Source organism: Sporosarcina saromensis (assembly GCF_054901285.1).
Genome location: NZ_CM142738.1, coordinates 115343 through 173013 on the forward strand (window position 1 = coordinate 115343; position 57671 = coordinate 173013).

Annotated in this window: 46 protein-coding genes (2 of these 46 running past the window's edge); 8 read left to right on the plus strand and 38 right to left on the minus strand. The window is 46.1% G+C overall.

Going from position 1 to position 57671, the window contains the following annotated elements; genetic code table 11:
• The 3 genes from ACVHUV_RS00455 to ACVHUV_RS00465 form a co-directional block, all read right to left on the minus strand.
• Positions 1–1647 carry the 5' portion of an S-layer homology domain-containing protein gene (locus ACVHUV_RS00455; RefSeq protein WP_462085746.1) on the minus strand. The gene continues 1197 nt to the left of window position 1, outside the view, so the window shows 1647 of its 2844 coding nt (coding positions 1–1647); its start codon is at positions 1645–1647; its stop codon lies off the left edge, out of view.
• A gap of 456 nt (positions 1648–2103) precedes the next feature.
• Positions 2104–3393 (minus strand): nucleotide sugar dehydrogenase, encoded by a 1290-nt coding sequence (locus ACVHUV_RS00460; RefSeq protein WP_462085747.1) that lies wholly within the window; start codon positions 3391–3393, stop codon positions 2104–2106.
• Between the two features lie 37 nt (positions 3394–3430).
• Positions 3431–4153, minus strand: a complete 723-nt coding sequence (locus ACVHUV_RS00465; protein WP_462086956.1) for a WecB/TagA/CpsF family glycosyltransferase — start codon at positions 4151–4153, stop codon at positions 3431–3433.
• A gap of 219 nt (positions 4154–4372) precedes the next feature.
• On the opposite strand from ACVHUV_RS00465, the gene csaB reads away from it, so the two are divergent.
• From csaB to murJ, 4 genes are all read left to right on the plus strand, one after another.
• Positions 4373–5494: a polysaccharide pyruvyl transferase CsaB gene (csaB, locus tag ACVHUV_RS00470; RefSeq protein WP_462085748.1), complete on the plus strand. Its 1122-nt coding sequence runs from the start codon at positions 4373–4375 to the stop codon at positions 5492–5494.
• A gap of 2 nt (positions 5495–5496) precedes the next feature.
• The gene (locus ACVHUV_RS00475) at positions 5497–6141 is read left to right on the plus strand and encodes a glycosyltransferase family 4 protein (RefSeq protein WP_462085749.1); all 645 of its coding nucleotides are present in this window, start codon (positions 5497–5499) and stop codon (positions 6139–6141) included.
• Positions 6138–6674, plus strand: coding sequence for a glycosyltransferase family 4 protein (locus tag ACVHUV_RS00480; protein ID WP_462085750.1), 537 nt, complete (start codon positions 6138–6140; stop codon positions 6672–6674). Before ACVHUV_RS00475 ends, ACVHUV_RS00480 begins: the two co-directional genes overlap by 4 nt.
• Positions 6675–6793: 119 nt before the next feature.
• Positions 6794–8305: a murein biosynthesis integral membrane protein MurJ gene (gene murJ / locus ACVHUV_RS00485; protein WP_462085751.1), complete on the plus strand. Its 1512-nt coding sequence runs from the start codon at positions 6794–6796 to the stop codon at positions 8303–8305.
• Positions 8306–9085: 780 nt separating this feature from the next.
• Here murJ and ACVHUV_RS00490 read toward each other — a convergent pair.
• The 19 genes from ACVHUV_RS00490 to ACVHUV_RS00580 form a co-directional block, all read right to left on the minus strand.
• Complete coding sequence (locus ACVHUV_RS00490) at positions 9086–11140, minus strand: S-layer homology domain-containing protein (protein WP_462085752.1); 2055 nt, start codon at positions 11138–11140, stop codon at positions 9086–9088.
• A 291-nt stretch (positions 11141–11431) separates the two neighbouring features.
• Positions 11432–12442, minus strand: a complete 1011-nt coding sequence (locus ACVHUV_RS00495; protein WP_462085753.1) for a C40 family peptidase — start codon at positions 12440–12442, stop codon at positions 11432–11434.
• A gap of 25 nt (positions 12443–12467) precedes the next feature.
• A complete protein-coding gene (locus tag ACVHUV_RS00500) occupies positions 12468–13223 on the minus strand; it encodes an S-layer homology domain-containing protein (RefSeq protein WP_462085754.1) in 756 nt (251 codons plus the stop codon).
• Entirely contained in the window at positions 13175–14359 is a 1185-nt protein-coding gene (locus ACVHUV_RS00505) for a S8 family peptidase (RefSeq protein WP_462085755.1), read from the minus strand. Before ACVHUV_RS00505 ends, ACVHUV_RS00500 begins: the two co-directional genes overlap by 49 nt.
• Positions 14360–14437: 78 nt before the next feature.
• Entirely contained in the window at positions 14438–15925 is a 1488-nt protein-coding gene (locus ACVHUV_RS00510; protein ID WP_371391180.1) for an N-acetylmuramoyl-L-alanine amidase, read from the minus strand.
• 244 nt (positions 15926–16169) lie between these two features.
• Positions 16170–18416, minus strand: a complete 2247-nt coding sequence (locus ACVHUV_RS00515; protein ID WP_462085756.1) for a 5'-nucleotidase C-terminal domain-containing protein — start codon at positions 18414–18416, stop codon at positions 16170–16172.
• 992 nt (positions 18417–19408) lie between these two features.
• Complete coding sequence (locus ACVHUV_RS00520; protein WP_462085757.1) at positions 19409–20491, minus strand: CAP and S-layer homology domain-containing protein; 1083 nt, start codon at positions 20489–20491, stop codon at positions 19409–19411.
• Positions 20492–20575: 84 nt separating this feature from the next.
• On the minus strand, positions 20576–21490 hold the full coding sequence (locus tag ACVHUV_RS00525; protein WP_462085758.1) for a DMT family transporter: 915 nt from the start codon (positions 21488–21490) through the stop codon (positions 20576–20578).
• A 1256-nt stretch (positions 21491–22746) separates the two neighbouring features.
• The gene (gene panF, locus ACVHUV_RS00530; protein ID WP_462085759.1) at positions 22747–24189 is read right to left on the minus strand and encodes a sodium/pantothenate symporter; all 1443 of its coding nucleotides are present in this window, start codon (positions 24187–24189) and stop codon (positions 22747–22749) included.
• Positions 24186–24506 (minus strand): YhdT family protein, encoded by a 321-nt coding sequence (locus ACVHUV_RS00535; RefSeq protein WP_462085760.1) that lies wholly within the window; start codon positions 24504–24506, stop codon positions 24186–24188. Before ACVHUV_RS00535 ends, panF begins: the two co-directional genes overlap by 4 nt.
• An 886-nt stretch (positions 24507–25392) precedes the next feature.
• Complete coding sequence (locus tag ACVHUV_RS00540) at positions 25393–25842, minus strand: GNAT family N-acetyltransferase (RefSeq protein WP_462085761.1); 450 nt, start codon at positions 25840–25842, stop codon at positions 25393–25395.
• Between the two features lie 25 nt (positions 25843–25867).
• Positions 25868–26848 (minus strand): nuclease-related domain-containing protein, encoded by a 981-nt coding sequence (locus ACVHUV_RS00545; protein ID WP_462085762.1) that lies wholly within the window; start codon positions 26846–26848, stop codon positions 25868–25870.
• Positions 26849–27683: 835 nt separating this feature from the next.
• Positions 27684–28289 (minus strand): 3'-5' exonuclease, encoded by a 606-nt coding sequence (locus tag ACVHUV_RS00550; RefSeq protein WP_462085763.1) that lies wholly within the window; start codon positions 28287–28289, stop codon positions 27684–27686.
• A gap of 216 nt (positions 28290–28505) precedes the next feature.
• Positions 28506–33569 (minus strand): S8 family serine peptidase, encoded by a 5064-nt coding sequence (locus ACVHUV_RS00555; RefSeq protein WP_462085764.1) that lies wholly within the window; start codon positions 33567–33569, stop codon positions 28506–28508.
• A 1264-nt stretch (positions 33570–34833) separates the two neighbouring features.
• Positions 34834–35967: a polysaccharide deacetylase family protein gene (locus ACVHUV_RS00560; protein ID WP_462085765.1), complete on the minus strand. Its 1134-nt coding sequence runs from the start codon at positions 35965–35967 to the stop codon at positions 34834–34836.
• Between the two features lie 408 nt (positions 35968–36375).
• Positions 36376–37653 (minus strand): biotin/lipoyl-containing protein, encoded by a 1278-nt coding sequence (locus ACVHUV_RS00565; protein ID WP_462085766.1) that lies wholly within the window; start codon positions 37651–37653, stop codon positions 36376–36378.
• A complete protein-coding gene (locus tag ACVHUV_RS00570) occupies positions 37654–38310 on the minus strand; it encodes a hypothetical protein (protein WP_371390792.1) in 657 nt (218 codons plus the stop codon).
• 539 nt (positions 38311–38849) lie between these two features.
• Positions 38850–39299 (minus strand): transcriptional regulator, encoded by a 450-nt coding sequence (locus ACVHUV_RS00575; protein ID WP_462085767.1) that lies wholly within the window; start codon positions 39297–39299, stop codon positions 38850–38852.
• Between the two features lie 115 nt (positions 39300–39414).
• Positions 39415–39741, minus strand: a complete 327-nt coding sequence (locus tag ACVHUV_RS00580; RefSeq protein WP_462085768.1) for a hypothetical protein — start codon at positions 39739–39741, stop codon at positions 39415–39417.
• A 158-nt stretch (positions 39742–39899) separates the two neighbouring features.
• Between ACVHUV_RS00580 and ACVHUV_RS00585 the strand changes: the two genes are divergently transcribed.
• Entirely contained in the window at positions 39900–41477 is a 1578-nt protein-coding gene (locus ACVHUV_RS00585; protein ID WP_462085769.1) for a hypothetical protein, read from the plus strand.
• Positions 41474–44221: a DEAD/DEAH box helicase gene (locus ACVHUV_RS00590; protein WP_462085770.1), complete on the plus strand. Its 2748-nt coding sequence runs from the start codon at positions 41474–41476 to the stop codon at positions 44219–44221. Before ACVHUV_RS00585 ends, ACVHUV_RS00590 begins: the two co-directional genes overlap by 4 nt.
• A gap of 34 nt (positions 44222–44255) precedes the next feature.
• Here the strand turns inward: ACVHUV_RS00590 and ACVHUV_RS00595 are convergent, their stop codons facing one another.
• On the minus strand, positions 44256–44420 hold the full coding sequence (locus ACVHUV_RS00595) for a hypothetical protein (RefSeq protein ID WP_317944822.1): 165 nt from the start codon (positions 44418–44420) through the stop codon (positions 44256–44258).
• Between the two features lie 294 nt (positions 44421–44714).
• Complete coding sequence (locus tag ACVHUV_RS00600) at positions 44715–45173, minus strand: single-stranded DNA-binding protein (protein ID WP_317944824.1); 459 nt, start codon at positions 45171–45173, stop codon at positions 44715–44717.
• A 268-nt stretch (positions 45174–45441) separates the two neighbouring features.
• Here ACVHUV_RS00600 and ACVHUV_RS00605 point away from each other — a divergent pair, with 268 nt between their 5' ends.
• Positions 45442–45900, plus strand: coding sequence for a YwpF family protein (locus tag ACVHUV_RS00605; RefSeq protein WP_317944826.1), 459 nt, complete (start codon positions 45442–45444; stop codon positions 45898–45900).
• 654 nt (positions 45901–46554) lie between these two features.
• Complete coding sequence (locus ACVHUV_RS00610; RefSeq protein WP_462085771.1) at positions 46555–46791, plus strand: hypothetical protein; 237 nt, start codon at positions 46555–46557, stop codon at positions 46789–46791.
• Here ACVHUV_RS00610 and ACVHUV_RS00615 read toward each other — a convergent pair.
• From ACVHUV_RS00615 to atpD, 14 genes are all read right to left on the minus strand, one after another.
• Complete coding sequence (locus ACVHUV_RS00615) at positions 46788–47171, minus strand: hypothetical protein (protein ID WP_462085772.1); 384 nt, start codon at positions 47169–47171, stop codon at positions 46788–46790. The two genes, ACVHUV_RS00610 and ACVHUV_RS00615, sit on opposite strands and share 4 nt — an antisense overlap.
• Positions 47172–47221: 50 nt before the next feature.
• Positions 47222–47617, minus strand: a complete 396-nt coding sequence (locus ACVHUV_RS00620) for a hypothetical protein (protein WP_462085773.1) — start codon at positions 47615–47617, stop codon at positions 47222–47224.
• A gap of 128 nt (positions 47618–47745) precedes the next feature.
• Positions 47746–48177, minus strand: coding sequence for a 3-hydroxyacyl-ACP dehydratase FabZ (fabZ, locus tag ACVHUV_RS00625; RefSeq protein WP_462085774.1), 432 nt, complete (start codon positions 48175–48177; stop codon positions 47746–47748).
• Between the two features lie 50 nt (positions 48178–48227).
• A complete protein-coding gene (locus ACVHUV_RS00630; RefSeq protein WP_371390802.1) occupies positions 48228–48554 on the minus strand; it encodes a DNA-directed RNA polymerase subunit beta in 327 nt (108 codons plus the stop codon).
• A 22-nt stretch (positions 48555–48576) separates the two neighbouring features.
• A complete protein-coding gene (locus ACVHUV_RS00635) occupies positions 48577–49413 on the minus strand; it encodes a flagellar hook-basal body protein (RefSeq protein ID WP_462085775.1) in 837 nt (278 codons plus the stop codon).
• Positions 49414–49441: 28 nt separating this feature from the next.
• A complete protein-coding gene (locus tag ACVHUV_RS00640; RefSeq protein WP_462085776.1) occupies positions 49442–50278 on the minus strand; it encodes a flagellar hook-basal body protein in 837 nt (278 codons plus the stop codon).
• Positions 50279–50306: 28 nt separating this feature from the next.
• Positions 50307–51302 carry a rod shape-determining protein gene (locus ACVHUV_RS00645; protein WP_317944840.1) on the minus strand — a complete coding sequence of 332 codons (996 nt, stop codon included), beginning with the start codon at positions 51300–51302 and terminating at the stop codon, positions 50307–50309.
• A gap of 334 nt (positions 51303–51636) precedes the next feature.
• A complete protein-coding gene (locus ACVHUV_RS00650) occupies positions 51637–51906 on the minus strand; it encodes a sporulation transcriptional regulator SpoIIID (RefSeq protein ID WP_317944892.1) in 270 nt (89 codons plus the stop codon).
• A gap of 258 nt (positions 51907–52164) precedes the next feature.
• Entirely contained in the window at positions 52165–52821 is a 657-nt protein-coding gene (locus ACVHUV_RS00655) for a peptidoglycan DD-metalloendopeptidase family protein (protein ID WP_317944841.1), read from the minus strand.
• A 37-nt stretch (positions 52822–52858) separates the two neighbouring features.
• Positions 52859–53803 (minus strand): stage II sporulation protein D, encoded by a 945-nt coding sequence (gene spoIID / locus ACVHUV_RS00660; protein WP_462085777.1) that lies wholly within the window; start codon positions 53801–53803, stop codon positions 52859–52861.
• A 791-nt stretch (positions 53804–54594) separates the two neighbouring features.
• Positions 54595–55896 (minus strand): UDP-N-acetylglucosamine 1-carboxyvinyltransferase, encoded by a 1302-nt coding sequence (gene murA / locus ACVHUV_RS00665; protein WP_462085778.1) that lies wholly within the window; start codon positions 55894–55896, stop codon positions 54595–54597.
• A gap of 398 nt (positions 55897–56294) precedes the next feature.
• Entirely contained in the window at positions 56295–56531 is a 237-nt protein-coding gene (locus ACVHUV_RS00670) for a DUF1146 family protein (RefSeq protein ID WP_317944847.1), read from the minus strand.
• A 276-nt stretch (positions 56532–56807) separates the two neighbouring features.
• Positions 56808–57209: a F0F1 ATP synthase subunit epsilon gene (locus tag ACVHUV_RS00675; protein ID WP_317944849.1), complete on the minus strand. Its 402-nt coding sequence runs from the start codon at positions 57207–57209 to the stop codon at positions 56808–56810.
• Positions 57210–57395: 186 nt separating this feature from the next.
• A protein-coding gene (gene atpD, locus ACVHUV_RS00680) for a F0F1 ATP synthase subunit beta (RefSeq protein WP_317944851.1) crosses the window boundary here: on the minus strand, positions 57396–57671 show its final stretch. 1140 nt of this gene lie beyond the right edge of the window; only the last 276 of its 1416 coding nucleotides appear in the window; its start codon lies off the right edge, out of view; its stop codon occupies positions 57396–57398.

Here is a 57671-nt window from a genome sequence, read left to right on the forward strand (position 1 = left end):
TGATTTTAAGTCTTTCTCTTTAGTGATAGCATTACCGAATTGGTCTGCAGCTGTGAATGGAATCTTCACAGTATCTCCAGCTGCTACGATATCTACAGGTGCAGTCATAGAGAACACGTCTAATTTCGGTGAAGCTTTTACTGTTAATTCGTATTGCGAAACTTTACCAGTTGACTTTGAAATAGCAGTAATAACAGCTTTTCCACCATGAGAAGCATTATTACCAAATGTTAATGCTAAACCAACTTGGTTTTTATTCTTCCCTTGTTTATCAGAAGCAGCACCAACTTTAATTAGTGACTCATTAGAAGATGTAAATAATACGTCACTATTTACTTTAGCTGCAGCAACAGGGTTGCCATACTGATCTTTAACATCAACTAATAGTTTAAAGTCAGCAATAGTTGAATTTCCAGCTAGCTCCTTGCCGTCAGCGTGGTAAACACCGTTAAATGAAACTGTATCAGCAACTGCTGCATTAGTAACAGTTAACGTTCCAGTAACGACTGTGTTTGAAGCAGAGTTAATTCCCGTAACTACTACTTTATCGCCTAGTTTTAATTCTGCACCAGAACCAGTTTTGGTAATAGTTAGAACACCTTTGTTGTCATCTGTAGCAGTAAATCCTGCCATCGTGTTCCAATCGATGCTAGTAGCTATTGGAGATTCAGTAATATTTTCACCGTATTGGTTTGTTACTCGGTAACCAACAGTTGCAGTAGCATCTCCTGTTTTAGGTGCACTCTCACTAAGAAGCTCAATTTTAGCAACGTGTTCGTTTACCACTTTAACTGAACCTGTTAGTTTTTCTTCTGTCAAGCCAGTAACATTTACAGTATATTCACCTTCAAATAGTTTACTAGCTAATTCAAGTTGAACAGATTTTTTATCATCTGAGAATGTTGTTTTAGCAACATTAACTGTTGTAGTACCTTTTTTAAGTTCAAATTTAGCTTTTTCAGTATCAACAGCTTGGTTAAATGTTACTTCAATAGTTTTTGCGTTAGTTGCTTTAACTGATGTCAAAGCAGCTTCACCAACTACTCCACCTTCAGCACGGAACATGAATAGAGCGAACTCTCCACGTGTTAGCTTTTCAGTTGGAGCGAAAGTTGTTTCAGTTTTACCAAGAGTGATACCAGCTTCTTTAAGAGCAGAAACATAACCGATCCAGTTATTGTTTACATCTTTGAAGTTAGCATTTTCTTTAGCAGTTAGCTTGTAAGCGTTAGCCAACATTTTCGCCATTTCTTGACGAGTGATGTATGCAGCTGGGTCGAATGCTGTAGCCGTTTTACCGCTAGCGATTCCAGCTTCAACGATTGCGTTTACAGAACCTGCAACGCGCGCGTTAACGTCTTGGAAACCTGCATCTTTTGCGTTTGCAGTGTCAAGTTTAAGAGCGTTTGCGATCATGACCGCGGCGTCACCACGTGAGATGTTGTTAGAAGTACCGAAAGTAGTTTCAGTCGTTCCGTTAGCGATACCGTTTTCTACTAGGTAGTTAACAGCGTCTTGGTAAGCTTTGCTTACGTCCGTGAAATTAGGTGTTGCTGCTGAAGCAACTGGTGCGATTGCTGATGCAACTAGTGTTGCAGTTGCAGCCGTAGCTACAAACTTTTTGTAGGCTTTTGGTTGATGAGCCATGTGTAGAATTCCTCCCTATTATGTGATAACAATTTATTAAAGCTATCATACGAATCTAGTGATGTTCCTAGATTCACTATGAATTATACCAACTATGTGCACAATAATCTACTTTTTATTTTAATTAAGTCATAAATACTATGTTTAATAGATTCATACGACTAATTTTAATAGAAGTAGGGCGATATGCACAGCCGGTCCTTTCGCTCTTTTACAATTATAGCAAACTTCAAATATAATACAAGAAAAATGAGTGATATGTTCTGAACAATTACTAACTTCTGATAGAATGGGCTTTAAAACGACTTTATCGGGTGGTAGATTTTGTTTTGAAACGGCATTTTGCTTGTAAATTAGCTATTTTTAAGAGAATGTTCACTCGATTCCTAAATAAAAAACCGTACGATCCGTTATGGGTCCGTACGGTTTTCCAATACACTGATTAACTTCCTTCTATTACATAGGACTATTTTTCGAATCCCCTAGCACATACACTTCGAATCCTGCAGCTTGCCATTTTTCACGATCGATTGCTTGTTTCGTGTCGATGATGATTCTGTGTTGCATGATGCTTGCTAGTTTTGCTGGGTCCAGTTGCTTGAAGTCGTCGTGATTTGTCAGGATGACGGCTGCGACTGCACCGGTTAGGGCTTCTTCTAAGCTTTGTGTTTGGACTTCGATATTGTTTGTTTTGATGTGTGGATCGTAGGCAATCACGTTTAGGCTTTTCTTTTGGGCTTCTTCGATGATGTTCAGGGACGGGCTTTCGCGCATGTCGTCGATGTTGCCTTTGAATGCGAGGCCGAGTACCGCCACTTTTGCATCATATGTGTCAATGCCTTTTGCTTCTAGAATTTTGCATAGCATGTCAACTGTGTACGCTGGCATGCCGTCGTTTGTGTTACGTGATAGGTTAATGATTTTTGCGATTTCCGGGTTCAGTTCAACGAGGAACCATGGATCGACGGCGATACAGTGTCCGCCTACACCAGGTCCTGGCTGATGGATGTTCACTCGTGGATGGAAGTTCGCAAGTCGGATTGCTTCCCAAACGTTTACGCCGATTGTTGCACTTAGTTTCGCAAGTTCGTTTGCGAGTGCGATGTTGACGTCACGGTAGGTGTTTTCCATTACTTTGACGAGTTCAGCTGTCGTGTCGTCCGTTTCGTGCATTTGTCCTTTGACGAATGAACGGTATAAGTCAGATGTCATTCGCGCGGATTCCTCGTTTACGCCGCCGATGATGCGGTCGTTGGAAACTAATTCTTCGAAAACACGTCCTGGAATTACGCGTTCTGGTGAATGCGAGACAAAAATGTCTGTCCCAATTTCTAGACCTGTAGGAATTAATTCAGGGATGACGACATCTTGGACGGTACGTGGTGGCACCGTCGATTCAAGAATGACGAGGTTCCCTTTTTCCACGAATGGTGCGATCGCTTTGGATGCGCTTCGGATGTATTCCAAGTTCGCTGTTTTGTCTTCTTTTATTGGTGACGGTACGGCAATGATGAAGACGTCTGCTTTTACAGGTGTTGTTGAGACAGTGAACGCTTTTGAATCGATTGCTTGGTCGAGTCGTTCTTGCAATCCGTTCTCTTCGATATGAAGTCTTTTGTTGCGAATATGCTCAACGACGCTTTCATTGACATCAACGCCGTGTACTTGGTGTCCCTGGTTGGCAAACATAACTGCAGTCGGTAGGCCAATATACCCTAAGCCGACGATGCAAATTGACTTTTTCATAAACAATGACTCCTAACTATTTTTTAGTGGTTCCTATTCAGTTACTTCTATTAAATAATATGCGCAGCAGGAACTTCGGTAGATTCATCTGTCGCTTGATGCGCTTTGGATCGCTTGCGAGACGGTAGAGCCATTCGGTTCCGGTGTTGCGGAAAGCGGCTGGTGCGCGTTTGACGGTTCCTGAGAAGACGTCGAAGCTGCCGCCGACGCCTTGGAATACTAAGACGTTTTTCAACTTGTCCATGTTGCGTCGAATCCATAATTCTTGTTTCGGGCTGCCGAGTGCGACGAAGATGATTTTTGCACCGCTATCATTAATGCGCTTTATGAGTGCTTCTTCATCTTGTTCATACCCGTCTGTCGTGCCGGCAATCCTAATTGTTGGATGTTGTTGTTGAATATTTTTGGCTGCTTGTTGAACGACTTCTTGTTTAGCGCCGTATAAATAGACGGGATGTTGTTCGTCTGCGGCGAATTTTAGGAGTCTTGCCATCATGTCGACACCGGTGACGCGTGAAGTGATTGCTCCTTTTTTCAGCTTGGACGCAAGCAAAATGCCGACGCCGTCAGCGATTTGGAACGTTGAGCCGTTGATGAGGCTTTTCACTTCAGGATTCTTTTGCGCGGTCATCACTTTTTCGGGGTTGACGGCGATGATTGTGGATTGGAGGTTTCCTTCCATCCGTGTTTTGATTTCTGAGATGATGCCTTCATATGTAAGTGGCGACACGTGGACGCCTAGGTACGTTTCTTTCATAATTATAGACCTCGATTCGTTCGCTTTCAATTGTATTAGTATAGCAGATACCCAAAGCGGTTGCATAGCTATCCGAAACAAGATAAAATCTTGATAGGACAAGCATTCCACCCAGATGTGGATGTTGTGCGTTTTTTCGCATGGTTACCGGGCTGTTTTGAGGAAGTGTGTTGGTGGTATTAACTAACGGGACAGACCCGATTGTGTTGAGGAGGATATTCATTGAAAATAGTGATTTCAGGCTTTTATGGGCTTGGTAATACAGGTGATGAGGCCATTTTAAAGGCGATTGTTGATAATTTGCGTGCTGAACTTGATGACCCGGAGTTGACGGTGTTTTCCCTTTCGCCAGAGAAGACGGCGAAGGAGCATGGCGTCAAGTCGGTGTATCGTGGGTGGCGCCATGAGAATAAAGAGAAAGTGAAAGCGTTACGGAATGCGGACTTGCTTATTTCAGGCGGTGGCGGTCTTTTACAAGATACGTACCCGACGAAGTTTTTGTTCGGGCCATTGCCGTATTATTTGCTTATCGTGTTGCTCGCGAAGTTGTGCGGGACGAAGGTGATGTTCTTCTCGCAAGGGATTGGGCCGGTGACGAGCAAATGGGGCAAGTTCCTTATGCGTATGCTTGCCAATAAAGCGGATTTTGTTACGGTGCGAGATGCGTATTCAAAAGAGTATTTACATAATTTGAAGGTGACGAAGCCGGAGACGGTCGTGACGGCGGATATCGTGTTTGCGTTTAAACCGACAGAAGATCATGTTGCTTATGCATCACTTGGTTTGAAAGGTGATGAACGGCTTGTTGCGGTAGCACCTCGTCCGTGGTTTGAACATGAGGATGAATATATTGAGAAGTTAGCGTGGGTGCTTGATGAATTGATCGTACAGCGCGGGGTCATGCCGGTGTTCGTGCCGATGGAGCCACCGTATGATACGAATGTGTCGAAGAAAGTGATGGCGAAGATGAAGCATCCGGACAAGACGCGCTTGCTTGGTGATTCGTTTACGCCGAATGAGTTTTATAATTTTGTCTCGAAAACGGAATTGACGATTGCGTTGCGGTTACATGCACTGATTTTCGCCGCCCTTTCCAATGTACCGCATATCGGGTTGAGTTACGATCAGAAGGTTGAGAGCTTCTTGAAACGTTCAGGGATGTGGGACCGTTCCTTCCCATTGGGCGATTTCACAAAAGAGGGTTTGCTTGAAAATGCATTGCATGTGCTCGACAATCAAGCGGAGACGAAAGAGATGATTGCGCCGAAAGTGGATGTGTTACGTCAGGAAGCTTTGCGCAATGTGGACTTATTACGAGAACGCTTTTTAGATGGAGGACGTTGAATTTGAAAATTTTATTAGCGACTGCTTATGATTACCCTCATTTAGGAGGTTTGTCGGTTCACTTGACGACGTTGAAGGCGGGTCTGGAATCACGTGGCCATTCGGTTGATATTGTGTCTTTTTCGGATGTGCCGAAGTGGAAACGTGATGGGGTTGTACGTGGACCGGCGTTTGTGTTGAATAAAGTGAAAAAAGGTTCGGGGTATGTATGGACGTTGAAGCGCCGAAAAGATGAGTTGGAAGCGTTGATTAAAGAGAAGGTTGCGAGCGGCACGTATGACATTGTGAACGCGCAAGATGCATATACGGCGTTGGCTGCACTTGAGTCGGATGTCCCTGTCGTCAGTACGGTGCATGGGTATTTGACATTTGAAGGGATTTCGAAAGGGACAGTTGTTGAAGGGTCTCCTGAAGCGGATGAATTGATGGAAGCGGAGCGTAAGTCGTATTTGGCAACGCGTGAAGTGATTACGGTTGATACGCGTATTAAGGAATACATTGAAAAAGAGACCGGCGTTGTCGGGAATATGATTAAGAATTTCATTGATGTAGAGTCGTTTAAGCCTGAGATTGAGCGTCGGAATGAATTCCGTGCGAAATATGGTTTTGAGCAAGAGGATCAGATCTTTTCGTACCGCGTCGTTTGACGAAGAAAAATGGCGTCATCTATCCGATTTTGTCGTTGCCTGCAGTGCTTGAGAAATTCCCGAAAGCACGCGTAGTATTTGCGGGGACGGGCGAGATGTTGGAGACGATGAAGGAGAAGGCATCTGAGCTTGGTGTGGCAGATCGCGTAACGATGGTCGGCGCTGTTGACCATGCGGATATGATTGAGTATTATGCGCTGAGCAACGTTGCGCTTGTGCCGTCGATCTATTCTGCTGGAGTTGAGGAAGCTACGTCGATTTCCGCGTTGGAAGCGATGGGTTCCGGCGTTCCGTTAATTGCTTGTGCGGTTGGTGGATTGAAGGAGATTATTGAGGATGGGACAGATGGATTGCTTGTTGAGGAGCAAAACGTTGAGGCGTTGAGCGATGCAATGATCCGTTTGTTGGAAGATCCTGCGTTTGGTCAGCAGTTGGCTGATACGGCGCGTGCGAAAATTGTCGCGGAGTATTCTCATTTTGCGGCTGCTGAGAAGTATGAGTCGATTTATAACAAAGCGTTAGCGCAAAAATAATGGATGATGTGATTGCCCCCTGCCCTGGCCGGGGGCTTTCTTCTGATTGAGGGCTTGTGGCTGAGTGGGTTGGTGCATTTGGTACAGTTGTCCATTGAAGAGGTTAGGTGGTTGTGGCGATGAGTAAGTTGAAAAAGGCGGCTTTGTGGACGGCATTGCTTGCGATTGTGTTGAAGGTTTCGGGATTTGTCAGGGAATCGATTGTGGCGAATCAGTTTGGTGCTTCAGCGGAGACGGATGGGTATTTTTTGGCATTCGGGTTCATTACGTTAGTTGTGGCAATGATTTCGACAGGATTTAATAATGTGTTTTTGCCGATGTATACGAAGAGTCGAGCGGCGAATCCCAATCATGATGACCGAAATGCGAATGCATTGTTGAACTGGACGATGATTGTTTTCGTGTTTGTTAGTTTGTTTGGATGGTTTTTCGCGGAGTGGTTCGTGCCGTTGATGTATCCGGATATGTTGCCGGAAACGGAGCCGTATGCGGTACAGATTACGCAGACGTTTTTTGCGTTTATTACGATGATTGCTTTGAGCGGGTTGCTCGATTCGTATTTGCAGTCTCGGCGGATTTTTGTGCCTTCTCAGCTGGCGAAGTTGTTGGCGACGTTTATGTCTGCGTTGTTTGCGATTTTGTTCAGTGATGTGTGGGGCATTTATTCGTTAGTGTACGGGTTTGTTGCGGGGACTGTGATGGGTGTTATTATTCAGGTCGTGGCGCTTGCGCGATCGGATTATAAGTGGCAACCGGTGTTCCATATGGAGAAGACGTTTGCGAAGGCGTTTCTTGTGTTGATTATTCCGTCGTTGTTGAATTCGGTTGTTGGTCAGGTGAATTTATTCGTGAACCGAGCATTTGCATCGGGTACTGAAGCGGCGGCTGTGACGTATTTGAATAACTCGTCGTTGATTGTGAGCATACCGAATGCGATTTACGCGACGACGTTAGCTGCGATTATTTTCACGTTGATGAGTGAGCAGACGGAGCAGTTGGCGAAGTTTAAAGATACGGTGTTCCGCGGGATGGAAATTTCGTTCGTGACGTTGTTGCCGATCGCGATTGGATTGCTAGTTGTCGGTGATGCGGTTGTTTCGTTCGTTTATGAGCGCGGGAAATATACGGCGGATGACGCAGAGAAGACGTATATTACGTTGTTGTTGTATTTGCCGATTATTGTGTTCCAAGGGATGCAGCTCATTTTGTCGAAGTCGATGTATTCGCGCGGCAAGACGGCGGTTGTGTTCCGGATTAGTGTGACAACGATTGGGATCAACTTTTTGATGAACTGGTTGTTGGTCGATAAGTACGGCTACCCTGCCCTGGCGATTTCGGCATCTGTTGTGAGTGTGTATTATTTTGTGGTGTCGATGATTGTTGTGTATAAGGATTTAGGGATGGCTGAGTTGAAGCGGTTCGGCCGGATGAGTGCTCGCGTGGTCGGCCCGGCGATTGTGATGGGGCTCGTTGTGTGGGGCGCGAAAGTCTTGTTGCATGCGGGTGAATGGTATTCGCTGATTGAGTTGGCGGTGCTTGTGCCGATTGGGGTTGTTGTGTATGTGGCAATGATCCGGTTGTTTTATCGGGAAGGGTTTAATCGATTTGTTGGGTTGTTGCGGAGGGGATAAGTGATTTCTCTTCGTTATGCGGAGTTGCTGCTAAGTATGCGGAGTTGCTGCTAAGTATGCGGCGTTTGGCGAAGTTATGCCGCGTTTGCGGGATTTATGCCGCGTTCTGACGATTTATGCGGCGTTTGAGGCATTTATGCTGTTTTGGCGGAGATTATGCGGCGTTTGGATTTCTTTGTTCCGCGGAGATTTGCTTTTTCTAGATGATTCTTGTCGCGCCTAATGGGGTTTGACAATTTAATGGGTTGGTTTTAGGGAATTGTGATTTGCCTGGGTTATGCGGCGTTTGGCGAAGTTATGCCGCGTTTGAGATGTTAATGCCTCGTTCTAATGAGTTATGCCGCGTTTGAGGCATTTATGCTGTTTTTGCGGAGATTATGCGGCGTTTGGATTTCTTGTATCGCGGGGATTTTCTTTTTACTGTACGACACCAGTCGCGCCTAATGGGTTTTGACACTTTAATGGATTGGTTTTAGGTGATAGTGATTTACCTGGGTTATGCAGCGTTCTGGGGCATTATGCGGCGTTTGGAGAATTTATGCAGCGTTTGAACTGTTTTTGCCTCGTTCTGACGAGTTATGCCGCGTTTGCGAGAAGAATGCCGTGTTTGGAGAAGTTATGCGGTGTTTGGATTTCTTGTATCGCGGGGATTTTCTTTATACTGTATGACTCCTGTCGCGCCCAATGGGTTTTGACACTTTACTGGTTTGGTTATAGGTAGGACTGCATTGTAAAAAGGCACTTTCTGTTCGGGTTTGAACAGAAAGTGCCTTTTGGTGTTTAGTGTGTGTTTAGTTCGTTTAGGAGGTCGCCGCGGATCCAACCGAATTCGATGTGGTTGCCGGTTGCGTCTTTTAGGACGGCGTCTGCGTATACTTTGTACCAGATGTAGCCGTCTGAACCTTTTTGTTGTTCGACGATGGCGACTGGGTAGCCGCTTTGGCCGCTGCGTCCTAAATCTTTTGCAGCGAATGAGAACAGTAGCGTTTCAGACGAGACAACGGGTGCTGTTCGGACGTTTAACGATGTGCTGACGTTTGTCATTGCTAGACGGTAACGCTGAATGTCTCTGCTGCCCATCGCTTTGTCGGTACGCCACATGTGCCCAGCGATTTTTGCGCCCCATGTTGGATCGGATGCGTAATGGACGTTGAAGCCTGATGTTTTATTGCCAGGTACTGCGCCTTTGGCATATGCACGTCCTGGAATGCCATAGTTTTTGTTCGCGTATTCCAAGACGAAGGCTTCAACGCTTCGTTGTGGTGTTGCGTACATTTCACCGGCTTCCGGTGTGCTGTCGAATACTTTGATGCCGAATAAGTTGTTTTTCTTTTGTGCGTTTCCGCTCATGCCGAAGTCACTTTCGTGCATCGCTGTTGACAGGATGAACAATCCGTTGACACGGTGTTGCGCTTCCATTTCTTTAATGTGTACACCGAGTCCGATGAGCTTGGACTTGACCGTTGCGTTTGCGTATCTTGCTTGGCCTGTGTTTTGTTTTTCCGTCAAGATTTGCATGATGAATGCGTCAATTTCTTCCTTTGTGTAGGACGTTGTAGAACGGATAGATTGGAATTGGAAGTATGGGTAATGCGTGCCTGCCACTTTTCCGTATCCGTCATAGAAATGGACGCCGTCTTTTGAATAATACCTTGTGCCGATCGTCATGAACGATGGAACTGGACCGATGCTGTACGCACCGTAACGATGTGTTAAATAGTTGTACGTGTAGTGCAGCAATTCGTTGTTGCTGTTTCCGATGTAGTAATCTTTGGATGATGAAATCGCGACGGGAACGAAGTCAATTTGACTATGTTTCACGTAGCCGACTGTGTCTGCGACTTGAACTTTCACGTAGTTTTCCGCGTATTCCAGTACGCCGATTTCACGTCCTGCTTCGATGTACGTCAATTGTGTGCCGAATGATGGGCTTGAGTAAATGACGGTGTTATTGCCGAGTGGCCCTTGGGCAAATGCCATGCCACTTTTAATGCGCAATAGTTCTTTGCCTTTGTAAATGCCTTCCGCTTTCGGGTTGGCGTTTAATGCTTGCACCGCTTCAGCGTACGTATTGTATTTTTTGTCGAGCAGTTTCATAGAACCGTTTTCAACGATTGAGAGCTGGAACTTCTCCGGATCTGCAATTGGTGGTTCTGGCTTTGTCGGTTCTTCAGGTTCTCCTGGATTTTCCGGTTCTACCGGTTTTTCGTGCGCTGTTTTGAAGGCTAGGAACCTGCTAAGTACAGCAGCGACTTGGTCACGTTTTGAGATGCCAGCCGGATCAAATGTAATGATTTTACGTGTCGGATCGACATACGTTCCATTCATGATGCCAGCAGCGAAAACTTTCTTCGCAGCGCCAACTCCTTCTGCTGAAGCGAAGCTGTTTTGATCAGTCAGCAAGATTTCATCCGCCACCACTTCGATGTTCAAAAAGGTGATTGCTCTCGCTGTCGTGACGGCCATCTCTTCCCTCGTCATGAGTTTCGTAGGCATGAATCGACCATCCAATGTCCCTTTCATAATGCCGCTTTTTTGGATGGCGCCAATTTCGCCGGCAATGGCGGATGATGGATTCACATCTGTGAAGTTTGGTGTTTCAGCTTGCAGTTTTAGTGTTCGTGCTAGGAATGCGGCAAAGTCACCTCGGTTGACGTCCGCTTTCGGATAGATTTTGCCGTCTGTAAATCCTTTGATAATACCGAGTGAAATCATTTCACGGACTTCTTTTTCCAATGTCAGTCCTGTCAGTTCATCTGCTGCTTTCGTCGTTGCTGGAGACAGCTGGATCAGCATCATGAGGATGACGAGCATTGATGCGAGTTTGCGTTTCATGGTTTTCCCCCTATAAATAAGGCATTCTCTTTCTTCAACGTTGAATAATGTGATTCTACGTGTCTACTAGCATACTAATTATACGCTACTTGTTATTCAACTGTTGCTTTCTTCTTTCTACTTATCGGTCTCGTAGACGTTATTTTAATAAGCGAAGTCATTCTGCTTGGATGGCGATTAATTTGCATCACTCGATTCTACGATTTTAGTGAGCTGATGATTTTTATGCTTTGCTAGCTATTCAACAGTAACGTTCTATCGGTCTCGTAGAATTTCACTTCAGTCGACTGTTCACTTTGCGTGAATGGCACTGTAGACCGCTGCTGTGAAGTCCGCGCGTGTAACGCTTTTTGTGAATTCGTACGTTGGCGTTTGGAAGATGCCGGTTTTGTCGAAATGTTTGAGTGCTTGAATGGCGTTTTTTGCCCAATACGTTGGCGGAATGTCTGCGTAATCAGATGCGATTTGGACTTCCCCGCCTGCTTTCGCTTGCAGTTCAAATGCTCGGTCGACGATGACAGCCAGTTGTGTGCGTGTCAATGTATCTTGTAAACCGAAGTGTCCGTTCTCGTAGCCTCTTAAAATTCCTGCTTCGTTCATCGCCGCGATATGGACGGCAAACTGATGATTTTTATCGACATCCGCAAATACGACATCGGTTGTCGGTGTCAATTGCAGGACGCGGTTCAAGATTGCCGCTGCTTGCCCACGTGTAATCGTGTCTTCAGGTTTGAATTCATCGTTCGGGAAGCCGTTGATGATGCCTTGTCCGCTTAAAGCGGTAATTGCTTCGTGTGCGGGATGTTGTGTGTTGACGTCGACGAATGATTTCACGGGTTCCGTCGGCGTGCTATTGCCTAGTAACCGTTTTGCGCCGACGTATTTTGGCCCCCAGTACGGATGTCCGGCTAATTTGGCGACAGCGACTCCCCGCTTTTCGTTTTCAGCGGAGATGAACGTGTTGTCGCCTAAGTAGATCCCTGTATGCGAAATGCCCGGTTTGTATGTGTCTTTGAAAAATACTAAGTCGCCTGGTTGCAAGTTTTGTTGGTCTACTGGCGTGCCATAGTTAAATTGCCCTTCTGATGTACGCGGTAGCTTTTTGCCAAATTTGTCATACACATAGACGATAAAACCGGAACAGTCGAAGCCTTCTTCAGGTGTATGGCCCGCAAATTTGTATTTTGTTCCTTCGAAGCTTTTTGCGAAGTCTGCGACGCTTATTGCGGACGCTTTAGCCGGTAGTGTGCTGAACAAGGTCGCGATCACAAAAAACAACAGTACTGTTTGAAGTTTTTTCATGGGGGTGCATCCTCATTTCCGTAGGTTATTGCTTGAACGCGTCTTCTTGAACACGCGCGAGGAAGACGGCGAAGTCCGCGCGGTTCATGTAGTCGTTCGGTTTGAATGTTTTGTCGCTGTAGCCGGTCGTCACGTTCGCGGCGACGAGGGCGTTGATGGCGTTGTAGGCTGCCATGGACGGGTGACAATCAACGAAACGATTTTTCGTGTCGGCTTGTAGGGCGAACGCTTGGGCAATGAAGATCGCCATTTCACCACGTGTCACTTTTTGGTCCGGTTTGAAGGTGCCATCTTTGAATCCTGAAATGATTTTCGCTTCTTTTAGTTGCGCGATGTAGCTCGCTGCGAATGAAGAAGGTGAAACGTCTTTGAATGATGTTTTATTCGTCGTTTCGGTGTAGCCTAATGCTCGGCAGATGATGGCTGCGGCTTCCGCTCGCGTAATTTGTTCGTACGGGCGCAATGTGCCATCGGGGAAGCCTTTAATTTGTTGCTTGTTTGTTAGGAAGCCGATCGGACCCGCAAACCGCTGGGTGTTGTTGACGTCTTTAAATGCCGGTTGTTGCAAGGATAAGTAGATTTTCTCGGTAAAGTTCGTGCCTTGCTCGGTTTTCGTTGTGACGCGTGCTTCAACCGTTCCTGCAACACCATACAGTGTCCATTGGCCTTTGTCCGTTTGGATGATGCCATTTCCTGTTACTGTAACTGCTTTTGGACCGGTGTATTGTAACGTCAGTTGGCCGGCTTGGCGGTTTTGTGTGAATGAAATGGTGTTTTGCAAGGCTTGTTTGTATTCGACAAGTCCGTGTCCGAAAACGTCATCTCTTCCCTTTGCCCCAGATCTTTCGCTGAATGCGCGAGGAGTGCGCGCAATTCGACGTTCGTCATGTTCGGGAAACGTTCCTTATAGAGCGCAAGGACGCCGGTCACATGCGCGGCTGCCATCGATGTCCCGGTTAGTTGTGTATAACCGTCCGCTTTGCCGTCTTCGAAATCCCATTTCATCGGGTATGTACTGAAGATTTTATGGCCAGGTGCAGCGATTTCGACTTCTTTTCCTGACGCGCTTCTTGGGAGCTTTGTCAAATCCGCTTTGACGGCGGAGACGGCGATGACGGAATCGTATTTTGCTGGATACATGACGACACCGCTCGCTTCATCGCCATTGTTCCCTGCTGCTGCGACGATGAGGATGCCGCTGTCGTATGCACGTTTTAATGCTTGGCGTAGTGCAGGATCGTCTTTGTCGGTCGTGATGCTTAAGTTCAGGATGTCAATTTTGTTTTTAATGGCCCAATCAATGCCGTCGATGAGGCTCGTTGTCGTCCCGATGCCGAATGCGTTCAATGATTTGATGCTGTAAAGATCGACGGACGGTGCGATGCCGATGAGTCCGGTTTGATTGGCAAGTGCTGCGATGATGCCCGCAACGTGTGTGCCGTGGCCGTTGTCATCATCGTACGGTGTGCCGATTGCGCATTCAACGTCGATTGCACAGTAGCCGTCTTTCACTTTGATGTCACGGTGTTTGACGTCGATTCCGGAGTCAAGCACGCCGACTTTCACGCCCTTCCCTGAATATGGGGATGTCGTGTTCCGTGCGGTGTTAATGAGTGCACTGGAAGGAATGTCTTTTTCGCCTTCTTTTTTGTATTCGCTATCTCGCTGGATAATTGTGTTATTGAATGTTTGTTTGATAAGGTATTGTTCGTCATCTGTTAATTGTGCCGAAATGATTTGGAATTCCGGGTACGTTTTTTGGATGGCGATCCCGTTTACGTGCATGAATTCAATGAGTTCGGTTTGGTTTTCGCTGATGAGCAAGTACTTGTCTGTTTGTGCTGTTGCATGCGCTGGGAGCTGCATTGTAATGAGGAAAGCCATTACGAACGCAAATGCTCCGATGAATTTTTTCATTGCGGTCACCGTCCTGTTTGCAATTTACCTATAAAAGAAGCCCTCTAGAAAAGAGATTCCAGTAGGGCTGTTTGGCTATTACTTTTTAGAAGGTTTTGCATTGTATTTTGTGTAGTAAGGCATAACGTCATCGCGTCCTTCGAAGTGATACAAGTAGTCAAGTGAGCCAAGGTAGACAGCTTTTGCCATTGTTTCACGGTGTGAAGGAGATTTGATGTATGCTGCGTCTGTTTTATTGTCAATAAAGCCGACTTCAATCAGTGTTGCTGGCATGGAGTTTTCACGTAGTACGTGCAGTGATTTGCTTTGTACTTTACGGTTTGGTAAGTTCCATGCTTCGAGCATTCTGTTTTGGATGTATGTTGCAAGTGCTCTCGATTCTGTAACGTTCGCATTTCTTGCTGCAGAATAATAGTACGTTTCAAGCCCGGATGCTTTTCCGTTAAATGCATTGGCATGGACACTTATGAACATGTCTGCTTGCTGTTTTTTTGCGAAGCTTACACGCTCCTGCAATTCAAGGAATACGTCTGTTTCTCTTGTTAGTTTAATATTGATCGGTGTGCCTTGGAAATATTTTTTTGCGCGTTTAGAAATATCTAATACGACATCTTTTTCACGCATGCCATTGCCTGCTGCACCTGGATCTTTTCCGCCATGGCCTGGGTCAAGGACAATTGTGATTTCGTTTAGTGGCTTCTTGCCGACGATAACATCTTCAATGACATCGATCGGGTCTTTAATGTTGCTAATGTGTGGCTGGTCCGTTGTTAAGAAATTGCCGTGAATGAAACCGTAGTCGTTACCGATTTTTGTGTATACCCATTCGCCGACTTTGTATTGAACGTCAATCGGGTATCCTCTGAATAACTTTTTAGTGACCGAGTAGTTTGTTGAAGGGCCTGTACGCATGTTGAGTACATCGTCGTCCCCTACTTCAACGTACATTTCGGATGAAGCTAAGTCATTTGCTTTCACTCTGAATTCCGCGTTGACTGCTCTTGCTAGGAACACGGCGAAGTCTCCACGTTTCATGAGGTCTTCTGTTCCGAAGTTCCCATTGCCTGTCCCAGCGGAAATTCCTTTTGCGAGGAATTCTTGTGCTGCGGCGTGTGTCGTATCGGATTTATATCCGAATGCACGGCTGATGAGTAAGGCCATTTCTCCACGTTTTAATTGCTTGTCCGGCTTGTATGTATACGTGCCGTCTGCTTCTTTGTAACCGAAGATGATGCCGCGATTGACGGATTCTTCGATGTAACCGGATGCAAAGTGATCCATGTGTACATCAGAGAAGCGCGTTTCAACGGGCGTGCCTGTTAATTGAATTGCTCGTCCAATCATAGCAGCTGCATGTGCTCGTGTCATCGGTGCATCTGGTTCATATCGGTTGAAAATATCCGCGGTTGTAATATTACCCTGTTCTAAATACGTAATTTCTTTGTAAGCTCTATGTGTAGATGTTATGTCCACAAATCCGGAAGCAGCTGAGGCAGGTTTGACCGTGAAAAGTTCGAATGAAAAAATCAATACGAACGACAACAGAAATAAAACACTTTTTTTCATTGAATAACTGTACTCCTTTGTGGAAAAATGTTTCTTTTAGTCTAGCATACCGCTTTACATATTAATATGTTTCATTCGTACTAATTTCAATTTTTTTGGGATTTCGTGTCTAAACGCGGTAGGAAGTGGGTAGTGGTTTTTGAGGAATTAGGTCATTTTTAGGTGATTGGTAATGGGAATTGGTGGTTTATTAACAAGAAAGACCTACACCTGTCGAATTGGTGTAGGTCTTTGTCGAATCGTCTTATTTTGTTTTGTAGCCGTTTTGTTGGACTGCTAGTGAGACGTCAATGATACGTCCTTCTACTTCTGGTTTCAAGTCCGCTTTTAATGTTTTTACGTACTCGATGAAGTTTTCATAGTCTACGAAACCAGGTTCTGATACGCGACCTGCTTTGTACGCATTGCCGAGTGCTTCAAAACCGTCACCGCCTTTAGCAGTGAATGTGTTTGTTGCTACGAAATACGTTTTAGCGTTATCAAGATCGACGTATTTGTCGCCTTCAAGTACTTGTACGGATTGGACACGCTCGCCTTTTGCTTTCGTGCTGTCGTACGTGAATTTCATGCCGGAAACGTGTAAGAATCCGCCGTTTTCTTTCAAACCTTTACCGCCTTCGATTGCGTCAGCCGCTACACCGTGTTCAAGGGTTTTCTTAATTTCTTCCCCAGTCAACTCCATGATTGCTAAAGCATTTCCGAAAGGCATGACTTTAAGAACGTCCCCTGTCGTAATGTCGCCTTCTTCGATGGATGTACGGATTCCACCACCGTTTTGAATTGCGATGGACGTTTTAGCGTTAATAGATTTCGCTTTCCATAGCATTGCGTCTGTCATCAAGTTCCCGAGGTTTGTTTCGTTGTGACGCACGCTGGACACACCAGAGTTTTCGGAGTCACGTTTTCCGTCAAGAAGGACCGTCGCTTTTACGCCGATGGATGCATTTTTAATTTCGTTCACTTTTTCTGTGAATGGCGCAAGTACTTTCGCTACGGCCGGATCTGCTTTCACTGTGAAGTCTTTGGAAGTCGGATCTGTGACGATTAACTCCCCTGCGTGTGCATAGATTTGACCTTTGGAGTTGAACTTGACGTCCAATGTGCCGAGTACTTTGCCGTATTCTTGTGCTTGAACGATGATTGTTGGCGCTGCTGTTGTGCCGTTAATGACTTCAGGTGCTTTAATTTTCGAGTGTGTGTGGCCGCCGACGATGATGTCGATGCCTTTCACTTTTTCCGCGAGTTCTTTGTCATTGTCCCAGACGAGTGAATCGTCGAAACCGATATGTGTGACGGCAATGATTTTGTTAATGCCTTTGTCTTCAAATGCTTTGACCGTCGCTTGCGCACGCTCAATATATTTCTCAAATTCAACTTTTCCAGTGCTCGCGATGGATGGTGTTTCTTCCGTCGTCAAGCCGAAGACGCCGACTTTTTGACCGTTGACATCCATGACGACGCCGTCATAAATATGTCCGTCTTTATGGTTTTCAGTAACGCCGCGCGTTTGCATGCCTTTGAACAGCTCGTCCTTTGAGAAGTCGACGTTTGCGCCGAGCATCGGGAATTTCGCCGCTTTAATGAACTCTTGTAACTTCTGGTGCCCTTCTTTAGAGCTGCCTAGGTCAAATTCATGGTTTCCGAATGTCATTGCGTCGAATTTCAATTCGTTCATCATTGCCACATCTGCTTTACCGTAGAATGCGTTAAAGTACAGATCCCCAGAGAACGCATCCCCTGCATGAAGAAGGAGGTTGTTTTTATGTTGAGCACGTAGTTCTTTAACGACTGTCGAAATGTACGGGAATGGCTCTAGGTAACCGTGATGGTCGTTCATATGCATGACCATTAAGTCGATGAAGCCAAGGTTTTCTTGTGAACGGAAGAGGAAAAGCGCGATTTCGCCGCGTGTGACGTGGTCATACGCACCGAATTTCGTGTCATCCTTCCCTTGTGTAATGCCTGCTTTGACGAGTGCTTCGACGTATTTCGAGAAGTTCGAGTTGACGTCTTTGAATTTTGTCGTTTTCACTTTGTCGTCGATGGCAAGGTTTGCAGCGTTTGCAAGCACCTTCGCCATTTGGTTACGTGTTAACAATTCATCTGAACCGAATTCAGTGGCGTTCAAGCCGTCGATGATGCCTGCTTCAACGAGAGCGTTAACCGCCCATTTTGCACGTGCCGGCACGTCTTTGAATCCAGCGTCTTTGTATGTTTTATTTTTATCGAATCCAAGTGCGTTGGCAATTAATACCGCTGCGTCAGCACGTTTAATGGAATCGGTTGTCCCGAAAACATCTTTGTTATACCCCTTTGTGATGTCGTGTTGGACAAGAAAATCAACCGCTGTTGCGTAGGATTTGGAGACGTCCTTGAATCCTGTTGTCGTTGCCGTGTCAGCAGACGCTGCAGGCACCATGACTGCTGCCGCTACAGCTGAAGCGACTACTGATGTTGCAAGAAATTTTTTGCTTTGATTAAACTTGTACAAATTTCTTCCCCCTTTGAATCGATTTGGTGAGTCATTCTTATTCTACCATCTTAGTGAGAGAGCTTCCAAGAGATTTAGTGGAATATACGAAATCTTAACAGTTTTATTTTGATTTGTTGGGCGGCGGCGGTTATGCGGCGTTTGGCGGAGTTATGCCGCGTTTGAGGTGATTATGCGGTGTTTGGGGAGAATATGCTGTGTTTGGGGGATTTATGCGGCGTTTGACGAATTTATGCGGCGAATGGATTGGGGGTTGGTTGTTTCGCGGAGGATTTTGTGAGGCGGATGATCTGTGTCGCGCTGAATGGGTTTTGACAAATTAAGGGTTGGTATAGAAGAGTTTGTGTGGTGGGAGGGTATGCGGCGTTTGACGGGGGTTATGCGGTGTTTGTGGCGATTATGCGGTGTTTGGCGGCGGTTATGCCGCGTTTGTGGCGATTATGCGGTGTTTGGGGAGAATATGCTGTATTCGGGGGATTTATGCGGCGTTTGACGAATTTATGCGGCAAACGGATGGGGGGTTCGTTGTTTCGCGGGGGATTTTGTGGAACGGATGATCTGTGTCGCGCCGAATGGGTTTTGACAATTAAAGGGTTGGTTTAGAGGAGTTTGTGTGGTGGGAGGTTATGCCGCGTTTGGGATGATTATGCGGTGTTTGGGAGATTATGCTGTGTTTGGTGGATTTATGCGGCGTTTGACGAATTTATGCGGCAAACGGATGGGGGGTTCGTTGTTTCGCAGGGGATTTTGTGGAACGGATGATCTGTGTCGCGACAAATGGGTTTTGACAAATTAAGGGTTTGTTTAGAGGGGGTTGTGTGGTGTGAGCGGTTATGCCGCGTTTGATAGGATTATGCGGTGTTTGCTGAATTTATGCGGTGTTTGGTCGAAGTATGCCGCGTTTGAGGCATTTTTGCGGTGTTTGGAGGATTTTTGTTGTGTTTAATTTTTAGGGGTCGGACTCGCTGTTTTGAGCGAGTCCGGGTGGTTGTTTAGTTTGTTGAGAAGAGGTGGACCCAGTAGGTGGTGCCGGTTGGGTCGGTTGCGTAGCCGGATCCGATGTTTTTGAATTTGGGTTGGAGAATGTTTGCGCGGTGTCCGGGTGATTGCATCCATCCGTCGACGACTGTGTCGGGTGTTTTGTAACCTTTTGCGATGTTTTCGCCGTATGATGTCCAGTTGTAGTTGAAGTGGTCGAGCATGTTCCCTACAGATCCGTATGTAGGTGAAACGTGTGCGAAGTAGTTGTTGATTGCCATGTCTTCGGCTTTCTTTTTGGCGATTGCAGATAGGTTTTTGTCGTGCTGTAATGTTGCTAGATTTTGTTGTTGACGGTTTTTATTGACCAAATTAATTGTTTGGTCGCTCACTGTTTGAGCTGACTCGGTGTTTGGTGGTGCTGGGATTGAGTAGGTTTTATCGATGTAACGCTTTTGTGTTGCATCATAGTAGATTTCACCGGTTTGCAGCTTTGCTTGGAACTCGTTTGCACGTTGGATGAAGGCAGCCATTTGGGCTCGAGTGACGGGTTCATTTGGAAGAAATGAAGTACCCTCTTTTGTTTTTGTGATGCCTACTTCCGCGATTGCTGTGATGTAGGGATGGAAGCCGTATGATTTCGGGACGTCTTTGAATTGGATGAGGTCGTTGTCATCGAGCGTGATGTTGAATGCGCGTGCGATGATTTTGGCCATTTGCCCCCTTGTTAATGAGTCATTTGGTTTAAAGGCTATTCCATTATGGAAAATCTCTCGTTGTGTGAGTGCTTGTATGTGGTTGTAGAATGTATTTGTTTTGGCAACGTCTTTGAAGGACGGTGTGAAGTCGGCAGTTGGTTTTGCTTGGATGGCGAGCGCAACGATTTTCGCTGATTGGGCGCGGGTAATTAACTCATTCGGTTCGTAGTTGCCGTTTGCGTACCCGTTGATGATGCCTTGGTTGGAGATTTTATTGATTGCATCGTATGCCCAGTGGCTTTGCGGGACGTCTTTAAATGTTGCAGCTTGTGCAGGTTGGATGACTGCTGTGAGAAATAACATTAGGGTAAAGATGCCTGTTGCGATGTTTTTATTCATAAAGAAACTCTCCTTTGTTAGAAATGGATCTCTTATTTCTAAACATCGGAGAGTTTTGTAGTTGTTTTTACAGGGCGATAGTTGTCATTTTACTTGGGCTGTTTTGAGTTTTCGTTTTTCCCATAGGTCTTCCGCCGCTCCTGAGCCGAGGATGACACCGATGATGATGAGTAGGAAGCCGATGAGATGGCGTCCTGTGATGATTTCGCCTAGGAAGAGGGCTGAGCCTGTTAGTGAAAAGAGCGTGTTTAGGTTCATGAAGATGGCGGCTTTAGCTGGTCCGACTTTTCCTAGTGAGTAGTTGTAGAGCATGTGTCCGACGGCTGTTCCGATGATGCCGCTTGCTGCAAATGCTGCCCAGAATGTCGGCGGAACAGTAGCGAATTTCGCAATTTCACCGGGTTCCTGAATGAAGCTGATGACGATGAGCAGGAGGCTGCCTGTTGTTAACATGTACGCGGTGAGTAGCCTTGGGTCAAGCGTTCTTGCTGCCTTCGCGATTACCAAAAACGAGAGCACTTGGGCAAGGATCGATAGGAATACGAATGTGTCGCCGAGTTTGAGGCCGTTGAGTCCTTCCCCGCCTGCGAGGACAACGGAGCCGATGCCGATGAAGCCTGCGATTGCGCCGAGCCATTGGATTTTGGTCGGGTAGTTGCGCAGGATGAGTGCTGTGAATATGGCGGTTAGGACGGGTCCTGTTCCGAGTATGAGTCCAGCGTTTGTGCCTGATGTGCGGAAGAGGCCCATGTTAAGGAAGTAGTGGTGCAAGACGACGTTGAGTGCTGCGCCGCCGATGATGTATGGCCATTCTTGTTTGGTTGGTAGGCGTACGAGTTTGAATGCGCTCAGGATGATGAAGACGGCGATTCCGGCGGTGAGGATGCGGAATGCGGTCATTGTGACGGGGTCCATGATGGTGAGCATGTATTTGAGTAGGGGGAGGTTGAGTCCCCAGATGAGCATTGTGGTTGTGAGGAGTGCGTATAGTTTCCACATGGGTTGTGCGCCTTCTTTCTGTTGTTTGTGGCATTTAGTTTAGCATAGATTTTTGGTTTTTTGGGGAGTTTGCGGGGATTTGAGGCGGTTATGCGATGATTGGGGCGATTATGCGATGATTGGTGGAGTTATGCGGCGATTCGCGAGGTTATGCGGCGTTTGGCAGAGTTATGCCGCGTTCTGTGAAAGTATGCGGCGTTTGCGGGAATTATGCCGCGTTTCGCGAGGTTATGCGGCGTTTGGAGGAATTTATGCCGCGTTTCGAGAGGTTATGCGGAGTTTGGAGGAAGGTTGCTGCGTTTGAGGAATTTTTGCGGTGTGCGGGAAAGAGTTTTTCTGTTTCGTGGAGGTTTCTGAGTGATGGAGGTTACTTGTCGCGCCTTATGGGTTTTGACAAATTAATGGCTTCGTTTAATGGTCATTTGGAATAAAATATTCTGTTGAACTAGAACAGGTAATGGCTTATAACGGCATAAAATATACGTTGTACGATAGGATTGGGGGAATTATGTATGAAATTTTATTCTCCACTAACAAGAATGTTTGTTCGCTACAATTAACATAGAATGGTATAATAAAATTTACAGCGACATAGTTGGATGGAAGGTTGGCACTCCCGTGAAAGGGGGTGATAAAATGGGGACATACTAGGCTATAAGTGTATTAATTCAGTTTTTTATAGCTATTGCTACTGCTGTCACAACTGTAGTAGCATATATTGTATTGTTTACCACTAGAAACAAATAACCCCATCCAATACACTGGCCTAAGTGGGATGGGGTTACGTTATGCTCTACTAGCCAACCGCACTTCTTGCGGATGTTAGCTGTAATTGACTGAGCGTTGTCCGACGCTCGGTCTTTTTTAGTATATGTTAAGTGTAGCATATTTATAGTGTTATTTCATTTTTATTACCTTCTAGTTATCCGTGTTGAGTTGTAGAAGAATACGCGGTGTTCCGCGGAAGGTTTCTGAGCAGGATTTTTGTGTCGCGCCTAATGGGTTTTGACAAATTAAGGGTTTGTTTGAGATGGATGGATTGGTTGGTGTTATGCGGTGTTTGGAGGAAGATATGCGGGGTTTGGAAGAAGTTTGCTGCGTTTGCGGAGGTTATGCGGTGTTTGAAGGAAGTTTGCTGCGTTTGCAGAGGTTATGCGGTGTTTGAAGGAAATATGCCGCGTTTTTGGGAGTAATGCGGTGTTTGGATGTTGATTGATATTGATTAGAAAAGCGGGGCTGTGGGCCCCGCTTTTGAGTTAGAATTTGAAGGCTTTTCGCTGGATGGCGAGGGAGCCGATGATGTAGGCGATTAGGGAGAGTACGATTGGTACGGTTACGGTGTGTACTCCGAGTAAATTGCCGTTTGTTGTGTTGTAGAAGTGGATCGCGATGTAGCTGGCGATGCCGGTGAGCATGCTGAGTATGGCTCCGTATTTGTTGCCGTATTTCCAGTATAGGCCTAGGACGATTGGCCAGATAAAGGCGGCTTCGAGTCCTCCGAATGCGAATAGGTTCAGGAAGATGAGTAGGTCGGGTGGCTGCAGGGCTAGGAGGAAGACGATGATTCCTAGGAGGCCTGTGATGCCGATACTCAGTTGTTTTACTTGTTTTTCGGGTGCTTCAGGTTTGATGAAGTTCAGGTATACGTCTTTGACGATGGCTGAGCTTACTAGTAATAAAAGCGAGTCCACGGTTGACATGATTGCTGCCATAGGTGCCGCGAGCACTATGCCCGCTAGCCACGGGGGCAATACTTCCAACGCGATTAACGGAATGACCTTATCCCCTACCTCGATGCCCGGCATGACGGGGCGGGCGAAGACGCCGATGAGGTGCATGTTGAGCATGATGAAGCCGGTGACGATTGTGCCGATGACGAGTGCCCGGTGCATGGCGCGTGAGCTTTTGTAGCTCATGGCGCGGATGGCCATTTGTGGGAGTCCGACGACGCCGACGCCGACGAGTATCCAGAATGAGGATATGTAGGCGGGTGTGAGGGTGCCGTCTGCTCCGTATGGTGTGACGAGTCTCGGGTTTTCGTTGAGTAAGTCTTGCATGATGGCCGGGATTCCCCCGCCGGCAATGATGACGCCGATGAGGAGGATGAGTGTTCCGACGACCATGATGGCTCCTTGGACGGCGTCTGTGAGTGCGACTGCGCGAAATCCGCCGATGGTCACGTAGACGAGGACGGAGATGGCGAAGATGAAGAGCGCCGATGTGTATTGGAGGCCGGTTAGCGATTCGATGAGCCGTGCGCCGCCGACCCATTGTGCGGTCATGGCGGAAAATAGGAAGATGATGATGGCTAGGGCTGATAGAATCGCGACGGCCGAGCTATTATAGCGGGCTTTTAGAAAGTCGATCATCGTGACGGCGTTGTATTTGCGCGCTAGGATAGCGAATTTTTTTCCTAGGATGAGCAGGACAAAATAGCCGGTGACAACTTGGCTCATGGCGAGCAGAATCCATCCGAAGCCGACTGTGTAGGCGGTTCCGGGGCCTCCGAGGAAGCTGGATGCGCTGCCATATGTGGCGACCATCGTCATGGCGAGGACGAAGCCGCCGAGTTCGCGTCCGCCAAGGAAGTATTCTTGTAGGAATCCGCCATTTGTGCTCATTTGTTTGGACGCGATGAAGCCGATGGCGAAGATCGCGATTAGGAAGATGATGAGCGGGATGATGACTTGGCTATTCATAGTTTCGGTGATTCCTCCTTTGGCTGGGTTTCGGTAGGCTCTGCGTCGAGCGGGATTTCTTTTAGAAAGTATTTTGTGATGACAATGACAAGTGCGGACATCAGAATGAAGCCGATGACGCAGCTGTAGAAAAACCAGTCGGGCAGGCCGAATGTGTATGTGTACTCTTCGGGTGGGCGGTTGCCGAGTCCGTAGGCGAATCCGAACCACCAGATGAAGTTGAAGATGGCGAGTGCGATGCCGATTTTTGCTTCGCGGTGAGCGATTTTGAAGCGCGGATCGGGTTTGTAGGTGGTTTTTTGTTGGTCGACTTGCATGGTAGATGCTCCTTTCTTTTTTTGTTGGCTGATTGATTTTGTTTTCTTGGGTTGATTATACAGGATTTTTATTGGTTATGCGGGGGTTTTGGGGATTATGCGGGGTTTGGTGGAGATATGCGGCGTTTTGCGGGATTATGCCGCGTTCTGTGGGATTATGCGGGGTTTGGTGGAGTTATGCGGCGTTTTGTGATGTTATGCCGCGTTTGGCGGGAGTATGCCGCGTTTCGTAGAGTTATGCTGAGTTCTCAAGAGGTATGCGGAGTTTACTAGGTTCGCGGGGTGCTTTTGTGATTTGGTATAGTGGTCGCGAATGGATGCACTTAACCATTTAGGGGTTGGTTTGAGGCGGATTGCTGTAGTTTGGTGGTTATGCGGTGTTTTGTGGGATTATGCGGTGTTCTGCGGGGTTATGCGGCGTTTGGCGGGATTATGCCGCGTTCTGTGGGATTATGCGGCGTTTGGCGGGATTATGCCGCGTTTGGAAGAAGTATGCCGCGTTTGAGGAAGTTTTGCCGCGTTTTGCAGAGTTATGCTTAGTTCTGGAGAGGTTTGCGGGGATTGTTGGGTTCGCGGGGTGCTTTTGTGATTTGGCATAGAGGTCGCGAATGGATGCACTTAACCATTAAGGGGTTGGTTGGAGGCGGATTGCTGGAGTTCGGGTGGTTATGCGGCTTTGGGTGGGATTATGCGGTGTTTTGGAGAAGTATGCGGCGCTTGGCTGGAGTATGCCGCGTTCTTCGAAATTATGCGGCGTTTGGCAGAGTTATGCTGAGTTTTGGAGAGGTTTGCGGGGATTGTGAAGTGAAAGACCGCTTGAGGGCGAGTTTGCTACTTGCTTTGAAGCGGTCTTTTTCATGGATGGTTGATTTTGCTAGTTGGTTGTTTATTTTGGGTAGTAGTCCATTACGATTTCGTCTTCGAGCATTTCGTCCGTGACTATGAAGCCGACTTTTTTGTAGAATTCGATGGCTCCTGGGTTTTCGGGCCAGACGGATAGGCGGATGCGTTCGCATTCGGCTTTCTCGGAAAGCATGTCGATAGCTGCTTGCATGGCGTGTTTGCCGTAGCCTTTTCCTTGGAATTGCTCGCCGATCATGAAGCGTGGAATCCAATAGCGATCGTATGGTTCATTGTCGGGAATGTCCTCTATTGCGAGTAGGCCAATGACGGTTGTGTCGTGACAGATTGCATACGGTGTAAAGTTTGGATCGACGTATGCCCATGCGATGGTGTTGACGTTTTTTGCGACGAATTCTTGTTGGGATTCTCCTACGTTTAGCTGAACGCAGTCTCTAATGTTTTGTTGTGTGACTTTTTCTAGTGTGATGTTCAATTGCATCCCCCCCTCTTCAAGCTGTTTATTCGACGGGAATTGGTGCCTTCCCTTCTTTTCGTAAAATATAGTGGGCCGCCCGTTTTTCACCTCGAAGCTGTAGATTGGATTTGGCGAGCAATGTTTGAGCAACGTGGCGGCTTGGTAACTGTAGGAAATAGCGAAGTTGCCGATTCGTAATTTGCGGGTTGATGAGCATGAACCACTCTTTTATTGTTTGCTCATGTTCGCTTTTACTTGTGTGGCCGCACTTTTTGCAATTCCACTTCCTCTTTTCCCAACGCATTCCGATTTTATTGCATGCTGGACAAATGACGCCCGTTGAGATGTCTTGAGGATTTATGCTGTAAATCTTCAGTAGCGGGAATGGGTTGTAGGTTTTGTGTTGGTTCTTGAATTTCATTGCCAATTGCTGTATTGCGGTTTTGTCAAGGATGTGTTCGGTGATCGGTTGTGCAGCTAGGTAGTCGACGGCTTCGTAAGTAAATAAGATTTTCACTGGGAGCTGCGAGTTTTCGAAGGCGAGTTCGTTGGTGTGTGTGAAGATGATGAGGCTTTCGATGGGGATCTGGATGTTGTGTCGGGTGAGCCAATTCTTCAAATATTTTGTTTTTCGCCGGACTTCTTCGATTGGGTTTTTCAGTACTTTTCGGTCACCGTTTCGATAGACTTTGATGAATTGGGTTGGATTTTCGGTGATGACTGTTTTGTTGGCGAAGTTTTTCACTTCGATGATCGTGATGGCACTTGGCGTGATTAGTAGCGAGTCGATTTGAAAATAGTTTCCGTTGGTGTGCAAGTAGAGATCGTGCAACAGTGCGCATGGATAGTCGGGTTCGAAGTCGAGCATGGCTTTGTCAAATTCGAGTTCCCCTTTGTATCCTACTTCGCAGTTGTATAGTTCTTTTTGTACGGCATGCTTTTTATCGTGGTGGTTGGGCAGTCGCTTGTCCAAGGCGATTAACCCTTGTAAGTCGTTTGGCATTGTTCGGTTTTTGTATAGCATTTTTTCACCTCTAGTTTAGTGTAGCTTGCTTTGTTCGGGATTGGAATGGTTTGGAGCAAGTTCGTATTTTGGTGTAAAAAGACACAATTTGATGTGTTTGGTTGATGTTATGCTGTTTTCGGGGTGTTTATGCGTTGTTTTGGCAGGATTTTTGAGGAGCAATTTTGGAAAATGAGTTGGGTGGCGGGTGTTATGCGGCGTTTTGGAGAAGTATGCGGTTTTTGAGGCGATTTTGCTGTGTTTGGTGGAGTTATGCGGTGTTTGGAGGAAGTTTGCCGCGTTTGAGGCGTTTATGCGGCGATTGACGGAGTTATGCGGCGTTCTTTGTTTTTATGAGGTTTTCTTTTTCCGCGGGTGGATTTTTGAAGGGGATGGATCTGTCGCGCTGAATGCTTTTGACAAATTAAGGGGTTGGTTGGCGGGGATTTGTAGTTTGAGGTTATGCGGTTTTTGAGGCGGTTTTGCGGCGTTTGGCGGAGTTATGCGGTGTTTGGAGGAAGTTTGTCGTGTTTGAGGGAGTTATGCGGCGTTCTTTGTTTTTATGAGGTTTTCTTTTTCCGCGGGTGGATTTTTGAGGGGGATGGATTTTGTCGCGCTGAATGCTTTTGACAAATTAAGGGTTAGTTGGAAGGGATTTGTAGTTTTGAGGTTATGCGGTGTTTGAGGCGGTTATGCGGTGTTTGGCGGAGTTATGCGGTGTTTTGAGGAAGTTTGCGGCGATTTTCGGAGTTATGCGGTGTTTTTAAGGAGTTTGCGGCGTTTGAGGAGGTTATGCGGTGTTTATGGGTTTTTGTGGATACTTGAATTGGGATAGGAATAACCGCCTGGTTTTTGTTCAGGCGGTTATTGTGCAGTATTGGTAGATGGCGGCGGTGGCTAGACAGTCGCCGATTGCGTCGTGTGCGTCGTGTTCGAGTTGTAGGTAGTTGGCGAGTGTGCCGAGTTTATGATTGGGTGTTTCAGTGATGGTTTTGCGTGCTAGTTTGACAGTGTCTATGACTGTGTATTGTGGGATTGTGATGCCTTCATGGTTGTTGAGGGCATATAGAAAGCCCATGTCAAAGGGAGCGTTATGCGCTACGATGGGTAAATGATCTATGAATTCCATGAGTTCGTGTATTTTATTTTCGATTGTTGGTGCCCATTGAACCATTTCATTTGAGATACCGGTAAGTCGCGTAATTTTGTGTGGGATGTGACGTTCCGGATTGATAAACGTGCTAAAGATTTCGGTTTGTTGGTGATCGATGTACTTGAGTGCTCCAATTTGGATGATTCGGTCTGCACCTGCTCGGAATCCAGTCGTTTCAAAATCGAGCACGACGTAATTACGAACGGATTTCGTCGTTGTTTTATAGTTTCTTTGTTGGGTAGCTCTTCGTGCGCTCCAGTTTTGGATGTTCTGCTTATGCTGTAATAGTTCGGACGCTTTTTTGCTCATCTTCGAGGCACATCCTTTTCCAATTCAATGATTTTTCATCTATTTCTCTATTACACGATTCTATCTTTTATAAACTAGGCGATGCAAGAGGTTTTGTGAAAAGTTCAACAGGAGAATGGCTATCCTTTTAAATAATTTAGGGATTTTTTAGCTGGTCAATAATGAAACCGCGTGATGCTCTTACTGTACAGTGCATCACGCGGCTCTTAATAATGTTTAGTCGTTAATTACAACGAAGCTACCTGGTTGTTCTGTTTCAAATTCGAGGTTGCCTTTTTTGTATTTGGCTTTTAGTTTTTTGTTCGTTGAGAGATCCAGTACTGCTACTTTTTTGGAACTTACTTTCGTTGTGTCGATTGGTAGTGTAATTTCGATTTCTTCGGCAAGTTTGTTGAGAGCTTGTTTCGTATCTCCTGTGCCTTTGTAGAAGGCGAGTGTGAAGATGTCGGAGATGGCATTTTTGATTGCACTACCGTCTGCTTGGCTGATGGCGATGGTGAGGTCGCCTTTTGATTGTTTGCGTAGTTCTTCGATTGCGTCGTCTTCAAATGTGAAGGTTGCCCCAGCGATTTGGAGGACAACGTCTTTTTCAGATTTCTCGATTTTTTTCAGTAATGCTTGTTCGATGACGATGTGTTTTTCATCGTCAAATTCGGTGATGTCGATGATGATTTGGTTTGCTTTTTTGTTGTTCAAGTAGTGCGCGATGCTTTCTTCTGTGACAGTGACTGTGTCCGGCCCTGCTGGTGCTTGGACGGTAACGTTGACTGTTGCGGTGAAGTCCGCGTATTTGACGGTGATTTGTGTTGTTCCTTGTTGCTGGCCAGTGACGATGCCGCGTGTTGCGGAGGCGATCGTCGGGTCAGCTACTGTGTAGGATGCTTGTTCAGAGACATCCGTAATTGTTGTGCTGCCGTCGATGTGCTCTGTTGTTGCAAGGACTGTAATGTTGTCCTCTTGCCCTACTTCCAGTGTGAGTTCGTTTTTATTAATTGCATAGGTTACGGTTTCTTGCGCAGGTTGCTTCACTTCCAAGTAGACGAGTGTTATGTCGCCATTTGGGAGTGTAACCCGAACTTGGGTTTTGCCGGGTGCGTGTGCTGTGACAAGTCCTTTTTGAACCGTTGCAAATGTGTTATTGACGACATTGAAACGCGTTTGTGCAGTTGCGTCTCTTTCGGTTGTTTCACCTTCAGGAGTGACCGTTGTTTCGGTGACGCGAAGTTGCTCCTGCTGGCCGACTTCCATTGTCAATTCCTTTTTGTTCAGTGTGTATGTGACGACATCTTGTGGGACGTCCTCCACTGTCAAGTAGACGTATAGTGTTTCTTTGTCTGGAATTGTGATGCGCACTTGTGATTGGCCAGGTGCGACTGCTGTGACGAGACCTTTTTTGACAGTTGCGACAGTGTTATCGATCACTTTGTAGCTCGCAAAGCCGGTAATGTCTTTTTCTGTTACGTCTCCTTCAGGTGTGACGGTTGTTTCTGTCACGTACAGTTGTTCTTGTTGACCGACACCGATGTTGAGGTGTGTTTTATTGACAGAATATGTGACCGTGTTTTGCGGAAGGTCTTTCACTTCCAAATAGACGTACATTGGGTCGCGATTCGGAATCAAAATACGCACTTGGGTTTTGCCTGCTTGTTTTGCTGTGACGAGTCCTTTGTGGACCGTTGCGTACGTGTTGTTGACGACGTTGTAGCGAAGTTGTCCTGTGACGTCCTTTTCGCTTACTGTGCCGTCCGATTTTACAGTTGTTTCAGTGACGTAAAGTTGTTCTTGTTGGCCAACGCCTAGGACCATTTGCGTTTTGTTCACTGTATACGTGACGGTTTCTTCGCCGGTTGGTTGGTCTGTTACTTCAACCGTTACGGCAGCGGTGAAATCGTTGTATGTGACAGTGATTTCGGTTGTTCCGGCTGCGACTGCAGTGACGGTGCCGTTTTGGACGGTTGCGACCGTTTCGTCAGCTGATGTGAAAGTTGCGTTTGCTGTGACGTCTTTGTCCGTTGTTGTGCCGTCCGGTTTTGTTGTTGTTTCTGTTAGTGTCAGTTGTGCTGTGTCGCCAGTTTGTAGGGCGAGTGCTTGTTCGTTCAGTGTGTACGTGACTTGGTCGTCCACTTGGTCGCCAGCGTTGTAGATGACGGCTTCGGCTTTATTGCCAGCTGCGTCTTCGTACTTGACGATGACGGTGTGCTTGGCTTTGTCCAGATTCGGCAGTTCGAATGTGTATGTGCCGTCCTGTGCTAACGTAACTGGGCCGGATGCTACGACTTCTTCCCCATTTTTCACTTCGTATGTTGCGTGTAGTTTCGTGTTAATGTCGTAGCCCAAGTTGTAGTTGACGAGTTCTTGCTGGTAGATGATATAAGTGTCATCGATTGCGCCTGTTACTGTTGTGCCTTCGATTACGCCTGTGACGGTACCTGCTGTCGATTTGACGACGACTGGTCCGACGTAGTCACCGATGACTGGTGGATTGCCGGATACGGTTTGGCCAGAGAAATCGATTGTATAGAGGCCGTCAGGAATTGTTGTTGCGCCTGTTCCATCCCACGGGTTGTATTGGCCGCGGATTGGTAGCTGGTAGGAACCTGCACCTAAGCTAGAGCCTGCATGCAAGTAGCCGATGTAGCCGTCTTCATACGTGCCGCCTGTCGGGTTCATGATGTCCCAGATTTCGACGAAGTTAAGGCCGACGTCACCTGTGATGGTGAAATAAAGCATTGCTTCGTCTTTTACACCGTCGTCGTTGAAGCTAAGGTCTGTTTCCGTAATGGACATGTCTTTTACTTCAGCTGCTGCTTCCCCGCCGAAATCAGCTGCGAATGGTAACGATGCGACGGTGCTGCCACCTGTGATGTGGATGTAGCCGAGCATTTCATCGCCAGGTTTCGCGTTCGTGTTGGCAGATGCTGTGAGCGTGACGTTGAGCAATTGTTCGCCTGCTAGAGTGAACGTCGGTTTGTCGATTGTGACGGTTGCATCCGCGAACCCTTTTGTCACTTCGACTGTTGCGTTGTATGTGCCGCCATTGCCGTTCTCGTTTTTGACGAGGATCTGCTTGTTGACGGAAATTGCTTGGTCGAGTGATTGTGGGCCGAATGTGACGGTGCCTTTTAGGTTTTCGACTGTTTCACCGTCGTTGTTTGCCGTGTCCATGCTGTACGCAAGGATTTCTGGGTGTGCAGCTTGGTAGGCTTGTACGCGGCCGGCTCCTTGTGCGAATACGTCGTACTTGCTAGTGTCCAAGACTTTTGCTGTGTTGGACAGGGCAACTTTGACGTCAAAGGCGTTCCATGTCGGATTCGCTTGCTTGACTAATGCCGCGATTCCCGCAATGTGAGGTGTAGCCATGGAAGTACCTGTTTTGCGCGTGTAGGCGTGTTCGTAGGTTGCTTCCGGGAAGTCGGCTTTGTACATCGGAATTGCTGACATGATGTTGGTGCCGGGTGCTGTGACGTCGGGTTTGATGTCGAAGTTCGGTGTGGATGGGCCACGGGAACTTGAGTTGTTGACGTCGTCGCCGGTTGTGAGTGTGTTGTCAAAGTTGCTGAATGTGATGGTGCCTTCTGCTTGTGTTAATGCCGCTCGGATTGCGTCTCCGTCGGTTTGGGACATGTCGAATGTCGGGATGAATTCGAATGCGTCACCGAGGAATGTGCCGGACGGGCCTGGTGCGTTTGAGCCGCCTGCAAAGTTGTGGACGATGACTGCGACTGCTCCGTTATCTTTTGCCGCTGCGATTTTGTCGACAAATGCAATTTCGCCGCGTGAGACGAGTGCGACTTTACCATTGACGTCGAGTCCTGCGTAGTCGGATGATTTTCCTACGCCTGGGACTGCGATGAGGCTATATTCGCCGTTTAGTTGTGTTGCAAGGTCTTGGCCAAATGTTGTGCCCATTAGGTTCAGTGTTTTGGAGAGGTTGTAGTCTCCGATTGTGATGGCTGCGTCACCGAAATAGCGTGCTTCCGGGTTTGTTGTGTTACCGACTGCTATGCCGAGGCGGGATGTGGCGGGTGTGCCCATTGTGCCGCGGTTCGGGCCAGAGTTTCCTGTTGCGATGACTGAGATTGTGCCTGCGAGCATGGCGTTGTTGATGGCGAATGATGCGCCGTCCGTTTCGGAGTTTGCGCCACCGCCGAGTGATAGGTTGATGACGTCCATGCCTTCGATGACGGCTGTGTCGATTGCTTTGATGATGCCGGATGTGGAGCCGCTGCCGTATGCGCCGAGTACGCGGTATGCGTAGAGGTCGATTTTTGGTGCGATTCCTTTGATGCCGTATTCGTTGTTGCCGATTGCGGCGATGGTTCCTGCTACGTGTGTGCCGTGTGATGTGTAGAAGGAGCTGCCGCGTTCGTTGAATTCAGGACGGTGATCCGGTCGATCGAGTGGTGATGTTTCGGATGCGTCGTCCGCTGCTCGTGGGCGGGCGTAGTCCGTTCCTGTGTGTGGGACGAAGTTTTTGCCGCCTTTGTAGATGCCTTGGAATTCAGGGTGGTCCGCATCGATACCTGTGTCGAGGACGGCGACTTTGATGCCTTGTCCTTCGTAGCCTTCAGCCCATAGTGCTTCGATGCCTAGGAAGCCGATGCTTGTGTCCATGGCTGGTGTTGCTTGTTTATTTGGTGCTTTCTCTTGAAGTTTATTGTCTGACGGAGTTGGTTTTTTCAAGTTTGTTTTGGCTGGTTTGCTTGTTTCGAATGCTGTGACGGTTGTGTCGGGTTCGATCAGCGTGACGCCTGAGACTTCGAGTAGTTTTTCGAGGTCGTCGGCTTTGATGGTGCCTGACATGCCGTTAAGTACTGTGTCGTATGTGTAGCCTTCGTTGAATTTTATGCCTTTGGTGACCATTTCTTTTTTGGCACGGATTTGTTGGTTTTTGACTTTTTGTTTGGTTTGTTTTTCTTCCGTGGCGCTAAATGGTTTGCCGTTGAGTTTTTTGATGCCTTTTTCGAGTGCTACCGAGCGTTCAGAGAAGTGGATGATGACTGGGATTTGTTCGTTCCCTGAAAGTTTTTGGAGTTGCTCGTGTAGTGTTGCTTCGCCGCCGATTAGGTTGAGTTGTTCGGCGATGGCGGCTTTTTGTTGCAGTGTGCTTTCGTCAGAGAGTTTGTCTTTGAAAGCGTTGGTGTTGTGTGCTGTTTCGCTCGTTTGTGTGCCGCTTGGCAGGTCCGTGTTGGCGGATGCTGCAAATGGTGTGGCGAGTGAGAGCACGAGTATGAATGCTAGTAGTGCGCTTAGCATTTTCGTGAAATTTTGTTTCTTCACAGTACCATTTCCCCCTTGTGAGTTTAGTAGTGTTCTCTCACAACATAGCATAGCGAAAGTAGATTGAAAATAGCGATTGCTGTTGTACTATGCGATATTTCAGAAAAATCGTTCGAAGGTGTTGGTTTTTTTAGTGTGTTGGTAGTTCGTTGGAAGGAGGAATTTTGTGGGATTTGTGAGGATGCTACTAGTGGTTGGGTTTGGTGGTGTTTTGGCGGGCGTTATGCGGCGTTTGGCGCGGTTATGCGGCGTTTGGCAGGATTATGCGGCGTTACAGGGAATTATGCGGTGTTTTGGGATAGTTTGCGGTGTTTGAGGAAGTTATGCCGCGTTTGGGCATTTTATGCGGTTTTCTTTGTCCGCGGGAGGAGTTCTGTTGGCAGGATTGGTGGTCGCGCTGAATGCTCTTGACAAATTAAGGGGTTGGTTGGAGGGAGTGGCGTTATGCGGCGTTTTGGCGCGGTTATGCGGCGTTTGGCAGGATTATGCGGCGTTACAGGGAATTATGCGGTGTTTTGGGATAGTTTGCGGAGTTTGAGGAAGTTATGCCGCGTTTGGGCAATTTATGCGGTTTTCTTTGTCTACGGGAGGAGTTCTGTTGGCAGGATTGGTGGTCGCGCTGTATGCTTTTGACTAATTAAGGGGTTGGTTGGAGGGAGTGGCGTTATGCGGCGTTTGGCAGGATTATGCGGCGTTACAGGGAATTATACGGTGTTTGGGGATAGTTTGCCGTGTTTGAGGAAGTTATGCCGCGTTTGAGGATTTTATGCGGTTTTCTTTGTCCGCGGGAGGAGTTTTGTTGGCAGGATTGGTGGTCGCGCTGAATGCTTTTGACAAATTTACGGGTTGGTTAGAGGGAGTGGCGTTATGCGGTGTTTGGCAGGTTTATGCGGTGTTCCAGGGAATTATGCGGTGTTTTGGGATAGTTTGCGGAGTTTGAGGGAGTTATGCGGCGTTGCAGGGAATTATGCGGTTTTCTTTGTTCGCGGGAGGAGTTTTGGTGGCAGGATCAGTGGTCGCGCTGAATGCTTTTGACTAATTAAGGGGTTGGTTAGAGGGAGTGGCGTTTGGCGGGATTATGCGGCGTTCCAGGGAATTATGCGGTGTTTTGGGGATAGTTTGCGGTGTTTGAGGAAGTTATGCCGCGTTTGGGGATTTTATGCGGTGTTCTGTGAGTAGATGTCGTTTAGGAGTTTATCTCGGTTTATTTAGGGGCGATCGTTTTTTATTGTCGCCCCCTAGTATTGATTCATTTGGTTGATTGCTAGAGTAAGGGTTCTTTATGGAAGTTGTGGGAAATGTGCTCGTTTGGATTATAAGCTTTGAATGTGTAGCCTTGGTTTTTTAGCCATTGGATGATGGCGGGTAGCGCGATCGTTGTTTGGCTTCTGTCGTGGAGTAGGATGACGATTGTTCGGTCGCCTGATTGGATTGCTTTGGTGACGCCTTCTTTGACGTTGTGGGCGATTTGATCGGCTTGTTTGTCGGTGTAGCGCCAATCATTGGAGTCGACGTTCCAGTCCCACATTTTATAGCCGTGTTGTACGAGGCTTTGTTTCATGCCAGATGTGACGTGGGGCGTGCTACCATATGGGACGCGCACTAGTTTAGCGGTTTGGCCTGTAAGTTGTTTGATGAGTTCAGCACCTTCTGCCATTTCGTCGATGAAAGATTTGGTTGATTGGTAGACAAGGTTTTTGTCATGGGTCATGCTATGCGAACCGATGTAATGGCCGCTGTCGTGGATCGTTTTGACGATGGATGCGTTTTGTTGCATTTGATTGCCTAAAAAGAAAAAAGTGGCGGGGACATTGTATTTTTCGAGCGTGTTGTTATTCATGAGCGTAAATTTGTTTGGTCCGTCGTCAAATGTTAAATAGACGGTTACTTTGTCGGAAGGACTTGTTGCATGTTTACGATTGTTTTTCACGTCTGCAATTTTTCTCTCGTATGTTGTACGATCCATGTGTGGATAGTCTTCGCGGTAAATTCGTATCGTGTGTAGGTGGCGGAAGTAGTCGATTTGAAAGCCCATGCTGAATGCAATTTCTTTGACGCTAATGTAGATTTTCCCGTCTATTTTTATGAATGGAGTACCAGATTGCTCCACTCCGTTTGTAGTTGTTATATTTTTGGCGAAGTCAACGATCATATGGTTGTCACGTTTTTCAATGCGCATTTTACCGTCTTCTTCAGTAACTGTGAGGTAAAGATATTTTGAAATTTCTTTGAAAGGAACTTTTGTGTCGCCATCGACAACACGTGTTTGTTCAATTGGCAACACTTTGTCATGAAGTCCAATCGTTCGTTGAGCAGGCTCGCTTGCTCGCGCCTTTTCTATGTTGATCCCAAGTGTGAGAATGATTGCTATACAAATGATCCAGTATATTTTTTTCACGTGCGTTCCCCCATTTTCTCGTAATCTATTTGTTTTTTCACTATATGGATGGGGAGACAAGTATAGAAGTAGGAAATGGATTTTGTGAATAAAAGATGGTTCATCGGAAGGTTTAACTGATTTTAGTGGTTGTTCGTTTCGCGGGTGACTTTTGAGGGATGGATGGATTGTTTTCGCGCCTAATGGGTTTTGACAAATTAAAGGGTTGGTTGAAGGGGGTTAGCTATTGTTTGGTTATGCGGCGTTTGGACGAAATATGCCACATTTGATGCAATTATGCTGTGTTCGGTGGAGTTATGCGTTTTTGGATAGAGTATTGCGGCGTTTAGTGACTTTATGCGGTGTTTGGTGGAGTACGATGCTGATTTGGATGGTGGAATGACAAAAACCGCCATAGGGCGGTTTTTGTTAGTGGAGGAAGCCGTGTTTGATGTAGTTCTTCCAGCCGAATGTGCGCCACTGGGATTTGGGTGGCAAGTCCAGTGGGAGTGGCATGATGACGTTGAATGGATCGGCGTAGGTAGAGATGTTGTGTTTGTAGATGACGATGTCTCCCGTTGCTAGACCGGCCGTGATGACGGCGCGGTTGTTCGTTTGGAAGGGAGAGGAAACGTCGATCTTTCTGCCTTGTCCATTTTCGTCGAGTTGCCATGCGGTTGCTTGTTGTTTTGTGTAGGCTTCTAGCCAATCTACTTTGACACTTACGGCATCCACTTCGTTGACAATCAGTGTTGCGTTGACATTTGCGCCGAATGGCAACGTCGTAAGTTGTTCTAGTGGCATGATTGTAATTTCATAGAGTTCCATTGGGTTTTTCCGTTTGGCGTCAGGTGCTAGTTCGTCGTATGCGTTGCGCCATCTGCTGTCTGTTGCGGGTACTTGTGAAACGGCGTGAACGGTTCCTTCAATGACTGTGTCCAAGCTGTTTTCTTGGATACGTACTTGGTCGCCGGCTTCGATTTTTTGCCACTCTGGCAGTTCTGCATACGTTGTAATCAGTTTTTCTTCGCTAAACACGTCGGCTGCCAATGTGTAGCCGTGTTTATTGACAGTTGAAACCGTACCGTTTACTGGACTGATGAGTGCTGGGCGCATGGGATTTTGAGCTAACTGTGCTTGGATGACAGTGAGTTTGCGTTCGACTTCTGCGAGTTCACGTTCCGCTTGCGCAATTGCTTGCGCATATGCGCCGTCCTGGGATACGTCGACTTGTACATCGACCGTCAATTCGATGTCTGTCGTGCCAGGTGTTTCAGTTGTATTGACATTTGATGTATTGCCACTTGCGCTTGCTCGGTCGGCTTCTAAGTCATAAAGTGTTGATTCGATGGCGCTTTGTTGTTCCAAGAGCCCTTGTTCCTCTGCTTCCCATGACGCGAGTTGGCTTTCTGCACGATCGGATTGCAATGTCGCGATTTCATCACCAACTTGCACTTGATCTCCTTCTTTAACGAGCCACGTATCAATTGTTTCTTCATTTCCAACGTAGACGGTGTAAATGGCTGCTGGTGAAACGAGTCCTTCTTTAGGAATGGTTTCTTCAAAGTGTCCTTCAGTCATGCGCTCATATTGATGGACATACACTGTTTGTTGAACAGTGCTTTTCTTTGAGTATAAAAGATGGACGTTGATGGCGATGAATGCACTGACGACGATTGCGACGGTGATGGACATTCGTTTTTTCATTTAGAATCCACCTCCGAACAACGAATTGAGCAATTTGTCGAATGGAATGTATGCGACGGCTGCTGTGATGAGCGCCATTACGACATGAAGGCCGATTAATAGCCATAGATGTTGGCGCCATCTTCCATCGACTACGTAACCACGGATAAAACGGTATTGCAATGTAATGATTAATGCGCCCGTTAATGTGAGCTGGTTCAGGAATAAAATCAAGTACCAGTTTTCTAGAATTGTCACCGCAAGCGGTCCGAAAGACAAGAATGACAGGCTTACGGTTGTACCTTTTATGGCAAACACGATAAAAATGAGTGCTTTTTCCAGTAGTAGCAGTCCCGTAATGAGCACTTGCAAAGGCACAAGTTGTCTATATGGGATTTTTGTCAGCACTGAAAGGATGTAGGCCACTCCGAAAATATGGAATGCACTGTATAGCGCTGCCCAAATGATTGCCCCGACGAGTGATGCGTATCTGGCGATAATATAGTCTGCTGTCGACATGGTTGTTAACAACGAAGTCAGGCCCTCGGTGTTCATTCCCCACATGTTGCGCAGTGCGAATAATACAACCCCTGCTAGGATGACAACGAGTAACCGCTTATTAAAATGACGCATCGTGCTTGTTTGTAGATTGGACGCAAGCTCGTCCGGCTTCGTCAAAAAGTGCCAAAACCTGTACTCAAAGAACATAGCGACGGTCCTTTCTGCAATGAAATATTTTCGTTTACGTATAGACTACTGTACCAAATCTTGTGAAATATTCAATTCAAACTGTATGAATACGTCATAGATTGGGCAATCTGATAGAGCGATCAGTATGTTTCAGATTGGTATTATTTCATAAATATTTGTCAACATCAATCCGCTTTATTTCCCGGGAAATCGACAAAGGAGTGAAAGCTAATGCAAAAAAACGATAAAAACCGATTGACGTTACAAGATTTGTTATTCGGTGTCGCCGGTTCAACGATTTTCGTGCTCGCTTTGCACTTTTTGACAAATTGAGAAACCAAACTATGTATACCCTAGTAATCTACCTACTAAACATTTTACCACGGTTTCGATACAATTTCTTTGTCAACCTTACCATTACTTAGCAAATATTGCTTACTTTCATCGTTGCTCCCTACTTTCATGTCGGTTATGGACAGCAAAAAACACTTATCGCAAGTTGATAAGTGTTTTTTATTCGATAGTTTTCAAATCGTACGCAGTCCTTCCATTAGTTGAATGAATAATTGTCTATTGTTTGTTTCAAGTGCGTAGTCGATCATGCGTAGTTGGTTTTGTTGTTCGAGTGCTGCGATGAGGAGTGCAGCTTCTTCGGAAACGACTTTTGGGATTGGAATTTCGAGTTTTAATGTACTTTCCATGATTGTCGTTAAGTGCATGTGTAGGTCGGAAATGAGGAGCAGTTGATAGAGTGGGAGGCGAATGAAACGGTTGCCCTTTTGGAATACGAACACTTCTCCTAAATTCTCTACTTGCAGGCTTTTGATGTTTATGACAATCTCTTTCCCTTCAGTCGGAACGAATTGGTAAATTTCACCCCCCTTTTCAATTGAGAAATATTGATATGCAAAGACAAGGCGTAGACGGAAATCTTCTTGGCTCGTGAAAAAAGGTGTCATGCGTTGAACTGATAGCATATGCATCCCTCCGTTATTGAAAATTCCGATTATTATTATTTTATCATAAGCTGACCTAGTTTGTGAATGTTTTGTTTTCTATCTTATTCAATGCCGGAAGAATAATTGCTAGTGTTCATACTTTTTCCTTCACTCGCTTGTTTAATAATAAAGATGTTTCTAACGGGAAATAGTCGATTCCCTGCGCTTTTAGGTAACAGATGATGCCTTCATTTTTCCGCTGCTGCGGTTCATGTACATATAAGATGGTTAGTACGTCAAATCGGTAGTTTGCTAGAAGTACTTCGTGATTGATTGTTAGAAACGTTTCGTTGGCAGCGTATGTTTCACTGAGTGATTGTTCGCGGACGCTGGTGCGCAGTCGTTTCCCAGTTGCTGATTTCATTTTCCATTGTTGCAAATGGTTATAAAGACCAGGTACGTGTAAGATAAGTGTTTTCATTCGATGATTTCTCCTTTAATAATGATGTGGGATGTTACTTGTTCGGACTTTGTAGGTATGCGGTTTATTCGTAACACATTTTGTTTGAATTGAAATCGTTTAAATTGATGGCCAAAAGCTTTATAATAAAGGGAATGCCTATGTTAGGGAGTGAGCCGATGCACATGACAGTTGAACGCGTTTCTTATTTGCATGAGCGTGAGATTGATGAATTAATGAATAGGATTAAACATTCTTATCGTCCTGACGTTCATACAGAAGCGCAAATCATTCGAAAGGCGGTTTCCTTTGTGCGCAAGGGAGCGCGATTTGCATATCGGTTTGCTAAAGACGGATCTTCGGTTGAAACAGTTTGTACGGATGGTGTTGACCATCTTGTGAAATTGACGTTTTCTGAGGTGGATGCGACGTGCACGTGTGAGGAGCCTGGTTGGTGTCCGCATAAGATTGCAGTTGTTTTCCATCTCTATTCTCAATTTCATTCGTTGACGGATTGGTTGCATGAATGGCAACAGACGGAAGTCACCCAAATGACGTTAAAATTGTCGGAACGCTCACCCGAAGCGTGGAATGTGGTCCTTCGTCAATTGACAAATCCGTTGCGAAACATGGATCCGCGCGAAAATGCGAATGTGTTCATACATGAAACGTCTTTGATGGATCAGAAAGTGATTCCTCTAGCTCCTTTTGAGTGGGAATGGAAGCCGTTGTTTGACTTGTTTTACCGTTTGCATGTCGTCGATGCTGCTTGGTCCTATGTACAGGTTCATCTGGACGATTCCAATCAATTCACATACCGTGAGTGGCAATTGCAGATGTGGCTTGGTGAGCAATTCGGAAAGATTAAAGACCATGCACAATCATTACGGAAAAAGTTGCGTTTGTTTGAAACGGACGTATTTTATGATGCTTTAAAAATAATGATTCAGTCGATCACTTTGTACAATAAAGGCCTGTTTGAGAAGAGGCTTGAGTTGTTTAGAGTGATGTGGGACTTATTGTATACTGATCAAGCTTCCCAAAAGAAAGAGCTTGCACGCCTTCTTGAAGAAGACTCTGCAGAAGCGCCGTTTTTTGCCGCTTACGTCTACTTGGAATGGATCGATGATGTGGCCCTTGAAAAAGTTGCTGCGCAAACAGGGGGCAAACGTGTCACGCACTGGTTGCCGCTTGCAGATCATGCGCTTGACATGGGCCAGACCGAGTCGTTAGCGATTATTATGGAGTCCATTTATCCGTATATCGGGACGTATTATGAACTGTTAAAGACGAATGGAGACAAACATCACTTTATCCGAAAGATGGATGAATTGCTGGAGGAAGCCCATTTCCCTGAAATACGGCGTGAAGAACTTTTCATGTTGTATGGAAAAGATGGTGTCAGTGCATTCGGTGATTTTCTCATTGAGCGTGAGCGTTTTGACGAATGGGCTGCACTCATGCACCGGTTCAATGTGCCGTATGATGGAGTGGATCCGGATACATTGAAATTTGTGTTGGCAAATGACCCTGCTTCCGTCATGCCTTTGTTGCATACGTACGCGATGCAGTTCATTCAGGAAAAGAATCGGCATAGTTACCGCCGAGCTGTCCGCTTGTTTAAAAACATGAAAACAGGTGCGAAAAAGAGCGGCAAGATCGAGTTTTGGAATCGCTATATCGATACGGTCCGCGAACAATACAAACGGTTACGTGCATTGTCGGAAGAGATGGAAAAGGGGAATTTGAATTTATGATGAATACCGAACAAATTAATACACTTTTCCAATTGGCAATTGATCGTCAGGAAAACGGTCTTTATGCCCTCTCTGCCATCGATTCAAATGGCCGACGTATCGCTCCAGGGCGACTTGCCAGCTTTCTGTTTTTTTCGAATGAACAAGCGTTGTATGGAATGTTTGCGGTGACGGATGAGCAAGCAGTCCATGTAAGTACGAATGAGTTTTTTCAAGTATTTGTTGGCAAGCCGCATCCGTTTGTTTCGTTTAGCGGGCAGTCTGAGAAGGATGAAGCCCATTTGACGGCTGTCCGGGAGGCTGCGCGTGTTTGGAATGAACCGGATTTCTGGCACTATGCAGAGTTGGACGCAGGGACAATCCAATTCGACGAGGAGAAAATCGGGATTTCTGCGTCAGCTTCGATGATTTTGCATGATGCGATTCGCGAAAAAATACAGGCTTCAGCGATGCGATTCGAGCAGTTGCCGGCATTGTTGCCGCATCTGAAGAAGTATGGGTGGCCGGGTGAGTCGGTTTCGACGATGCCGGTCCGGGTGGCGTTCCGTTTGACGGAGCCTGATGATGATGCGGGCAGTACTGAATGGTTGCTGGAGACGGTTGTTGTCAGTGAGCGCGGTGCACATTGGACGCCTGCTGTTAAAAAGGTGAATGCGCCAATTGCGGATGCGCTGCCGGCGAAGTGGAAATCGTATGCTGCTGAGATTCATGAGAAGCAGTCTGAGATGGTTTCGTTTTTGCAGTCCATTCAGGTTGAGCCTGGCGAGCGTTTTTTGTCGATGCCGATGTCCGATCCTGAAGTGCGTATGTTCATTCAGGAGGATTTGCCGGTGTTCCAATCGTTCGGTTATCCGGTGATTTTGCCTGCTTGGCTGAAGTCGGTGACGGAGTCAAAGTTGCGGGTGCGGACGAGTGCGAGTGTGCAGTCGTATCGTTCAGCGGCAGGGTTGGATGAAGTGTTGGCGTTCGATTGGAATTTTTCGCTTGCGGATAAAGAAATTGATCAAGATACGTTCCGTAAGTTGGTGGATGAGAATCGTGAGTTCATCCGTTCGGGTGATGAGTGGTTTCATATCGATCCGCAATGGTTGAAGCGGATTCGTGAGTTGATGGATCAGGCGGATGCTGGTGAGTGGACGGTGAAAGATTTGCTGTTTCAGGAAATTCCTGAAGAGATTGTCCCGCTCGAGGATGATGGTGAATCCGATGATCCGTTGTTGGCTTTTTCGATGAAACAGTCGTTGCGTGAGTATGTTGAAATGATTGCTGATAAGCATGGTTTGCCGGATGCTGGTGTGCCGGATGCGTTAAATGCTGAGTTACGCCCATATCAGATTGAGGGCTACAATTGGCTCGTCTTCATGCGTGATTATCGGTTTGGTGCCTGTTTAGCCGACGATATGGGGCTCGGAAAGACGATTCAGCTTATTTCGTATTTGTTGAATGTCCATTCGCGGCCGGATACGTCTTCGCCTTCGTTGATCATTTGTCCGACGAGTGTGCTTGGCAACTGGCAGAAGGAGATTGAGCGTTTTGCTCCTTCACTCGTTGTGCATACGCATTATGGGCCGTCGCGGGCGAAGGATGAAGCGTTCGATCAGTTGTTGGCCGAGCGCAAGCCGGATGTACTTTTGACGACATACGGTACGGCGACGCAAGATGATGAGACGTTGAGTGGCACGGTGTTTGCGAGTATCACGCTTGATGAAGCGCAAAATATCAAAAATATGCAGACGAAGCAGTCGCGTGCGATTCGCAAATTGCACGGTGAGCATCAGATTGCGCTGACTGGAACGCCGATTGAGAATCGTTTGTCTGAGTTGTGGGCGATTTTTGACTTTATTCATAAAGGGTATTTTGGCAGTTTCCGGACGTTTAATGAACAGTTTATCATTCCGATTGAGCGGGATGATTCGGCGGTTGAGAAACGAAAGTTGCGGGCAAAAATCCGACCGTTTCTGTTGCGCCGTACAAAAAATGATCCTGATTTGCAGTTGAACTTACCGAAAAAGCTTGAGCAGAACGAGTATTGTCCGCTCACGACTGAGCAGGCTGCGCTTTATGAAAGTTTCATAGAGGATACGAAATTCAAGTTGGATACGTTGACTGGTTTTGAGCGCAAAGGGCTTATTTTGAAGATGCTTAGCCGTTTGAAACAGTTGTGTAATCATCCTGCTTTGTTCTTGAAGGAGCCGGCTTCTCCTGCTGATGAAATGCTTCGTCGTTCGGTTAAATTGAACCGCATTGTGTCGATGGCTGCCGATATTGCGAGTAACGGGGAGCAATGTCTCATTTTTACGCAGTACATCGGGATGGGTCAATTAATTCGCCAATGTTTGAGTGAGTTGCATGACTTGGATGTGCCGTTTTTGTCTGGAAGTATGCCGAAAGGTCAGCGTGATCATTTGGTGGATGCGTTCCAGGCAGGTGAGTTCCCGATTTTCATTTTGTCGTTGAAGGCGGGTGGAACAGGGCTGAATTTGACGGCAGCGAATCATGTGTTACATGCGGATCGTTGGTGGAATCCTGCGGTCGAGAACCAAGCAACGGATCGGGCGTATCGAATCGGACAGACGAAATTTGTGCATGTGCATAAGTTTGTTAGTGTCGGAACGATTGAAGAAAAAATTGATAAGATGTTGCAAGAGAAAGCGGCGTTGTCTGCAGATCTCATTCAGTCGAGTCAATGGATTACGGAATTGTCCGATGCTGAACTTGATGATTTATTAACATTTGAACGATAGGTTTCGGCCCGGCTCTGTTATGGAGTCGGGTTTGTTAATGGACTTTTTGTTTGTCTCGGCGAGCTTGGATGGAAATGACTTTTTGTTGCTGCACTTTTTCTTCTAAGTGCATGACGCGTTCATTCAAGTTGGCGATGATGGTGATGAGTTGTCCCACTTGGAGTTCCAACCTGAACAGTTGTTTTTCGACGGATGTCATGTTGTTCACCTCTTTCATTTATTGGATTTGCGGCAGGAGCGGCCTCCTGCCACAAATGGTTGGCCACGATCCACCGGCCTATTGCAGCAAGCATTGTGAACCGACTTCTACAATGCTTGGTATGATGTCGTTAGGACCCCCATCCTTTAGACATCGATAAATCTCCTTTGTTCTACTTTCGTTCGATTCATGTAAACGATTTACCTGACGTGCTATTCAATTCATGGCTACAGCTACTACTTCCTTCGGTCCTCCCTCCCCTGTCTACTCGCTTTCCGTATGTAACTTTGGTAGCTAGTAGATTGGCAATCCATCTTTCTCTTCTTGCGGTAACTGGAAGTTTGCGCTCACATTTTCCTGTTCCTCGTCCCGTCCAGGCGAATCTGCGGAATGTACGTTGGCTTCAGTGTCATCATACAGGTCGTCGCTTGTCCTTCTTTTTGTTGCGAGGAAGCGGACTTCGTCACCAATTACTTCTGTAATGAATACGCGGCTTTTGTCTTCTCGTTCATATGTGCGTGATTGAATTCGTCCGCCGACCCCGATTAGAGAACCTTTTCCACAATGCTTCGCGGTATTTTCTGCAACTCTGCCCCACGTTGTGCAGAGTATGAAGTCGGCGTCCACTTCGCCTTGCTGGTTTTTGAATTTACGATTCACTGCAAGAATGAAGCTTGTTTGGAATCTGCCTTCCGACAATCTTCTTAGTACGGGATCTTTCGTAATTCGCCCGACAAGTGCAACTTGATTCACTCATTTCCCCCCTTTCTGTTTGTAATGTCCTTATCATATGTCTAGGTTGTCAAAACTTGCAAATACTCAAAATTGAAAATTCAATGTGTTTAGATAGTTGTTTTGTTGTTTTAACAGCGTCTGATAACAGGTGTTTTTTGTTCAAAGCGCATAGGTATCGCCTTTTAAGAATTGTGTGTTTTACGCGATTATTTAAAGATGGGTAGTTTTTCAAGATTTATTGTAAATTGTGTTATACTTGTAGCAAAAAGTGAGCGGGGTGGCAGGTTTGAAGACGTTTAAAATGATTTCTGTGGGCATACTGGTGGAGGATAAAATTCAAGATTTTCCGTTAGAGGATGGCATTATTATTAATCAGGAAAATAGTCATCGCATGTGGCTTCTAGAACTATTTATCGATCGTTCGCACCAGGAGTTGTTTGAGCGTTGGAAGGCGGCTGAAGAGTTGCTGGAGGCGCGCGTCGTCATTTCTTATCCGGAGAATGAACCGGCAGGCTTTCTCGTAGCGGTGGATGCGATAGAGCAAATTGGCGATCATATCTCTGTCTTATTGAAAGGTCGCTTGAAGCGTGCGCGCACACAATATGCGGAGCATTTGTTGGAAGAGCTCATTACGGAAGGTTTGAGCGGTCAAGAGTTGTTGCAACGATTTGAGTCGGATATGCGGGAACGTCCTCGTTTGAAGAAGGATCGGGATCGCGATTTGTCGGAGGAGAAGCTGCCTTGATGGTGGCTTTTTTTTGCGTGGTTATGCTGGGATTGGTGGCGGCGGTTATGCGGCGGCGTTTATGCCGCGTTTTGAGAAGTTATGCGGCGTTTGAAGACTTTATGCGCCGTTTGAGAGAAGTATGCTGCGTTTGGTGACTTTATGCCGCGTTTTAAGTATTTATGCGGAATACTAATTTTGTTTCGTGGGCGGTTACTATGTTTCCTGATTTATTGAATCGCGCCAAATGGGTTTTGACAATTTAAGCTCTTAGGTTTTGGTTTTCGATGGCAGCGGATGCGAGGTGTATGCTGAGTTTTGTGGCGACTATGCGGCGTTTAGGAGAAGTATGCTGCGTTTGGAGGCGTTTTGCACCGTTTGGGAGAAGTATGCCGCGTTTGGAGGCGTTTTGCGCCGTTTGGGAGAAGTATGCCGCGTTTGGAGGCGTTTTGCGCCGTTTGGGAGAAGTATGCCGCGTTTGGTGACTTTATACCGCGTTTTAAGTATTTATGCGGATTTTTATTTTTGTTTCGTGGGCGATTACTATATTTCTGATTTATTGTGTCGCGCCAAATGGGTTTTGACAATTTAAGCTCTTAGGTTTTGGTTTTCGATGGCAGTGGGGGCGAGGTGTATGCTGAGTTTTGTGGCGACTATGCGGCGTTTAGGAGAAGTATGCCGCGTTTGGAGGTGTTATGCGGCGTTTGGAAGAAGTATGCCGCATTTGCAGGTGTTATGGCGGCGTTTGGAAGAAGTATGCCGCGTTTTGCGGCGGATATGCCGCGTTTGGGGGAGTTATGCGGGGATTGCTTTGTTGTGTGGAATTTCTGTGACGCGATTCCACAAAGAAGCACTGAACTGAATGGGAAAAACCGCCTGCTAGAGGCGGTTTTCTTTACGGCTTGCGGTTAGCGGTTGTTCATTCCGTTGCGTTGGTCACGGTCGTCCATTTGGGTGTCGTCTGGTGTGGTTACGCCGTCATCGGTGATGATGCCGTCGTCCATTCCGTTGTCACCGTTCATGTTGCCATCGTAGCGGTTGTCGTCATTGATGATTCCGTCGTCTACGTTGTTGCCGTTTCCATTGTCGATGCCATCCATGTCTGGACCTGCACCGTTATTTACACGTGGTGTCATGTCACGTAGCCCGTTGTCTAGTTCTTCCATTGGGGTTTCGTTGTTGTCCGGTACTTCGTCGTTGCCACACCCTGCTAGGGCGAATCCAGATACGAGTACGAGTGGGATCGCTTTTTTGAACATGAAATTCCCTCCTTTCCACAAGCCGTCTATCATACAATCCGTATGATACTCGTAGGTTGGCTTAAAAGGAGGGAACTATCCGTTTAATCTTGTTCTTTTTGTAGGTGTTCGGTTAGTAAATTTTCGACAAAGTTGGCTTCTGCCTTACAGCCGTATGTGTAGTGCGTGTCGAGTTTTTCTTGCATCAATTGGATGGATGCGATTTGGTCTTCGGAAGGCGGTTCGCTCAAAATCCGCTGAATGACTTCATTGATGCGCTGGGCGAGATCTTCGTGGAATGAAGGATGTTGTTTGATGTCTTCCGGAATTTTTGAATACCATAATGCTTTTGTTGTAATGTATTCCCGCCATGTTGCGACAAACTGCTCGATGCTATATAGTTCTTCATCCCAAGCGATACTTGCCATATATTGCTCGAATGTTTGGGTGATGGAGCGGGTTATACTACTTTTTATATTTGGAGAAAGATTTTTAAACATTTCTGATGGTACCTCCCACTATGCATGTTCCTACCTCGAACGTGGAACATTTCCGTTTTGTGCACGGCTGTCAATAAAATGGATTTTACATATCCATTTTAACGAAATTGGCTGAGTCGTGCAAATGTTTACTCGACCGGTCCAAGTGCAAACGTGATTTCGGTTTCGCATGCGATTTCGCCTTCGACGGTTGCGATGGCTTTACCTTTTCCGATTGCGCCACGCATTCTTGTGATTTCCACTTCCAGTTTTAACGTATCGCCAGGAATGACTTGGCGTTTAAAACGGCAATTGTCGATGCCTGCGAAGAATGCAAGTCGGCCACGGTTTTCTTCTTTTTGCAACATGGCAACTGCACCGACTTGTGCGAGTGCTTCGACAATGAGTACGCCAGGCATGACGGGATAGCCTGGAAAATGTCCTTTGAAAAATTCTTCGTTGATCGTGACATTTTTTAAGCCGACTGCTTTTTTCCCTTCTTCGAGTTCAGTAATTCGATCGACTAACAAAAATGGATAGCGATGTGGAATGATGGCTTGAATTTGCTCTGCATTTAGCATGACTTTGTCCTCCAAACTTATGTATGGTGTAAATGAAAACGAAAGAGCCGTTATGACTCTTTCCCGCTCATAATATCGAATATGTGCATCCACGTTTCTTTTTTCAACACGTCTGCCGGCTGGCCGTCACCGACGACGCCATAACCGACCATTGCACCTGCAATTGCTGCACCTGCAACTAACAGAAGGACGAGGAGGATCCGCAACCAGATGGGCAGCAAACGGATTTGCACCCACATGCGTTTTTTCGTTTCTTGTTCTTCCTTCACAGGTTTCTGCTTTTTTTGTTGACTGCGTGCAATGCGCGATGACACGATTTCTTTTTCAGTGGCATCTCTGCGGTTTAATTGTGGACTTTTTTGCTTATCATCTGTCATATTGTATTCTCCCTAGCCCGACTTATCGAATGTTATTGATGAGCCCTAACATTTGATCGGCAAGTGTGACGGTACGAGCATTAAATTGGTACGAACGTTGGACATTGATGAGGTCTGTCATTTCTTTTTCATAATTGACGTTCGATGCTTCCAAATAACCTTTTTCCATACCGATTTGATTACGGTCAGCTCCGTTTAGATTAATGAGTACTTCTTCTTGTCCGACGCCAAGGTCCGCAAGATTCGCCGGAACGCCAAGCAAGTTGCTCGATAGTCGTTCCATTAAATTTGGACGTTGAATGGTTGAAATGCCGAGTTCAATCGTTTGTGTTGTGCCATTTGAAAACGTCACTTCTAGTTCACCACGTGCAGATAAACCGTATTCACGGACATTGTCTGCAAATGTGATCGGCTCGCCTGCTTGATTGGCAATTGGATAGCCTTCACCGTTGACGAGCATCAAGTTGCCGCCTTCAATCGGTGAGACATAGAAGCTACCTTCACGTGTATAGGCGATTGTGTCGCCATTTTCACCGGGCATGATGATGTTGAAATACTGTTTCGGTTCAGTCAATGCAAAGTCGAGATCTCGATCGGTTTTTTGCATCGTGCCGACTTTCCAATTCATTTGCGCGGAACCGAGCATTGCACCCACACCGTAGCGGATGCCCGCAGGTGTTTGTCGTGTTGCTGTATCCGCTTTGTCATTGTTGAATTGTTGGTACAACATTTCTTGGAAATTCGCTTGGCTTGCTTTGTAGCCCGTCGTCGCTGAATTTGCCAAGTTGTTTCCGATAATATCGATATGGTGTTGTAATTGCGTCATCGTATTGACGGCTGTTGTCATCGACCGTATCATACTTTCCGGCCCCTTTCAATGCGTATCATTAATTGACACGCCCGATTTCGTTCACTGCTTTTTCCATACTGCGGTCATAGGCTTGTAAAATCTTTTGATTCGCTTCAAATGCACGGTAAGCTGCAAGCATGTCTGTCATCGTTTTAGCAGAATCGACGTTAGACCCTTCCAAATAGCCTTGTTGGAATGAATACCCGACACCTGCAACGCCTTGTGCTTCAGGTAGATTGCCTGTACTGCTTGCAAACAGGCCATTGCCTTGTTTCAGCAATGTTGCTGGTTGAGCAGCGAATGACACGCCGAGCGTCGCAACCGCACCTTCACCTTCCATCACAATCCCGTCAGATGTGATGCGGAAATCGTCATTTTGCAACTGAATACGATTGCCGTTCGTATCCAGGACATAATAACCCATCGGATTGGTTAAATAGCCTTGCGGATCCAATGTGAAGTTCCCGTTTTTCGTATACACTTCGTTGCCATTGTCGCTTTCTAGCCGGAAAAAGACGGCACCCGGTGTACCTGTTTCTTCATCGACAGGCAAGTTGCCTTCGAGTAAAGCGACATCGGTCGTTAAGCCCGTTTCACGAAGGGAGCCTTGTACAAAAAGTGGCATCGTTTCTTGCATGTAAACACCTGTGGACAGTTCGCCTACAGGTGAGAGTCCTGTCATATGTAATCCTTTTTCTGTAGGGATGCGCGTCGCATTCAAGCTGGACATGAACATTTCAGGGAATGAACGGATGCTCGATTGCTCTGCTTTAAAGCCTGGTGTGTTGGCGTTCGCCATATTATTTGCTAGCATTTCCGTTCTACGCTGTTGCGCAATCATGCCAGAACCGACTGTGTAAAAACCACGGAACATTGTTCCCGCCTCCTATCATTTATTGCAATTAGTATCGTTTACCGACTTTGCTAATGTTTTCGAGCAATATACCCGTGCCGATTGCGACACAGCCTAATGGGTTGTCCGAAACAAATACGGGTACTTTCAACTCTTCTGCAAGCAGTTGATCAATCCCGTGCAATAATGCACCGCCACCTGTTAGGAAAATGCCACGGTCAATAATGTCTGCCGATAGCTCCGGTGGTGTTTTTTCTAATACGTTTTTAGCAGATTGAATAATCATTTCGATTGACTCCGATAACGCCTCGCGAACTTCTTCGGAAGTAATCGTAATTGTTCTTGGCAAACCTGTCACCATGTCGCGTCCACGGATGTCCATCTGTTCATTCCGGCCTCCTGGAAAAACAGTGGCAATATTTTTCTTGATCGTTTCTGCAGTCCGTTCACCGATCATCAACTTATGCTTTTTCTTGATCGATAAAATAATTTCGCTATCAAACAAATCCCCAGCTGCTTTAATCGATTCGGATGTGACGATATCGCCCATTGATAATACCGCGACGTCAGTCGTTCCACCACCGATATCAATGACCATGTTACCGCTCGGTTGGAAAATATCCATGCCTGCCCCGATTGCTGCTACTTTCGGCTCTTCTTCCAAGTAGACTTTCTTTCCACCTGATTTTTCTACCGCATCTTTAATCGCCTTCTGCTCAACCCGTGTAATGTTTGTCGGGCAACAGACAAGAATCGTCGGCTTTGACAAGAATCCTTTTACATTCAGTTTGTTAATAAAATGACGTAACATCGCTTCTGTCACATCGAAATCAGCAATGACGCCATCCTTCATTGGGCGGATGGCAACAATATTACCCGGTGTTCTTCCTACCATTTTACTTGCTTCTTCGCCAACAGCCAATACTTTGTTCGTATGTTTGTCGATCGCTACAACAGCAGGCTCGTCCAATACGATCCCTTTCCCTTTCACGTGAATCAACACATTTGCAGTTCCTAAGTCGATTCCGATATCTTTAGCAAACATTAATCCCGTTTCCCCTTCCAGCTGCCTATTCCATACTGTATTTTTACGTACTCTTCTAACTATACATTGTAACACACTGGTTCTTTATTGAACACAAAGATTGACAGTCTTTTGGAATGTTTTTATGCAACAAACCTTATTTGTCGATCAACCAATTGTAGGATTTTATTTACAACTCATGACAATGAATCGTAATTTACATCGTTCATTTCCACTAGTACTTTCTACATGTTATTCAAATGGAATATGTATTTTCATCAAACTTTTCTACATGCGAAAAGACAGGGTGTGCGCACTCTTCCAAATCGGATGGTTGCGTCCCCGTCTATTCCCGTCATGTGTTGCGGGCTTTCTTATTTTCATTCTTCCACTTCATTCGTGTTGCTTCACCGCCTCTTAAATGTCTGACAGACTTATGATAGGCAAGTACTCTAGCAACTTCATCAGACAACTCCGAGTCCACGTTTGGTAATCGTTCTGTCAAATCTTTATGGACCGTGCTTTTGGAGTAGCCTGTTGCTTTTGCCAATGCCCGTACGGTAAGTCCAGTGTCCAGCAACATTTTGCCGAGGCGCACGCATCGCCTCCGAATTTGCTCGTGCACGCCCTCTTCCTTTCCTGTCAGCTCCATTTCTTCCTTTATCCTATGCTGAGATGGGCGTGGTTATGTCTGATAGAGCGTTTGAAGTGAGGAAGAGATTTGAAAACCAGGAGAAAATCTGTTGGACTACTTGAAATGCTTTCGTCCGCTACTTCGATTTAAATAGATGACTTGCGTACTAAACGATTGATTGGTGGGAATGAAAGAATTTTTGATACAGAAAAAGCCATCTCGCTCTACACGACGAGAATGGCTTGATTGCTAAAAACCTAATTTTGAACGTGGATTAATTGGAACGCCATCCACCTGTACTTCGAACAACAAGTGTGTCCCAGCTTGCGGGTTCCATTCGTTACTCGTCGCTGTACCAAGTACTTGTCCTTGCTCAACTTGGTCGCCTTCTTTCACTTGGATGCCTGTAAGTGAACTGTAAATCGTTGTCATTCCGTCCGCGTGTGTAATGCGTACTTCGCCGCCTTGGAAGTGATCAACTACGACTTGTTCAACAGTTCCGCTCATTGCCGCTAATACTTCAAATGGTTGGTCGTTGACGGAAATTGAGATACCCGTGTTCGTCTTGTACGTTTGGTTGAAGACGAGGAGGGCATTCTCTCTGTCTGCTTCATCTGCTTCGGTATCATAGTACTCTTGTATAATGGCCACGTTGTCAAGATGTTCCTCATCAAATGGGAACTTTACCACTTCAGTTGGTGCATTTGTTTCTACGACCAATCCGTTGTTCGGCTCGTTTGTACCATCGACAGTTTCTTTGGTATCCTTTTGTATGATGGCATTAAAGCCCCAAATCATGCCGACAAAGACGATCGCCACGCTCGAGTAGACGGCCGGCCAGAACCATCTATTCTTCTTTGTACTCTTACTCTTTTGAGAAGGGGATTTCGGTTTTTCTTCTCGCATTGTCATCACCTCAATTGCTATTGTTTGCAATTGGGCGTTATTTTAAACATGCTAAATCATCTTGTTGGAAATTTTTTAATGTTGTGCCTGTATAGTAGTACGTTAAGATGTTTTCAGCTTTCCATCCTTTTTGTGCGAACGCTTCTGCACCGTATTGACTCATGCCGACTCCGTGCCCATAGCCTTTCGTTGTAATGATGACGATTTCGTTTGTTACATCGTATGCAATGTCGAAGTCCGTTGATGCGATTCCGAGTACTTCTCGCATTTCTCTACCGCTCTTCTCAAAATTAGTAGATACAGCTCGCTGCACGCGTCCTGTATGATTACGTACGAGCTTCAAGCTTTTAAAATGATCCGCTTTCCATTCAGAACCGAGTGCTTCATTCCACTCGTCAATCGGCATTTCAACACGTCGTTCTACTTCTGCCGCTACGTTTGCTTCACCTGGACTTTCAACACTTTGCAAATAAGGGATGGGATTGCCGCTAAAATTTTGTGCGGTTTCCGTTTTGCCATTGGATGTCGAGAAAAACATGGCAGTGATCATTTCGTCTTCGTAAACGATTGTTTGCCCTTGTGTTGTTTCAATAAGTTCTGATAGTCGCTTCTCGTTTTTTTTGAATTCTTTCCCCCAACGCTCTTTTCTAGCTTTTTCATTTTTATAGACTTGTGCGGATACAGTTGCTTGGATCGGTTTCTTTCCGTTGTCTGTTGACCGTAATGCATATGTCCGTGCGGCAATCGCTTGCGCTCTTAACGCTTCGTCATGAAATACGATCGGCATCTCTCCTGCCACGACGCCAAGTACGTATTCCTCAAGCGGTATAGGCTTGTCCTCTCCTTCCACTGTAATGTAGATTGCGCAAGGATCTTCTTCTTCCTTTGCTACTTCTTTTGCTACGGGTTCGATTGTCTGCTTCATAAGGATTGGAATAAAAAATAGGAGTAAAATGAATAAAACAGCTAGTAGTTTGTCCATAATTCATTGTATGAAGGTTGTCCTTCATTCATTCGAAGAAATGGTTGAAGATATTCGTAGAGTTTTTGAGACTTGCTGCGTTATGCGGTGTTATGCTGCGTTTGAGCGAAGTTTGCCGCGTTTCGCGGAGTTATGCCGCGTTTGAGCGAAGTTTGCCGCGTTTCGCGGAGTTATGCCGCGTTTGAGCGAAGTTTGCCGCGTTTCGCGGAGTTATGCCGCATTTGAGCGAAGTTTGCGGCGTTTCGCGGAGTTATGCGGCGATTGATGCTGACTATTACGGCTTTCAAATTGGGTTAGTAATTTTCTTATCCGCGGGCTGCTATTTGTACCAGATGTGATTTAATCGCGCCAAATGCCTTTTACACTTTAACGGCTTGGTTCAGAGTGTCGTACAGTTTCTAGATCGCTATGATTTTCGGGATTGTTTTAGTTGCCTGAAAAATGAGTAGATGGTTGTTGTGGAACCGCGGGCAGTTGTTCGTCTTGGAGGGTTTCCTGTCGTGCTGAATGCCTTTTACACTTTAAGGGTTTGTGAGAGAGGGAGATTCAATGGATGGCGAGCTGCGTTATGCCGCGTTTGAGCAAAGTTTGCCACGTTTGACGGGAGTTATGCCGCGTTTGAGCGAAGTATGCGGCGTTTTGCGGAGTTATGCCGCGTTCGCAGAATTTATGCCGCTTTTGGAGGACTTATGCGGTGTTTAAAGAGGTACTGGTTGTTTATTGAGGCATAAAAAAACTGCCTACAGTGGTTTGGTGTGTAGACAGTTTTTGTATGGTAGGAAGAAGTTCGTTTAGACGAGTTGTTCTTCTTGGATAGTTGTTGTTTCTTCTTCGGACACGCGTTCGATGTCCGCGCCGAGTGCTTTGAGCTTCTTGTGGAAGTCTACGTAGCCGCGGTCTAGGTGAGCGAGTTCAGTGACGCGTGTGACGCCTTCTGCGACAAGTCCTGCTAGGATGAGTGCGGCTGCGGCACGTAGATCGGTTGCAGCGACTTCAGCGCCTTGAAGTTTGGACGGCCCTGATATGATGACAGAACGTCCTTCGATTTTAACACTTGCGTTCATGCGGCGGAATTCTTCAACGTGCATGAAGCGGTTTTCGAATACGGTTTCTGTTAGGACGCCAGTTCCGGATGCCGTCAACATAAGTGCCATCATTTGTGATTGCATATCTGTTGGGAATCCTGGGTGCGGCATTGTTTTTAAATCCGTTGCTTTTAATGGGTGTTTGGCTTGGATGCGTAAGCCTTCTTCCAATTCCGTAATGACAACGCCCATTTCTCCGAGCTTGGAGATCAATGCAGCATTATGTTCAGGAACTGCGTTATCGATTGTGACGTCTCCGCCTGTAATCGCTGCAGCTACCATGAACGTACCTGTTTCGATACGATCTGGAATGATATGGTGAATTGTGCCATGTAGTTTTTGCACACCTTCGATTCGGATGGCATCTGTACCTGCACCGATGACTCTTCCGCCCATTTCGTTAATGAAGTTTGCTAAATCGACAATTTCCGGCTCTTTCGCCGCGTTTTCGATAATTGTCGTTCCTTTGGCTAATGCAGCAGCTGTCATAATGTTTTCTGTTGCACCTACACTTGGGAAGTCCAAATAGATTTTAGCACCTTTTAAACCGTTAACTGCTTTTGCTTCAACATGTCCATGACCGAATGAGATTTCTGCTCCCATCGCTTCGAACCCTTTGAGATGTTGGTCAATTGGTCTTGATCCGATTGCGCAACCGCCTGGAAGCGCGACACGGGCAAAACCGTTACGTGCGAGTAATGGGCCCATGACAAGAATGGACGCACGCATTTTTCGTACATAGTCAAAATGTGCTTCGGATGAAAGTCTGCTCGTTGAATCGATAATGACTTCTCCTTGTTCAGCATCATACGTAACTTTTGCATTCAAGCTTTTTACAACTTCGTTTATTGTCGATACGTCTGATAGGTTCGGTACGTCGCGTATAATATTTGGGCCTTCGGATGCGAGTAATGCTGCAGCCAAAATAGGAAGTACTGCGTTTTTCGCTCCTTCTACCCGGACATTTCCTTCAAGAACACGTCCACCGTTTATAATTATTTTATCCACAAAAAGTCCCTCCGACTTCAATTTTTACTTTTTGCCATATGCGATTCATTTAAATTTTTTTGTCATAGATTAAACATAAAAACACATACTATTCTACATCGCTCTACATAATTAAACAAGTTACTACAGAGCTATTTTCCCGCTTATCTACAAGATATTCTATAATATGTACCCATTTGACGATTTGTGCCCTGTCTAGAATGGGCTGTCGTCTTGTTAATGTTTGTTTTTCCCTTGCCATATAGGGGTTCAAACATTTATTTTCATGCCATCGCCCCATCTACACGACTGTATATACGCGGCGATAGCATGGAACAACTCGAAATGAGTACACTGTTTGTACTACTGACAATTGCCTACTGACTATGTACCCCAAAAATCTTCAGGCAAACCAGTGTTTATGAAAATAATGTAGGAATTCTTCCTGACCAATAGGATATGTCTAAAAAGAAATTTGATACGGCTGAACCAATCGCAAAACTCAATAAAATATAGAGAATTTGTGCTTGAAAAACGTGGTGCTTTTTAATGATTTTTTCTGGCATGACAGACTGCAATGCATAAAATGTCAAACCGATGAAAAAGATGTGTGACAAAATTGCAAGCATCGGATTGTGCACAAAAATATCGTTCATTCTTTCGACCTCCTTCGCCAACTTTCGATAATTGTTATGGAGCTGTTATCGTTTCTTTGTGAAGTTTAGTAGTCCTACATATGAAGTTAGTAGAGGGTACTGGCTTTTTTGCGATGTGGAGTATCACGCGAGACCTACTTACTATTGCATATGATTTGTACATTATATGGGTGATTGGATAGATTCCCTTTAGTAGAGTCCTAGAGGGATTAATTTCCATAAGAAAAAATGCGGGCAGAAGAAACATATCCTCTGCCCGCCAACAAGTCAAAACAATTACTTCATATTATGAACGTTGATTCGATTGATGGCACGTTTTAGATCGAGTTCCACCAATTGAGCATCAAGTTTATCTGCTTTTGCCTGTAGTTGTTCTTCCGCACGTTTTGCTGCGCGTTGTGCACGAGCAATGTCGATATCGGTAGCCAATTCAGCGTTTTGTGCCAATACGGTTACAACGTCTGGACGGACTTCGATGAATCCACCGTGAACGGCGACATTAACAGTCGTATTATCTTTCTTCAGGCGAAGCGCACCAATTTGAAGTGGTGCAACCATAGCGATATGGCCGGGAAGAATCCCAATCTCACCCGTTTCAGTGGAAGCAATGACCATGTCCGCTTCTGTTTCACTAACTGGGCCGTTGGGAGTGACGATATTGACTTTAATTGTCTTCATAATGTTCCCTCCTGATCCCGCTTAATCAATTACGCCTAGGCATAATTGTGCCCAGATTGTTGACAATCTATGGCATCGCCGGAGGCTTTAATGGTATTCAGCTTTGTTCTTGTAAAGCTGGAATAGTTAAGAACGTTGCATCCATCACCCGGTTAAGGGGATGGATGCGACATTAGTAAAGGCAAATTAGACTTCTACGCCCATGCCTTTTGCTTTTTCGATAACTTCCTCGATGCGTCCAACAAGACGGAAGGAATCTTCTGGTAGGTGGTCGTAACGACCTTCCAAGATTTCCTTGAAGCCTTTAATTGTTTCCGCAACCGGCACATAAGATCCTTTTTGGCCTGTGAATTGCTCAGCCACGTGGAAGTTTTGTGATAGGAAGAATTGGATACGACGTGCGCGGCCAACGACAAGTTTGTCTTCTTCGCTAAGCTCGTCCATACCAAGGATTGCAATAAT

Coding starts and splice junctions, on each gene's coding strand:
- ACVHUV_RS00460 (WP_462085747.1), bottom strand. CDS start 3,393: ATGAAAAAGTCAATTTGCATCGTCGGCTTAGGGTATATTGGCCTACCG.
- murJ (WP_462085751.1), top strand. CDS start 6,794: ATGAGTAAGTTGAAAAAGGCGGCTTTGTGGACGGCATTGCTTGCGATT.
- ACVHUV_RS00490 (WP_462085752.1), bottom strand. CDS start 11,140: ATGAAACGCAAACTCGCATCAATGCTCGTCATCCTCATGATGCTGATC.
- ACVHUV_RS00495 (WP_462085753.1), bottom strand. CDS start 12,442: ATGAAAAAACTTCAAACAGTACTGTTGTTTTTTGTGATCGCGACCTTG.
- ACVHUV_RS00505 (WP_462085755.1), bottom strand. CDS start 14,359: ATGAAAAAATTCATCGGAGCATTTGCGTTCGTAATGGCTTTCCTCATT.
- ACVHUV_RS00510 (WP_371391180.1), bottom strand. CDS start 15,925: ATGAAAAAAAGTGTTTTATTTCTGTTGTCGTTCGTATTGATTTTTTCA.
- ACVHUV_RS00520 (WP_462085757.1), bottom strand. CDS start 20,491: ATGAATAAAAACATCGCAACAGGCATCTTTACCCTAATGTTATTTCTC.
- ACVHUV_RS00525 (WP_462085758.1), bottom strand. CDS start 21,490: ATGTGGAAACTATACGCACTCCTCACAACCACAATGCTCATCTGGGGA.
- panF (WP_462085759.1), bottom strand. CDS start 24,189: ATGAATAGCCAAGTCATCATCCCGCTCATCATCTTCCTAATCGCGATC.
- ACVHUV_RS00535 (WP_462085760.1), bottom strand. CDS start 24,506: ATGCAAGTCGACCAACAAAAAACCACCTACAAACCCGATCCGCGCTTC.
- ACVHUV_RS00545 (WP_462085762.1), bottom strand. CDS start 26,848: ATGCTATACAAAAACCGAACAATGCCAAACGACTTACAAGGGTTAATC.
- ACVHUV_RS00550 (WP_462085763.1), bottom strand. CDS start 28,289: ATGAGCAAAAAAGCGTCCGAACTATTACAGCATAAGCAGAACATCCAA.
- ACVHUV_RS00565 (WP_462085766.1), bottom strand. CDS start 37,653: ATGAAAAAACGAATGTCCATCACCGTCGCAATCGTCGTCAGTGCATTC.
- ACVHUV_RS00575 (WP_462085767.1), bottom strand. CDS start 39,299: ATGCTATCAGTTCAACGCATGACACCTTTTTTCACGAGCCAAGAAGAT.
- ACVHUV_RS00580 (WP_462085768.1), bottom strand. CDS start 39,741: ATGAAAACACTTATCTTACACGTACCTGGTCTTTATAACCATTTGCAA.
- ACVHUV_RS00585 (WP_462085769.1), top strand. CDS start 39,900: ATGCACATGACAGTTGAACGCGTTTCTTATTTGCATGAGCGTGAGATT.
- ACVHUV_RS00590 (WP_462085770.1), top strand. CDS start 41,474: ATGATGAATACCGAACAAATTAATACACTTTTCCAATTGGCAATTGAT.
- ACVHUV_RS00595 (WP_317944822.1), bottom strand. CDS start 44,420: ATGACATCCGTCGAAAAACAACTGTTCAGGTTGGAACTCCAAGTGGGA.
- ACVHUV_RS00610 (WP_462085771.1), top strand. CDS start 46,555: ATGCCGCGTTTGGAGGTGTTATGCGGCGTTTGGAAGAAGTATGCCGCA.
- ACVHUV_RS00615 (WP_462085772.1), bottom strand. CDS start 47,171: ATGATAGACGGCTTGTGGAAAGGAGGGAATTTCATGTTCAAAAAAGCG.
- ACVHUV_RS00620 (WP_462085773.1), bottom strand. CDS start 47,617: ATGTTTAAAAATCTTTCTCCAAATATAAAAAGTAGTATAACCCGCTCC.
- fabZ (WP_462085774.1), bottom strand. CDS start 48,177: ATGCTAAATGCAGAGCAAATTCAAGCCATCATTCCACATCGCTATCCA.
- ACVHUV_RS00630 (WP_371390802.1), bottom strand. CDS start 48,554: ATGACAGATGATAAGCAAAAAAGTCCACAATTAAACCGCAGAGATGCC.
- ACVHUV_RS00635 (WP_462085775.1), bottom strand. CDS start 49,413: ATGATACGGTCGATGACAACAGCCGTCAATACGATGACGCAATTACAA.
- ACVHUV_RS00640 (WP_462085776.1), bottom strand. CDS start 50,278: ATGTTCCGTGGTTTTTACACAGTCGGTTCTGGCATGATTGCGCAACAG.
- ACVHUV_RS00645 (WP_317944840.1), bottom strand. CDS start 51,302: ATGTTTGCTAAAGATATCGGAATCGACTTAGGAACTGCAAATGTGTTG.
- ACVHUV_RS00655 (WP_317944841.1), bottom strand. CDS start 52,821: ATGCGAGAAGAAAAACCGAAATCCCCTTCTCAAAAGAGTAAGAGTACA.
- spoIID (WP_462085777.1), bottom strand. CDS start 53,803: ATGGACAAACTACTAGCTGTTTTATTCATTTTACTCCTATTTTTTATT.
- ACVHUV_RS00670 (WP_317944847.1), bottom strand. CDS start 56,531: ATGAACGATATTTTTGTGCACAATCCGATGCTTGCAATTTTGTCACAC.
- ACVHUV_RS00675 (WP_317944849.1), bottom strand. CDS start 57,209: ATGAAGACAATTAAAGTCAATATCGTCACTCCCAACGGCCCAGTTAGT.